The following is a 57671-nucleotide window of genomic DNA, read 5'->3' as shown; positions in this document are numbered from 1 at the left end:
CCTCGGCAGCGTCAAGGCCGGTGAACCGCTGGAGGTCAAGGCGGTGAACAACGACGCCGGTTTCACCCAGGTGGTGGACGGCCGTGGTCGTGAAGGCTGGATCAAGAACAGCGAACTGCAGGCGGAGATCAGCTTGCGCGAGCGTCTGCCCCAGGTTCAGAAAGAGCTGGATGAGGCCAAGGCCCGCCTGCTGAACCTCAATGGCGACAACGAGCGACGCTTCGCCGAGAAGGATGGCCAGATCACCGAGCAGAGCAAGGAGATCGCCAGCCTGAAGGCCCAGCTCGCCAGCCAGAGCACAGAGATGAGCAGCCTCAAGGAACAGAACGACGCCCTGACCCAGAGTTATGACAACCAGGAGCACGACATGCAGATGGACTGGTTCATCCGCGGTGGTGCCATGGTGCTGGGGGGCATACTGCTCGGCATTCTGCTCCCCATGCTCCCCCGTCGTCGCAAGAGCAGCGAGCGCTGGATGAATTGATCGAAGGATCGATTGAACGAGAGAGGGGTCGCCAAGGCGGCCCCTCTGCTTTTGGGCGGCAAGAGAGTCTATGGGACCATCTTGGGGTCGCCTCCGGGCCAGCCCGATCGTAAGATGAACCCCATTTGTCCGTGCCTCGCACACCCTTCTCAACAAGAGCCTTCACATATGTCATCAACCGAACAGGCCCGCTGGTTCGTGCTGGGGGGCGATCACCTCGTCCTGCTGGATGAACGGGGGCAGATCCCCCAAGGCCCCAAGTCCTGCCTGCCCGCCCATCTGCACTCCGCCCATTTCGAGCCTTTCGACGAGTGGGACGGACTGCCCTGCCAACTGCTGGATCTGGGACCGGATGCCGGGAGCTGCCCCCTGGTGGGGCTGCGCCAGCTGATGGTGGCGGGGGACGAAGAGGGTTTTCGCCTCGCCGGACGCGCCTGGCAGCTGGCCACCTTCCGCCGCAGCCATCGCTTCTGCGGCGAGTGTGGCACCCCCATGGCCCCCAAGAGCGGGGAGTGGGCACAGGTGTGTCGGCATGGTCATGTCGTCTATCCGCGCATCTCCCCCTGCATCATAGTGGCGGTGCGCAAGGGCCCGGCTATCCTGCTGGCGGCCCATCGCCGTCACTATCAGGCCGACGATCCCATGTATACGGTGCTGGCGGGCTTCGTTGAGGCGGGGGAGAATCTGGAGCAGTGCGTGGCGCGGGAGGTGTTCGAGGAGAGCGGCATCCGGGTATGCAACGTGCGCTACGTGGCGAGCCAGCCCTGGCCCTTCCCCCACAGCCTGATGATGGGCTTCACCGCCGACTACCAGAGCGGCGAGATCAAGGTGCAGGACGACGAGCTGGTGGCCGCCGACTTCTTCGAGGCGGACCAACTGCCACGGCTGCCCCCGCACGGCACCATAGCGCGGCGGCTGATCGAGCAGAGCCTCGCAGAGAAGCGGTGAGGGCGAGGCCCTGAAAAGCGGGGCCCTGGTTTGCGCCCCCTCACATCTTTGCACTCCGGCGGCCCTGCGGCGCGTTTGTGCCGCCCTCAGCCTCGCACAAAGTGGTATCATATCCGCCATTTTATGCTGGATATGAACTCAGGAACTGGGATGAAAGAGCTGAAGAACGATCGATACCTGCGTGCCCTGCTGCGCCAGGATGTGGACATGACCCCGGTGTGGATGATGCGTCAGGCTGGCCGCTACCTGCCGGAATACAAGGCGACCCGCGCCGTCGCGGGGGACTTCATGTCCCTGTGCCGCAACGCCGAGCTGGCCTGTGAAGTCACCCTGCAGCCCCTGCGCCGCTATCCCCTCGATGCTGCCATCCTCTTCTCCGACATCCTGACCGTACCCGACGCCATGGGGCTGGGCCTCTACTTTGAACACGGGGAAGGCCCGCGCTTCGAGCGCCCCATCAAGTCCATGGCCGACGTGCAGGCGTTGCCCATCCCGGATCCGGAAGACGAGCTGGGTTACGTGATGAACGCGGTGCGCACCATTCGCCGCGAGCTCAAGGGCGAGGTGCCGCTGATCGGCTTCTCCGGCAGCCCCTGGACCCTGGCCACCTACATGGTGGAGGGGGGCAGCTCCAAGGCGTTCACCAAGATCAAGCAGATGATGTACGCAGAGCCGCAGACCCTGCACCTGCTGCTGGACAAGCTGGCGGACAGCGTGATTGCCTATCTCAACGCCCAGATCAAGGCCGGTGCCCAGTCCGTCATGGTGTTCGACACCTGGGGCGGCGTGCTGACCCCGCGGGATTACCGCGACTTCTCCCTGCAGTACATGCACAAGATCGTCGATGGCCTGATCCGTGAGAATGAGGGGCGCCGCGTGCCGGTGACTCTGTTCACCAAGAACGGCGGCCAGTGGCTGGAGCAGATCGCCGCCACCGGCTGCGACGCCCTGGGGCTGGACTGGACCATAGACATAGCGGATGCCAAGCGCCGGGTCGGCGACAAGGTGGCGCTGCAGGGCAACATGGATCCTTCCATGCTCTACGCCGCGCCAGCGCGCATTCGCGAAGAGGTCGCCACCATTTTGGCGGGCTTTGGCAGCGGCAACGGCCACGTCTTCAACCTGGGTCACGGCATCCATCAGGATGTGGATCCGGAGCACGCCGGGGTGTTTGTGAACGCGGTGCACGAGCTGTCGGCTCAGTACCACGGTCGCTGAGCGCGGCAGACAACACAATGAGAACGGGGCCTTCGGGCCCCGTTTTGCTGCCCGGCCTCGCGGGGGCTGCATCCTGGTCACCGCTCGGGTTACACTGCACCACCACTGAACACAGTCGCGGACAGGATGGGCGAGTACGCCTCCTGACGACTGGGTGAGGGCGTCGTTGAACATGGCAGGAGGCAGGATGGGCAAGAGTGCATGGGACTGGGGTATCGATCTTGGCGGAACCAAGTGCGAGTGCGTGGTGCTCGAGGGTGACGAGGTGCTGCTGCGCCATCGCATCCCCACCGAGCGCCGTGGCGGTTACGAGCACATGATAGGCCAGATCGCCAAGCTGGTGGACGAGTGCGCCGAGCGGCTCGGCCAGCGTCCCGCCATCCTCGGCATGGGCACGCCCGGGGCGCGGGATCCCCAGACCGGGCTGATGAAGAACTGCAACACCACAGAGCTCAACGGCAAGCCGTTCAAGGAAGATCTGGAGCGCAAGCTGGGTGTGCCTGTGCTGATTGCCAACGACGCCAACTGCTTCGCCTTGGCGGAAACCCATCTGGGGGCGGTGCGCCAGCAGCATCCCGAAGCGAAAGTGGTGTTCGGCATCATCATGGGCACAGGGGTTGGGTCCGGCATCGTCATCAATGGCCAGATCCTCAACGGCCATCACGGCATCGCCGGGGAGTGGGGCCACAACGTGCTCTCCCCCGACGGTCCCGAGTGCTACTGCGGCAAACGCGGCTGTGTCGAGACCTTCATCAGTGGCCCGGCGCTGGAGGCCTGGTATGAAGCCAAGGCCAGGCGCCATCTGTCCCTGGCCCAGATAGTGGCGGCCAGCGCCCACGATCATGTGGCCAAACTCACCATCGACCGGCTGCACCTGCTGTTCGGCCAGGCCCTGGCCAACGTGGTCAACATCCTGGATCCGGACGTCATCGTCATCGGCGGTGGTGTGGGCAACGTGCAGAGTCTCTACAGCGTCGGTCGGCAGACCGTGTTGCCATTTCTGTTCAATCCCCGCTTCGCCACTCCCATCATTGCCCCGGCCCTGGGCGACAGCGCCGGTGTGTTCGGGGCCGCGCTGCTGGCCAGGGGCGTCTTCCGGGAGGCCCTGCTGTCTTGAAGCAGTCAGGGGCCCGTCACTTTGTCGCAGGTAAGGACACAGATTTTTCATGATCAAGATTGCCATCAACGGATACGGGCGCATCGGTCGCAACGTGTTGCGGGCCCTCTACGAGAGCGGCCGCGATAACCAGCTTAAGATAGTCGCCATCAACGAGCTGGCGGCCCCCGAAGCCATGGTGCACCTCACCCGCTTCGACACCAGCCACGGCCGCTTCGGCTATCCGGTGCAGCTCGCGGGCAACAGCATGCTGGTGGGGGAGGATCTCATCTCCCTGTTTGCCGAGCGGGATCCGTCGCGCTTGCCCTGGCGGGCGCTGGGGGTGGATGTGGTGCTGGACTGCACCGGGGTATTCGGCTCCCGGGCCGATGCCGAATTGCACCTGGGGGCGGGGGCGGGCAAGGTGCTCTTCTCCCATCCGGCGGATGCGGATGTGGATGCCACCATAGTCTACGGGGTGAACCATCAGGTGCTGACGGGGCGGGAGCGGATCGTCTCCAACGCCTCCTGTACCACCAACTGCGTGGTGCCCGTCATCGAAACATTGCATCGAGAATTCGAGATAAATTGTGGTACTATTACGACAATTCATTCGGCCATGCACGATCAGCAAGTCATCGATGCCTATCACAGCGACTTGCGTCGAACCCGGGCCGCCAGCCAGTCCATCATCCCGGTGGATACCAAGCTGGCAAAGGGGTTGGAGCGAATCCTCCCCCACTTCGCCGGCAAGTTCGAGGCGATCGCGGTGCGGGTGCCGACCATCAACGTCACCGCCATGGATCTGAGCATTACTGTTCGTAAAAAAGTGACAGTTAGTGACGTAAATCAAGCCCTGCAACGGGCATCCAGAGGTACATTACAGGGTATCCTGGACTACACGGAAGAGCCGCTGGTCTCCGTAGACTTTAATCATGATGCACACTCCTGCATCATTGATGGTACCCAGACCCGGGTGAGCGATGCCAACCTCGTCAAGATGTTGATGTGGTGTGATAACGAATGGGGCTTCGCCAACCGCATGCTGGATACCACCCGGGCCATGATGGCCGCAGGCTGAGAGCCTGCACCGGGCGCAAGGTTACTGTTTTTTTAACATTACCTGAAAATATATAGAGGACTGAATATGTCTGTTATCAAGATGACCGACCTGGATCTGGCGGGTAAACGCGTTCTGATCCGTGCTGACCTGAACGTGCCGGTAAAAGACGGCAAGGTCACCTCCGACGCACGTATCGTGGCTACCCTGCCGACCATCAAGCTGGCTCTGGAAAAGGGCGCGAAGCTGATGATCACTTCCCACCTGGGTCGTCCGACCGAGGGTGAATACAACGAAGAATTCTCCCTGGCCCCGGTAGTCAACTATCTGAAAGACGCTCTGTCCTGCCCGGTGCGCCTGGCCAAGGATTACCTGGATGGCGTAGATGTCGCCGCCGGTGAGCTGGTTGTGCTGGAAAACTGCCGTTTCAACAAAGGCGAGAAGAAAAACACCGAAGAGCTGGCCAAAAAATACGCCGCCCTGTGTGACGTCTTTGTAATGGATGCATTCGGTACTGCTCACCGCGCCGAAGGTTCCACCTACGGTGTGGCCCAGTTCGCCCCGGTTGCCTGTGCAGGCCCCCTGCTGGCCGGTGAACTGGATGCCCTGGGCAAGGCCATGCTGAAGCCCGAGCGCCCCATGGTTGCCATCGTTGGCGGCTCCAAGGTCTCCACCAAGCTGACCGTGCTGGAATCTCTCTCCAAGATCGCTGACCAGCTGGTGGTCGGTGGTGGCATCGCCAACACCTTCATCGCCGCTGCCGGTCACAACGTTGGCAAGTCCCTGTGCGAGCACGACCTGATCGACACCGCCAAGAAGCTGGCTGCCGAGACCAACATTCCGGTGACCACAGACGTGGTTGTAGGTACCGAGTTCTCCGAGTCCACTCCGGCCACCATCAAGTCCGTCGCTGACGTGACCGACGGTGACATGATCTTCGACATCGGCCCTGACTCTGCCAAGGCCCTGGCCGACATCATCATGAACGCCAAGACCATACTGTGGAACGGCCCGGTCGGTGTGTTCGAGTTCGACCAGTTCGCCGAAGGCACCAAGGTGATCGCCGAAGCCATCGCCGCTTCCCCGGCCTTCTCCATCGCTGGCGGTGGTGACACTCTGGCTGCCATCGACAAGTTCGGCATCGCCGACAAGGTCTCCTACATCTCCACCGGCGGCGGCGCCTTCCTGGAGTTCGTAGAAGGCAAGGTACTGCCGGCTGTCGCGATTCTTGAAGAACGCGCCAAAGCCTAATTGACCCGGGACGGGGGGCAAAAGCCTCCCGTTTCGTTTATCATGTGGCCGCTGTGCCGGTTCATGATGAACCCCCCATTTTTTATTAACGGCATACGAGAACAGGACGATTAAACATGTCTAAGAAAATTTTCGACTTCGTAAAACCCGGCGTGATCACTGGTGATGACGTTCAGAAAGTGTTCGCCATCGCTAAAGAGAACGGCTTCGCTCTGCCTGCCGTGAACTGCGTGGGTACCGACTCCGTCAACGCCGTGCTGGAAGCTGCCGCCAAGGTCAAAGCCCCGGTCATCGTTCAGTTCTCCAACGGTGGTGCCGTGTTCACCGCCGGCAAGGGTCTGAAGCTGGAAGGCCAGCAGGCTGCCATCATCGGTGCCATCTCCGGTGCCAAGCACGTGCACGCCGTTGCCGAAGCTTACGGTGTACCTGTCATCCTGCACACCGACCACGCCGCCAAGAAGCTGCTGCCGTGGATCGACGGTCTGCTGGAAGCGGGCGAGAAGCACTTCGCCGAAACCGGCAAGCCGCTGTTCTCCTCCCACATGCTGGATCTGTCCGAAGAGTCTCTGGAAGAGAACATCGACATCTGCTGCGAGTATCTGACCCGCATGGCCAAGATGAACATGACTCTGGAGCTGGAACTGGGTTGCACCGGTGGCGAAGAAGACGGTGTGGACAACAGCCACATGGATCAATCCGCCCTGTACACCCAGCCGGAAGACGTGGCTTACGCCTACGAGCGTCTGTCCAAGATCAGCCCGCGTTTCACCATCGCTGCCTCCTTCGGCAACGTACACGGTGTATACAAGCCGGGTAACGTCAAGCTGACCCCGTCCATCCTGGACGCTTCCCAGAAGTTCGTTTCCGAGAAGTTTGGTCTGCCTGCCAAGTCCCTGGACTTCGTGTTCCACGGTGGCTCAGGCTCCACCCTGGAAGAGATCCGCGAATCCATCTCCTACGGCGTGGTGAAGATGAACATCGACACCGACACCCAGTGGGCTACCTGGGAAGGTCTGTTGAACTTCTACAAGACCAACGAAGCCTACCTGCAAGGCCAGCTGGGCAACCCGGAAGGCGCTGACAAGCCGAACAAGAAGTTCTACGATCCGCGCGTATGGCTGCGTGCCGGTCAGACTTCCATGATCGCCCGTCTGGAGAAAGCCTTCTCCGACCTGAACGCCATCAACGTACTGTAATTCGTTACCGTATCTTGATTGCTGAAGAGGCGCCCTGCGGGGCGCCTCTTTCATTGCGGCCAGCCTCGGCTGGCCTCTAAAAAGGTGTCCTTCGGGACACCTTTTGCATTTCTGTGATCCTGACAGGCTGGATTGGTGACCCTGGGCTGGGTATTATCGATGACACTCCGTTTAATTTAGTAAACAAGTGCAACCAAGGCAGGATGCTGAGCATGCAGACAGGAAGACACAACGGACACCAGGAGCACGTGGCCTCCTATTACGCGGCCACCCGCAACGACCATCAGCAGTGGCCCGAGCTCAGCGGTGAGCTGGATGCCGACGTCTGCATCATAGGCGGCGGCTTCACCGGCCTCAACACTGCCATCAATCTGGCCGAGGCGGGTTACAAGGTGGTCTTGCTTGAGGCCAACCGCATCGGCTGGGGGGCCTCGGGACGCAACGGCGGCCAGCTCATTCGCGGCATAGGTCACGACACCAGCCAGTTTGCCCGCTGGATAGGCGAGCAAGGGGTACGTGAGCTGGACCTGATGGGGCTGGAGGCGGTGCAGCTGGTGCGTGAGCGGGTCGCGCGGTTCAACATCGACTGCGACCTGACCTGGGGCTACTGCGATCTCGCCACCAAGCCGCGCCACCTCAAGGGATTTGAGGAGGATGCCGAGCACTTGGCCAGCCTGGGTTACCGGCACGAACTCAAGCTGGTCCCCAAGGGGGAGATAAGGTCAGTGGTGGGGTCGGATCGCTATATCGGCGGCATGATCGACATGGGCTCAGGCCACCTGCATCCCCTCAACCTGGCCCTGGGTGAGGCACGCGCGGCGGCCAGTCTGGGCGTCGCCCTGTTCGAGCAGTCCAGGGTGACTCACATCGAGTATGGCGATCGGGTCGAAGTGACCACGGCCCACGGCCGTTGCCGCGCCAGCTACCTGGTGATCGGCTGCAACGCCTACCTCAATGAGCTCAATCCCGAACTCGGGGGCAAGGTGCTGCCGGCGGGCTCCTATATACTCGCCACCCAGGTGCTGGAGAAACGGCTGCGCCAGCGGCTGCTGCCGCAAAACATGGCGGTGTGCGATCAGAACGTGGCGCTCGACTACTACCGGCTATCGGCCGATGGTCGCCTGCTGTTTGGCGGGGCCTGCAACTACTCGGGGCGCGATCCCAAGGACATCAAGGCGTTTATGCTGCCCAAGCTGCTGCGGGTCTTCCCTGAGCTGGCGGGTACTGCCATCGAGTTTCAGTGGGGGGGCATGATAGGCATAGGCGCCAACCGGCTGCCGCAGATAGGGCGCCTCAAAGAGTACCCCAACGTGTTCTATGCCCAGGCTTACTCGGGACACGGCCTCAACGCCACTCACATGGCGGGCAAGCTGGTGGCCGAGGCGATCAGGGGGGAGAGCCGGGGCTTCGATCTCTTCAGCCGCGTGCCCCACATGACCTTCCCAGGCGGGCCTGCCCTGCGCTCCCCCTTGCTGGCGCTCGGGATGCTGTGGCACAGAATGAAGGATCTGCTCTAGGGGAGGGCTGGCGGCAGGGAGGAGGGCGCCTCTCCCTGCTGCGCCGGTTCTGCCAGTTGCCAGCCCTGTTCTGTCTTCATCATCCAGACCTGGCTCTCCTGCGCCAGTGCCTGGCCTGCTTCGAATTCGCCGTATTTGCGCTCCAGCTCCATCAGGGCCATCTCCTGTTGGAAGGGGCCGACCCTGTCATAGACCAGATCCTCATCGTGCAGCACCTGCAGTTGATCCAGCCCCTGCTTGAAGTGGAGCCGGTAGCTCACCTTGACCAGATAGACCCCCTCCATCCGCTCCTCCTTGCCGAGAATGGCGAAGTCGCTGATCTCGAACAGGGCGGGATCCGTGTCGGCCTGCAGCCTGGCGGTGACCTGGCTCTGGATCGCCTCTTCACCTGGACCTGAGTTGCAGCCATAGAGCCAGCAGGCCAGCAGGGGGATGAACCACTTTTTCATCAAAACTCCGGACGATGCGAGACGGGAAAGGGCAAATTCTGCCATGGCGCCTGTCATATACAAGGGATCGCCAGAAAAATCAGCGCGCAGAGGAGAGGGCGGCCCGCGCGGCAAGGCGGGCCGCCATGGTTCAGCGCAGCTTGTCCAGCTGGCCGAGGAACTCGGCGGGCCCCATGAAGCCGGTCACCCGCTGCCCGCTCACCTCGTTGCCATCGCGATCGAAGAAGATCAGGGTCGGCAACCCCAGCACGTTCAGGCCGTTGAGCAGATCCACGTCGGCATCGTCGTTGGCGGTGACATCCGCCTGCAACAGCACCATGTCATTGAAGCGTGCCCGTACCTCGGGATCGCTGAAGGTCTTGTGTTCGAACTCCTTGCAGGCCACGCACCAGTCGGCGTAGAGGTCCAGCAGCACCGGCTTGCCGCGAGCGGCCTCGAGCCGGGTCTTGAGGTCATCCAGGGTCTTGATGCGGATAAACTGGGGGGCCTCGGCCTCGGCCCCGGTGCTGGCCTTGACGCCAGGCTCGGGCAGCAGCAGGTCCTTGCCCACTACTACTAGGCTCATCATCGCCAGCAGCAGCACGAAGCCGCCGAGGCTCTTGCCCACCGAGTGGGGGCGATGCTGGTTGTGATGATAGAGATAGCCGCACAGCCCCAACCCCCAGCCGAGCCAGAGCAGGGTGGCGACCTGGTCGCTCAAGAGCCGTGACAGCAGCAGGATCGGCACCGCCAGCAGCGCAAAGCCAAAGAGTTGCTTGATCACATCCATCCAGGCGCCCGCCTTGGGCAGCAGCTTGCCCCCCGAGGTGCCGAGCAGCAGCAGCGGCAGCCCCATGCCCAGCGACAGGGCATAGAGGGCCGCCCCGCCGAGCCAGAGATCGCCGCTCTGGGCCACGTAGATGAGCGCCCCGGAGAGCGGGGCCGTGGTGCAGGGTGAGCAGACCAGGCCGGAGATCATCCCCATGATGGTGACCCCAACCACGGAGCCGCCCTGCTGGCGGTTGGAGAGGCCGGACAGCCGGGTTTGCAGGCTGCTCGGCAGTTGCAGGCTGTAGAGCCCGAACATGGAGAGGGCCAGCAGCACGAACATCACCGAGAGGCCGATCAGCACATAGGGGTGCTGCAGCGCCGTCTGGAACTTCAAGCCCGCCGAGGCGACCACCAGCCCGAGCAGGGTATAGGTGACCGCCATCCCCTGCACATAGACGAAGGAGAGCAGGAAGGCGCGGCGGGTGGAGAGATGCTGGCCGGCACCGGCGATGATGCCGGTCAAAATGGGGTACATGGGGAAGACGCAGGGGGTGAAGGCGAGCCCCAGCCCCAGCGCAAAGAAGGCGGCGATGCTGAGCCAGAAGCCCTGGCTGCCGAGGGCGGCCGCCAGTCTGTCCTGCTGACTGCCGGTCGGCGCCTCTGTGGCATCAGCGGGGTCTGCCTGTCCGGCGTCGCCAGTGGCCGCGAGGGGCTGCACCGGGATCCGCTTGTTGGTGGGGGGATAGCAGAGGCCGTCGGTGCACCCCTGATAGCTTATTGTGAGGCTGGCGGAGTCACCCACCTGGGTCAAGGTGACGGGGATCTGCAGCTCCTGATAGAAGACCCGGGTCTTGCCGAAGAAGTCATCCTCATGCTCGGTGCCCGCAGGCAGCGCGAGGGGCTCGAAGGCGAGGTTGTCCCCCTTGACGCTGATGCTGTGGCGATAGAGGTAGTAACCGTCGGCGAGGCGCAGGGTCAGCAGCAGCTTGTTTCCCTGCTGCTCGCTCTCGAGGACGAAGGCCTCGTCCACTTTCAGAAACTTGGGCTGGGCACTGGCCTCGATGCCGAGGCTGCTTAGCAGATCCTGGCTGCTGGCCTGGGCGGGGGCCGCGAGCAGGCTCAGCAGGAGTAACAGGGGGGAAAGCAGGGATCGCAGAGTCATGAGGTCTCCTGTGTCAACCAGTCGAGGTAGGCTTGATGACCCTGGCTGGCGGGGATCGCCAGGATCTCCGGCACCTGGTAGGGGTGGTGAGCCAGGATGCACCGCTCTAGCTCGGCAAAGAGCGGCTGGCGGGATTTGATGATGAGCTGGATCTCCCGTGCCCGCTCTATCTTCCCCTGCCAGCGATAGACGGAGGTGAGCCTTGGCAACTGATTGATGCAGGCGGCGAGGCGCTGGTTGAGCAGTTGCTCGCAGAGGTGGTCGGCACTGACTTCATCAGGGCAGGTGCAGAGCACCAGAATGGCGTCGGTCATGGGGTTGGCAGTCTCGTCAGCGGGGGCGCAAGGGCCCTCTGGAACAGCGGTTACTATACCGGGCAAAGGGGCAAATAGCACCCGGCCCGCGCCCGGTTGGCGGGACGCTCAATTAGTGATGCGCCCGAGATAGACGCTGTGAAAAGGACAGGGCAGAATGAGTGGGCTTGTTCCCACTCTACGTAAGGAAATGTATGACCCAACAGAATGAGCAGCAGAGAAACCGCATGTTGAGCCTGTTGCGTGAAGGCGAGCGCCGCATGTTGGTGCAACTGGCCGGTCTGCTGCGTACCAGTGTCGATGAAATCAATGCGGAGCTGGAAAAAGAAGAGTTGCTGTCTGCCCTGGAGCAACCCATCACGGTGGAGTACCTCAACGGCGTGGTGCAACACCATCTGTTCGAGCGTCTGCACAAGGGAGACATGGTCGCGGCCCAGCGCATGCTGAACCAGTATCAGAGCGACCTCGAGGCCATGCTGAACCAGGAAGTGGCCCAGACCGAGGCCCCTGCCGACGAGGTGAAGGCGCAAGCCTGAATACCTGCCCCTCGAGGATCCAGATCAGCACCATCATGCCAGTCGCATGATGGTGCCTCGTTTTATCCCTTCTCTTGTCACCCCGTGACCCGCTGCGCCCCCTGGCCCGGGATGGGGAACACCTTGTCATAGCTCCAGTTGTAGACGAAGGCATAGACCAGGTAGAACAGCACGAAGCCCAGATCCAGCACCAGCGCCTCCAGCAGGCCGATGTCGAGCCACCAGGACATCACCGGCAGGGCGACGATCAGCAAGCCCCCCTCGAAACCGAAAGTATGCAGCACCCGTTGCCACAGGGTCTTGTGGGTGTGGCCCTGCAGGCGCAGCAGCAGCCTGTCCACCCCTATGTTGTAGACATAGTTCCAGACGGTGGCGACCACCGAGAAGAACAGGGCCAAGGGGCCCATGTGGTTGAGACCGACGCCGGTGACCCAGCTTGCCAGGGGGGCGGCGATCAGCAGGCCAATCAATTCGAAGCCGATGGCGTGGCGCAGGCGATCACGGGTATTACGCATGGTCTGTCTCTCTATTTCTCTTTTCGGGTGTGTATGGCGGCCAATTTATCGCTATTTTTGGATAGGTTCACGTTGGTATCTATCGCTAAAATAGATGGTTCTGGGTGCAATAACAGGGCAGGAGCAGGCGGATGACCCCTTCACTGGAACAATTCAAGGCGTTGCTGGCGGCGGCCGAGACGGGATCTTTCTCGGCGGCGGCGCGCCGCCTGGGCAAGGCGCAGTCGGTGGTGAGCACCGCCATCGCCAACCTGGAGATAGATCTCGGCCTCGAGCTGTTTGATCGCAGCGGCCGCTACCCGGTGCTGACCGAGGCGGGGGCCCGCATCAGCCAGGAGGCGGGGGTGCTGCTGGCCCAGAGCGAGCGACTGCAGGCCATCGCCGGGGAGCTGGCCAGCGGCATAGAGTCGCGCCTCACCCTGGCCATCGACGATGACTCCCATCTGCCCTGGCTCGGTGCCCTGCTGGAGGAGTTCGCCGGCCGCTATCCGACTGTGGAGCTGGAGCTGCTGTTCCCGCTGATGGAGGATGTGACCGAGCTGCTCAAGAGCGGGCGGGCCCAGCTCGGCATCAGCTACCAGAAGGCACACCCGGAGCGGGAGCTGGTCTCCCGCTCCCTGGGGAGCGTCGCCATGCCCCTGGTGGTCTCCCCGGAGCACCCCCTGGCCCACAAGACGCCGCTGCACGAGAGCGACCTGCAAGGGGCCCGCCAGCTGATGGTGACGGGACGGCGGGAGGGCACGGAGCGCCATCGCTTCCGCCTCTCGTCCCAGGTGTGGTGGGTCGAGGGGGATCTCGGGATCCTGGAGCTGGTCAAGCTGGGGCTGGGGTGGTCTGCGGTGCCCGAGTTTCTGCTGCACCGGCCGCTGGCGCGGGGGGAGCTGGTGGTGCTCAAGCCGGATTTCATTCCCCAGGCCGAGCTGGAGCTGGAGTTGCAGTGGTATCGCGCCCGCCCGCTCGGGCAGGCGGGGCGCTGGCTGAAGGAGGCCCTGCTGGCGCGGGTGCCTCGTTAGCCGACCTTACTCGGTCAGGGAGTAGGGCAGGGGCTGCAGGGCGAGGCGGGAGCCTTCCTCCTGCTTGAGGCGGAAGCTGGCGTCGGCCTCGGTGTCTTTTGGCAGTACGGCGGTGAGCCACAGCTGGCCATCCTGCTGCCAGGCGTTCAGCACCATGCCGCTGCGCCGCCAGTTGTCACCGAGCTGGATCTCCAGGGTATCGCCGCTGGCAACGGGGCCACTGGCCTGCCCTGCCAGCACGAAGAGGGCGCGGTTGTTGGCGCCGCGGTACTTGGCGCGGGCTACTATCTCCTGCCCCATGTAGCAGCCCTTGGTGAAGCTGATGCCATCCAGGGCCTGCAGGTTCAGCATCTGGGGAATGTACTCACCCTGGTGGACCGCCTCCAGGTGCGGGATGCCCGCCTTGATGTCCAGACCCCACCAGAGCGCTTCGTCGCCGACCGGCAGGCTCAGCGCCAGCGGCGATTCGCTTGCCAGCAGCCAGCGATCGGCTTCCACCCTGACCGCCATGCCGCCCTCGACAAGGCCGGTTTCCTGAAGGCCGTATTGCGCCGCGATCCAGGCATCCGTGCCCTGACCGGCCAGGCCGACCACCTGGCCCTGGAATTCGCCGATCTCCACCTTGGCAAACACCGCAAACTTCTTGAGTTCGGGCAACTGGCGCGCCAGCACCGACGGCTTGGTCAGCAGCAGCAGGCTCTCATCGAGGCAGAGCAGGCGAAAATCGCTCCACAGCTTGCCCTTGGGATCGCAATGGCCGCCGAGGGTGCTCTGACCAGGTTGCAGGGCGTTGACGTCGCAGGTGACCTGGCCTTGCAGATATTTCACGCGATCATTGCCAGTGAGTCGGGTGATGGCCAGATCGGTCAGGGGAAACAGGGTTGGCTCGGCAGGAAGAACAGGGGTCGGCAGGCTCACGATGGTATTCCAGAGACAGAAAGTATGTGACCTGCATGGTAAAGACGTAAGGAATGTTTGTCAGCCGGAAAATCCAGCTGCTACCATCCCCGGGTCTTTGTAAGGAGAGTTCCATGTTGAGCCCAATTGAAAAGTCCCGCCTGAAGTGGGCCTGCCGCCGCGGCATGCTCGAGCTGGATGTGATCTTTATGCCCTTTTTCGAGCACGAGTTCGACTCCCTGAGCGAGGCCGAGCAGCAGACCTTCATCCGTCTGCTGGCGTGCGAGGATCCCGAGCTGTTCCGCTGGAGCATGGGCCACGGTGTGCCGAGCGACCCCGATTTCGCCGCCATGATCCCCCTGATCCTGGAGCGCAATCAGGCCCGTCACGATCGCCTGAGCTGATCCCCGATGCGGGTCCTGATGCCCGTCATCCCCTCCCGGCGGCAGCGCATGCTGCTGCTTGCCCTGTTTCTGCTGTTGTTCTGGCCGGTTGCCGCTCTGATCCATGGCTGGCAATGGGGGCTGTTTCTCCCTTGCTGGTTGCTGGGGCTCTGGCTGGCCTGGCGCCCCGTCACCCAGGGGCGCCAGGCGCTGCTCTGGGACGGGGAGTGGCTGGAGTGGCAAGGGCGACGTCATCGACTGGATGACCGCAGCCGCATCCTGCCCGGGGTGCTCTGGCTGAGGCTGGTGACAGAAGAAGGCGCCGAGCGCCACCTCTGGCTCTTCTCCGACGCCCTGGCCCCCGAGCACTACCGCGCCCTGGCCCGCGCCATTCATCTGGCCCCGTCCAATCCCCCGGCTTCACCCCATAACAGATGACCCCGCCGGGGCGGGGTCATCTGAGGGACGGCGGTGGGCGTCGTTTACTCCCGATCCGGCGTCAGCACTGTCTGCCTGAGGTTCGGCTGCCTGTCCGGGTAGTCCGGGTGCAGGCAGTGCAGTCCGCAGCACGCCTCTGGCTTGTGCCGGATCACTCCCGATCCGGTGTCAGCACTGTCGGCTTGGGGTTCGGCTGCATGTCCGGGTAGTCGAGGTTATAGTGCAGTCCGCGGGACTCCTTGCGCTCCAGGGCACAGTTGACGATGAGCTCGGCCACCTGCAACAGGTTGCGCAGCTCCAGCAGGTTGTTGGAGACGCGGAAGTTCGCATAGTACTCCTGCACCTCCTGCTTGAGCAGGTCGATGCGGCGCTTGGCGCGGGCCAGGCGCTTGTTGGTGCGCACTATCCCCACGTAATCCCACATCATCAGCCGCAGCTCGTGCCAGTTGTGCTGGATCACCACCTGTTCGTCCGAGTCATCCACCTGGCTCTCGTCCCAGGCGGGCAGGCTCGGCGGCTCCACGCTCATGGGCAGCTTGGCCAGGATGTCGGCCCCCGCCTGATGGGCATAGACCACGCATTCGAGCAGGGAGTTGGACGCCATGCGGTTGGCGCCGTGCAGCCCGGTGTAGGTCACCTCGCCGATGGCGTAGAGACCCGGGATGTCGGTCTGGCCGTTGTTGTCTATCATCACGCCGCCACAGGTGTAGTGCGCCGCCGGGACGATGGGCATGGCCTCCTTGGTGATGTCGATGCCGACCGCGAGGCAGCGCTCAAAGATGGTCGGGAAGTGCTTGATGATGAAATCCGCCGGCTTGTGGCTGATGTCCAGATACATGCAGTCGGCGCCGAGGCGTTTCATCTCGTGGTCGATGGCGCGGGCGACTATGTCCCGCGGCGCCAGTTCGGCCCGCTCGTCGAAGTCCGGCATGAAGCGGCTGCCGTCGGGACGGCGCAGATAGGCCCCTTCCCCGCGCAGGGCTTCGGTCAGCAGGAAGTTGGGGTCATCGGGGTGGAACAGGCTGGTGGGGTGGAACTGGTTGAACTCCAGGTTCGCCACCCTGCAGCCGGCGCGCCACGCCATGGCGATGCCATCCCCCGAGCTCACGTCCGGGTTGGAGGTGTATTGATACACCTTGGAGGCGCCGCCGGTGGCCAGCGCCACGAAACGGGCGCGGATCACCTCGACCTGCTCGACGTTGCGGTTCCAGACGTAGGCGCCGAGCACCCTGTTGCCCGGCAGATCCAGCTTGCGGGTGGTGATGAGGTCGACCGCGTTGAAGCGCTCCATCAGCTGGATATTGGGGTGGGAGCGGACCTGATCGATCAGGGTGAGCTGCACCGCCTTGCCGGTGGCGTCCGCCGCGTGGAAGATGCGGCGATGGCTGTGACCCCCTTCCCGGGTCAGGTGATAGTGGGATTCCCCCTCGGCATCCTCTTCCTGATCGAAGGGAACGCCCTGCTGGATCAGCCACTGGATGGAGTCGCGGGCGTTGCGAGCGGTGAACTCCACCACCGCCGGGTCACACAACCCGGCGCCGGCGTTGAGCGTGTCGCTCACATGGGATTCGATGCTGTCGGTCTCGTCGAACACGGCAGCGATGCCTCCTTGCGCATAGAGAGTGGCCCCCTCACTGATGGGCCCCTTGCTCAGAACCAGGACTTTGGCCTGGTCTGCCAATCGCAACGCGAGGGACAGACCGGCGGCACCGCTGCCAATGATCAGTACGTCGCAAAGGTATTCAACACTTGCTTTCATAAGTATCATTGGCCTGGATTAAGAACTGGCCCCATGGTAGCCCAAGGGGGGTTGTGATGCAGCCCGCATCACATTTTTTTCAATGCAAGCGAACTTTCTCTGATTCTCCCTGTCTGAACTTGTGCGCTTAGAAGGGGCCGGAAAAGAAGAACGATAACCTGATGGGGGTTTTACGGCTCTGATGAGCGACCAGAATCTACTGGACGAACAGCTGGTTGAACGGGTCCAGCGTGGCGATAAAAATGCATTCAACCTGTTGGTAAAAAAATACCAGCATAAGGTGGTCAACCTGGTGGCCAGGTATGTCAACAATCCGGGCGATGTGCCGGATGTGGCGCAGGAGGCCTTTATCAAGGCTTACCGTGCGTTGCCGACATTCCGTGGCGAGAGCGCGTTTTACACCTGGTTGTATCGGATCGCCGTGAACACGGCCAAAAATTACCTGACCTCACAGGGGCGCAGACCGCCCAGCAGTGATGTCGAAGCGGACGAGGCTGAATATTATGGTGGTGGTGAAGCCCTGCAAGAAGTGGCCACCCCCGAAAACCTGGCGCTGACCGACGAGATCAAGCGCACAGTGTTTGCCGCCATAGAAGCCTTGCCAGAAGACTTGAGAACAGCGATCACCCTTCGTGAAATGGAAGGGCTGAGCTACGAAGAGATTGCGGAGATCATGGATTGCCCTGTGGGTACGGTGAGATCCCGTATCTTTCGGGCGAGGGAAGCAATCGACAAAAAGCTGCAACCTCTGATCGAGAATTAAACTGGGGAAAGACAGGCAAACTTATGGCAAATAAAGAGCAACTTTCAGCCCTGATGGATGGTGACCTCAGCGACATGGAGGTTCTGAACGAGCTGGGAACGGATCCCGCTCTGCAAGATACCTGGGCTCGTTACCATCTGATCGGTGATGCCATGCGGGGAGACCTGCCGGTCAATCTGCAACTGGATCTCAGTGACAGCATCATGCTGGCACTGGAAGACGAACCCGTCATACTGGCGCCCAAGCCGGTGCAACCTGTTGCACCTCAGGTGAAGCCAGCTGGCAAGGTGGTGCCTTTGATCCGTCGCTTTGGCCAGCAAATGGGTCAGTATGCCATTGCCGCCTCCGTGGCTGCCGCCGTCATCTTCGGGGTGCAACAGTACCAGGGCAACGACGGCATGCCGGCCAACCCTGTGCTCAACACCATACCGGTCGGTGGCAGTGCGACGCCAGTGAGCGTGCACTATCCCCAGGAGGGCAACCGTGCCACTCCTCGCCAGCAAGGCTTGAACGAGCAACAGATGCAGGAGCAGCGCGAGCGTATCAACGCCTTCCTGCGAGACCATCAATTGCAACAGCGTCTGCTGCAAGACAAGCAGATTCAGGAATAACGCATCTTTAGGGATCAGACCGTGCGCCAGTCCAGCCTCATTCTGCTGGCCTCTCTCCTGCTGATTTGTGCCAAGGCCTCGGCCGACGATCTGTCGGCCGAGGCCTTGTTGCAGCAGATGCAGAGTGCCGTTTCGCAACAAAATTTTGAGTTGTCCATGGTCAAGGCCCGTCAGGGACGCCTCGAGCCCATTCGCTTCAGCCACGGGGTGATCGATGGCAAAGAGGTCGCTCATCTGAGTTATCTCGACGGCAAGGCGGTGGAGTACCTGCAACGCCAGAACGAATACACCTTCTTTGAAAACACCCACGAACCTTACACCCTCAAGGGGGCGCGTTTCCCGGGCGTCTGGTCGAGCCTGGTGAAGATGCCGCTGCCCCGGGTGCTGGAGAGCTATGATCCCGTGCTGGCCGGTCGCAGCCGGGTGGCCGGCCTGGTGGCTCAGGTCGTGAGACTGGTGCCCAAGGAGGCGGACAAGTATGGCTTTGTGCTCTGGGTCGACGAGCAGAGTCATCTGCTGCTGCGGGTGGACATGGTGGACAAGGAGGGTAACCTGGTCGAACAGGTGCTGGGTGTGGATCTGGACAGGCAGCCGGCGCCGGCGCCCTGGCTTGTCACCCTGGCCCGCAGCAAGCTGCCCGATGCGCTGGCATTGGAAGACGCCTATCCCGCACCCCAGCAGACCCTGAGCTGGCACCTGACCTGGCTGCCGGGTGGATTCAAGGTACTCTCTCAGGACAGGCACCAGCTGGTCAGCACCAGCCTGCCGGTGGACTACATGATGCTGTCTGACGGTGTGGTGGATCTCTCCGTCTATGTCTCCCGGGTCGATCCCAAGCAGGCGGTGCGCCAGCAGTTGATCCGCCAGGGAGCCACCTCGCTGGTGAGTTTCGTCAACGAGGTCGGGGTGGAGATCACCGTGGTCGGGGAAGTTCCCACCGAGACGGCCAAGCGCATCGCCGAGTCGGTGCAGCCGCTGGCCCGCAACGAGGCGGTACAGTGAGGTGGCATGCTGCCACTTGCCGAACCGGGACGACCGTGCTGAGATCGGGTAAATCCATAGCCGTTCGTCTGGAGTCATCCTGTGAGTAACATGAGCGAAGAGCTGGCAATCGTGGTGGCCGTCGAGGGGGCCTATGCCTGGGTGGAGTGCGAACGGCGCTCCGCCTGCAGCGGCTGCCATCAGCAGTCCAACTGCGGTACCGGCACAGTCGCCAAGGCCTTTTCCCTGAAGTCGCAGCGACTGCGGGTGGCGCTGACCGCCGAGGTCCTGGTTGGTCAGCAAATCAGGCTCGGCATTCCCCAGGCGAGCATACTGCGGGGTGCTGCCCTGGTCTATGTGCTGCCGTTGTTCTGCCTGCTGCTCGGTGCCCTGCTCGGTCAGCTCTGGCTGGCGCCGCTGCTATCGGCGGGGGAGGGCGTCACCATCCTCAGCTGCCTGCTGGGAGGCACAGTCGGATTTTTACTGGTTCGTTACTTTTCTGCCCGGCTCGAGCAAGGGGAATATGGTCCCCGCATGCTCGGTGTGGTACTCAATACCCGCCACCTCTCCTGAGCGGCGCTCCCCTTTTCTGGCCCCGTCGCCGCCGTTTTGGTGCCGAGGGCCCGCCAGACAAGGCGCTATTTCTGGTGCCCGCCGACTAAAGATTGGCCGTCGACCTGGTTATCCAGTAAAATCCTGCCCTCATATCCGACCCTAACTTAATTTTGAGTGATTCTTGCTCGATGAAACACATTCGTAACTTTTCGATTATTGCGCACATCGACCACGGTAAATCGACCCTGTCGGACCGTCTGATCCAGACTTGTGGCGGCCTGTCCGACCGCGAGATGCAGGCTCAGGTGCTTGACTCCATGGATCTGGAGCGCGAGCGCGGCATTACCATCAAAGCACAGAGTGTGACCCTGAACTACCAGGCACAAGACGGTAACACCTATCAGCTGAACTTTATCGACACCCCGGGCCACGTGGATTTCTCCTACGAGGTTTCTCGCTCCCTGGCGGCCTGTGAAGGGGCTCTGCTGGTGGTGGATGCCGGTCAGGGGGTTGAGGCACAGACTCTGGCCAACTGCTACACCGCCATGGAGATGGAGCTGGAAGTGGTGCCCATCCTGAACAAGATCGATCTGCCTGCCGCAGAACCCGAGCGGGTTGCGGAAGAGATCGAGGACATAGTCGGCATAGACGCCATCGATGCGGTGCGTTGCTCCGCCAAGACCGGCCTGGGTGTCGATCTGGTGCTGGAAGAGATAGTGGCCCGTATCCCGTCACCGGAAGGTGATCCGGATGCCCCGCTGCAGGCGCTGATCATCGACTCCTGGTTCGACTCCTACCTGGGCGTCGTCTCCCTGGTGCGTATCAAGAACGGTTCGCTCAAGAAGAACGACAAGATCAAGGTGATGAGCACCGGTCAGGTGTGGGGCGTGGATCGCATCGGTATCTTCACCCCCAAGCAGGTGGATACTCAGGGCCTGGGTTGTGGCGAGGTAGGTTGGGTCGTCTGCGGCATCAAGGACATCCACGGCGCCCCTGTGGGCGATACCCTGACGCAAGCCAAGAACGGTGCCGACAAGGCGCTGGCCGGCTTCAAGAAGGTGAAGCCGCAGGTCTATGCGGGTCTGTTCCCCATCTCCAGCGATGACTACGAGTCGTTCCGCGATGCGCTGGACAAGCTCTCCCTGAACGATGCCTCCCTGTTCTTCGAGCCGGAAAGCTCCACCGCACTGGGCTTCGGCTTCCGTTGTGGCTTCCTCGGCATGCTGCACATGGAGATCATCCAGGAGCGTCTGGAGCGGGAATACGATCTGGATCTCATCACCACGGCACCGACCGTAGTGTATGAAATCGAGCTGAACAACGGCGAGACCATCCACATCGACAGCCCGGCGGCTATGCCTCCGGTCAACAATATCAAAGAGATGCGCGAGCCCATCGCCGAGTGCAACATCTTGTTGCCGCAGGAGTACATGGGCAATGTGATCACCCTCTGTATCGAAAAGCGTGGCGTGCAGACCAACATGGTCTATCACGGCAAGCAGGTGGCGCTGACCTACGAGATCCCGATGGCGGAAGTGGTGCTCGACTTCTTCGACCGCCTCAAATCCACCAGTCGCGGCTATGCCTCCCTGGATTACGGCTTCAAGCGCTTCGAAACCTCCGAGATGGTCCGCCTCGACATCATGATCAACGGTGAGCGCGTCGATGCCCTGGCCATCATCACCCACAAGGAGAACGCCCAGTATCGCGGTCGCCAGGTGGTTGAAAAGATGCGTGAGCTGATCCCGCGCCAGATGTTCGACATCGCCATTCAGGCGTCCATCGGCAACCAGATCATCGCCCGCAGCACGGTCAAGGCCCTGCGCAAGGACGTGACCGCCAAGTGCTACGGCGGTGACGTGAGCCGTAAGAAAAAGCTGCTGAACAAGCAGAAAGAAGGCAAGAAGCGGATGAAGTCCCTGGGCCGTGTCGACGTGCCGCAAGAGGCCTTCCTCGCCATTCTCCACGTCGGAAAGGATTAATCGATGGCAAGCACCTTTTCCCTGATCCTGGCCATAGTCACTCTGCTGACCGGCATCATCTGGACAGTCGACAAGCTGGTCTGGTCCAAGCAACGGGCGGCCAAGATTGCGGCTGCCCGTGCCAACGCCGGCTCGAATATCGATGAGAAGACGCTGGCCAAGGTGGCTCCCATGCCGGTCTGGATCGAGCAGACCGGTGGTGTCTTCCCGGTCATAGCGCTGGTGCTGATCCTGCGTTCCTTCATCTTCGAGCCGTTCCAGATCCCGTCTGGTTCCATGATGCCCACCCTGCTGGTGGGCGACTTCATCCTGGTGGAGAAGTTCGCCTACGGCCTGCGTGATCCCGTGACCAACACCAAGTTCCTCGAGACGGGTTCTCCCGAGCGTGGCGATGTGGTGGTGTTCAAGTATCCGCTGGATACCCGGGTGGACTACATCAAGCGGGTGGTCGGCATGCCCGGCGATCGGGTGATCTATCGCAACAAGGAGCTGATGATCCGGCCCAAGTGCGAGGAGCAGGAAGGGAAAACGTGCCCGGGCTTCAAGAAGCTCGACGTCAAGTTCGAGCAACGGGGGGAGTTCAGCCAGATGGGGATCCCGCTGGATCGCTACACCGAGCAGCTGGGCACAGTTTCTCACGAGACCCTGCGTAACCCCCTGATGCCGGACCTGGTCGACCGTTATTACCGCCAGCCGGGGACCTACCCGGATGAGTGGGTGGTGCCGGAAGGCCACTATTTCGTGATGGGTGACAACCGCGACAACAGTACCGACAGTCGTTTCTGGGGCTTCGTGCCCGAGCAGAACCTGGTGGGCAAGGCGGTTGCCATCTGGATCAGTTTCGAATTTGAGCGCGAGGAAGGATCCAGCTTGCCAAGCTGGGTGCCGACCGGTGTGCGCTTCAACCGCATTGGCGGAATCAAGTAAATGAATATCAAGATGAACAGACTGCAGTCCCGTCTCGGGCATGTCTTTCAGGATCAAGAGCTGCTGACCCGGGCGCTGACCCACCGCAGCGCCGGTTCCCGTCACAACGAGCGACTGGAATTTCTGGGGGACTCCATCCTGAGTCTGGTGATTGCCGATGACCTCTTCCACCGCTTCCCGCAAGCGGCGGAAGGGGATCTCAGCCGGATGCGCGCCACCCTGGTGCGGGAGAAGACCCTGGCCGAACTCGGCCGGGAGTTCGACCTCGGGGATCACCTGATCCTGGGGCCCGGCGAGCTGAAAAGCGGCGGGTTTCGTCGCGAGTCTATCCTGGCCGACACTGTCGAGGCGGTGATCGGCGCCGTCTATCTGGATACCGATCTGGAGCGGGTGCGGACTCTGTTGCTCGGCTGGTACGCCAGCCGCCTGGACGAGATAAAACCAGGCATAGAGCAGAAGGATCCCAAGACCCGGCTGCAGGAAATTTTGCAGGGAAGCCGCAAATCCCTGCCGACCTACACAGTGACCAACGTCAAGGGCGAAGCCCACAACCAGGAGTTCACCGTCCAGTGTGACGTGGATGGCCTGGATGGTCCGCTGGTCGGGGTCGGCACCAGCCGCCGCAAGGCCGAACAGGCCGCAGCGCAGCAAGCACTGGAAAAACTGTCATGACAGATACGACTTACTGCGGCTTTGTCGCCATAGTGGGCCGCCCCAATGTGGGCAAGTCCACCCTGCTCAACAAGCTGCTTGGCCAGAAGGTCAGCATCACCTCGAAGAAACCCCAGACCACCCGTCACCGGATTTTGGGGATAGACACCGAGGATAACCATCAGACCATCTATGTGGATACCCCGGGTCTGCACATCGAAGAGAAGCGGGCCATCAACCGCCTGATGAACCGCGCCGCCACCAGTTCCCTGGGTGATGTGGCCATGGTGGTCTTCATGGTCGACGGTACCCACTGGACCAAGGACGACGAGATGGTGCTCGGCAAGTTGCGCCATCTGCCTTGCCCCGTGGTGCTGGCGGTCAACAAGGTAGACAACGTCAAAGAGAAAGAAGATCTGTTGCCCCACCTGGAGTGGCTGGCTCAGCAGATGAACTTTGCCCACATACTGCCCATCAGTGCCGAGAAGGGCACCAACGTGGAGAAGATCCGCGAGTGGGCCAAGGATCTGCTGCCGGAGAACAACTTCTTCTTCCCGGAAGATTACGTGACCGACCGCTCGTCCCGCTTCATGGCCTCAGAGATCATCCGAGAGAAGCTGATGCGTTTCACCGGCGAGGAGCTGCCCTACTCGGTGACGGTGGAGATCGAGCGCTTCAAGGTGGAAGAGAACGGCCTCTACCACATCCACGGCCTCATCCTGGTGGAGCGCGATGGCCAGAAGAAGATGGTCATCGGCAACAAGGGCGAAAAGATCAAGACCATAGGTACCGAAGCTCGCCTCGACATGGAGCGGCTGTTCCAGAACAAGGTACACCTGGAGCTCTGGGTCAAGGTCAAGTCCGGCTGGGCCGATGACGAGCGCGCCCTGCGCAGTCTTGGCTACGGTGACGATTAAGTGGCGCTGACTGATTGCTGAACCCGGCTTTCGTCATCCACAGTCGGCCCTATCGGGAGACCAGTCAGCTGGTCGAGGTCTTCACCCAGGATAGCGGCCGATTTACCCTGGTGGCTCGCGGTTCTCGCGGGCCACGCTCCCCTCTGAAGGGGCTGCTGCAACCCTTCACCCTGCTCACCATGAGCTGGCGTGGCAAGGGGGATCTCAAGAACCTCGCCCAGGTCGAATGCCCGGATCACTCCCTGCGACTCGGTGGCGATCGCCTCTTCTACGGTCTCTATCTCAACGAGCTGGTCTACTACCTGCTCGAAGCCCATACCCCCTTTCCCGAGGTGTTCGATGCCTATGCCCGTGCCCTGATGGCGCTGGCGGACGGCGAGACGCCAGAGCTGCCCCTGCGCCGCTTCGAGTTTCTGCTGTTGCAGGCGCTTGGCTATGCGGTGGACTTCGAATATGCCGCCGACGACGACTCCCCGATCCAGCCCGAGCTGCTCTACGGCTTCGAGCGGGAGCTCGGCTTTGTCGCTTGCGAGCGGGCGCCGGATCCCCGTACCCTGTTCCTCGGCGCCCACCTGCTGGCCTTCGCCGAGGGGCGCTTCGACAGTCCCCCCTTGCTGCAGGCGGCCAAGCGTTTCAGCAGGCTGGCGCTGCAACCCTATCTGGGTAAACGTCAGTTAAAGAGCCGGGAGTTGTTTTTGAAGCGACGAAGCAGTCTGGGCTAACCCTTTTGCGGCGTGATCCAATGGGTAACTATGTTACCGACGTCCGATTACGCTGCGCTAATCGAACCTACGAACGGATATCGGCGCGGGCGTGATTTTGCTGACCGCGCAGTCAACAGATGAAGAGTTTCAAGGAGTCCTCAATGAGTGAAATCTATCTGGGTGTGAACATCGACCATATCGCCACTCTGCGTAACGCCCGCGGCACCCAGTATCCCGATCCTGTCCAGGCCGCCTTCGTGGCCGAGCAGGCCGGTGCCGATGGCATTACAGTGCACCTGCGCGAAGATCGCCGCCACATCACCGACCGCGACGTGGAGATACTGCGCCAGACCATCCAGACTAGGATGAACCTGGAGATGGCGGTGACCGAGGAGATGATCGGTATTGCCTGCCGCATCCAGCCCCAGTTCGTCTGCCTGGTACCGGAGAAGCGCACCGAGGTGACCACCGAGGGCGGCCTGGACGTGGCAGGTCAGCTCGACAAGATCACCGATGCGGTGACCCGCCTCGCCGCCGTCGGTGCCCAGGTGTCGCTCTTCATCGACGCCGACCCCATTCAGATAGATGCGGCTGCCGAGAGTGGTGCCCCCTTCATCGAGATCCACACCGGTCGCTATGCCGATGCCACCACGGATGCGGAGCGCAATGCCGAGTTCAAGCGCATCGCCGCCGGCGCCTCCTATGCCGCTGGCAAGGGACTCAAGGTCAATGCCGGCCACGGCCTGCACTACCACAACGTCAAGGCCATCGCCGCCATTCCCGAGCTCTATGAGCTCAATATCGGCCACGCCATCATAGGCCGTGCCGCCTTCGACGGTCTGGCCAAGGCGGTCAGTGACATGCGCCTGCTGATGCAGGAAGCCCGTCAGGGGATCTGATGCCGGTCTGCCTGCATCGCACAAACAAGGGACGCCTCGGCGTCCCTTGTTGTTTTCGGGGGGGCTCAGCCCGGCTCGGGGAAATAGCGCTCCAGCAGGGCCATAAGAATGGCCTGGCTCTCGGCATCCGGCTCACCGGTGATCAGCGCAGGGCGGAAATGGAGCTGGAATGCGCGTATGGCGGCGCGGCTCTGCTCATCCCAGGCGCCGCTTGGCGCTACCCCATAGCCGTAGCGGGCGAGCTGTTGCTGCCATTGTTGCGCATCCCAGACGGGGAGTGGCGCTTGGCGCAGTTCGGCCACTCTGGCCTCGTCTGGCCAGGCGCCGACGCCATGGTGAAGGGCCAGCTCGCGCCAGGGGAAGTGGGGGCCGGGATCCTGCTTGCGTTCGGGGGCTATGTCGCTGTGGGCCAGCACCTGGGTGGGGGGGATCTGGTAGCGATCGACCAGCTCCCGGGCCAGAGCGCCAAGAGCGGCGATCTGGGCCCGGGTATAGGGTTGCCAGCGCCTCAGGTGGGCAGGCAGGGATTCGTCTTCCGTGGGATAACCCAGATTGACTATCTCAATGCCCAGCGAGCTGGCGTTGAGCCCGGCATACTGATGCCAGCGGCTGCGACCGGCGTGCCAGGCGCGTTGGCTGTCGGGCACCAGCTGGTAAACGGGGAGCGGGCGTTGCTCGGTGTCGCGGGGGATCAGGTAGTGGGCACTCACCTTGTGTTCGGGTTTGGTCAGCAGGCGCAGGGAGCGGGCGTCGTCCTCGTCGGTGTAGTGGAGGATCAGAAAAGCGATGCGCTCATTCTGGTTGGCACTGACATGACGGGTGGAGAGCTGATAAGGCGCCGGTTGGCAGGCGCCGAGCCCCAGCAGCAGGCAGAGTGACAGCAGTATGGTGCGGCATCTCTCTGGCAAGGGGGAAACAAGGGATGGCCAGCGCGGCCTGCCGCCCAGGCGGAATGACGGGGGGCAGGTGCGCTGGCCCATGGCTCAGGCGCGCTGTCTGAGGGTGACGTGCGCGCGCGGGCTCATGGCTCTGACCTGTACTTGGCGGTGAGGCCGATGAGGAAGTTGCGCAGGATCTGATCCCCGCAATCCTGGTAGTGCTTGTGATCCTTGGCGCGGAACAGGGCGCTCAGCTCGGACTTGGAGAGGTTGAAGTTGGCGAGCTTGAGGGTGCCCAGCATGTCTTCTTCCTTGTAGTCGAGGCCGATGCGCAGCTTGCGCAGGATCAGGTTGTTGTTGATCCGGTTCGGGATCACCTGGGGCGGGGCATTTTCCCGCACACCGCGACGCACGGCGATGAAGCCGTCGAGGAACTGGCTCAGGGCCGAGTCCGGGCAGGCGGCATAGCCTGCTTCCTGCTCTTCCCCTTCCGCGGCCTCTTTCAGCAACCAGCTGTGGAGCTGGGCGTGATCGACGGTCAGGTTGCCCTTGGCAAACATCTCGACCATCTGATCGTTGCTGATGGTGAGGGCGTAGCGCAGGCGGCGCAGAATATCGTTGTTGGTCATGTTGACTCCTGTGGAAACGGCGCGATTTTACCATCTGCGGGCCCCGCAGTCAGAAAAAGCGCCTCACTCGGCCAGGGAGAGGTAGCGAGGGGCCTCCCGCCGCACCTGCTCCAGGGCATCTTGCAGCTCCAGCAGCTCGGGTTCGAGCTCGCTGACGGGTACGCCGTCGCGCAACTGCTGCTCGAGCTGGGAGAGCAGGCGTTGCAGGCCGGGCACCCCCGAGTAGGCGCAGCCGCCGCTGAGGCGATGGAGCTGGGCCAGCACCTCGGCATCCTCCACCCCGCCCGCCAGCGCCTCGTCCAGCATGGGTTCCACCTCGTCGAAGCTGGCCAGCAACATGGTCAGCATCTCCCTGGCGAGTTCCGGCTTGCCCGCCGCCTGGCGCACCGCCAGGGTCCAGTCTATCTGCTGATCCCCCTGGTTCTGGTGGCGCCTGTGGGCGAAGTCGGTGATGAGCTGCGCCAGCATCCCCTCGTCGATGGGCTTGGCCAGGTAGTCGTCCATGCCCTGGCGGATCAGCCGCTCCCGCTCGCCTGGTATGGCATGGGCGGTGACCGCGACTATGGGAGTCTCGGTGTTGAGGGAGTGATGGCGGATCGCCTGGGTGGCGCTGATGCCATCCATGACGGGCATCTGTATATCCATGAAGATGATGTCGAACGGCTGACTCTGGGCCAGGTTGACCGCCTCCTTGCCGTTCTTGCACACCACCACCTCGGTCACCATCTCCTTGAGCATGGCAGCGATGAGCTTGAGGTTGGCGGCGTTGTCATCCACCGCCAGCACCTTGACGGCCTGTACCCGGTGGGGTATCGGCGCGGGCAGCGGCGTACGCCTGGCCGCTTCGGGAGAGAGCAGGGCGTGCAGCAGCTTGCGGTGGTTGATGGGCTTGGAGAGGCAATGGGCGGCGCCATGGGCCAGCATGGCGTCATAGAGCGCCGGCTCGTGGCTGCTGAGCAGCACTATGGTGTTCTGTTGCCCGCTGAGGCCATCGAGGCGGGTGATCACCTGCTGCGGGGTGTGCAGTGTGCTGCTGCCGATGATCACCATGTCCTGGCTGCCCATCTCAGGCCAGTCGTCGGTCATGGTCAGGGACTGCACGTCCAGCTGCCATTCGGCCAGCAGGGCGAGCAGGGAGGCGTGAGTGAAGGGATCCGGCTCCAGCAGCCAGACCCGCTTGCCCAGGATGCGGTCCAGCGGCAGCCGCTCGGTCTGGGGCAGGGGGGAGACATCCAGCTCCAGGTTGAAGGAGAAGACGGAGCCCTTGCCAAGTTCGGATTCGAAGCGGATCTGGCCTCCCATCTGCTGCACCAGTTTCTGGGTGATGACGAGGCCAAGCCCGGTGCCGCCATAACGGCGGGAGATCGACGAGTCGGCCTGATTGAAGGCCTGGAACAGCTGGCGCTGCTGCTCCTCCGAGATGCCGATGCCGGTATCCCGGATGAGGACCCGCAGGCGTACCTTGCTGCCGTTGGGGGCACCGGTCTGCTCGACGCGCACATCGACGTTGCCGCGCTCGGTGAACTTGATGGCGTTGCCGGCGAGGTTGGTCAGCACCTGTTGCAGGCGCATGGGGTCGCCGGTGAGGTAGTCCGGCACGGCGGCGTCCACCTGCAAGGAGAGCTCGATCTGCTTGTCGTGGGCACTCGGCCCCAGCAGGTGCATGGTCTCGTTGAGGGTGTCCCGCAGGCTGAACGGTATATGCTCGAGCTGCAGCTTGCCCGCCTCCAGTTTGGAGAAGTCGAGGATGTCGTTGATGATGCCAAGCAGGTTGCGCGCCGACTTCTCTATGGTCTGCATGTAGTCGGTCTGGCTCGGGGTCAGGCTGGTCTTGAGCAGCTGGCGGGTGAAGCCGATGACGCCGTTGAGCGGGGTGCGCAGCTCGTGGGACATGTTGGCCAGAAACTCGGATTTGACCCGTGCCGCCTCTTGCGCCCGTTTCTTCGCCATGTCGAGCTCGACGTTCTGGATCTCTATTTGTTCAAGCGTCTCTCGCAGATCCGAGGTCGCCTGATCGATGTTCTGCTGCATCTCCTCATGGTATTCGGAGAGCGCCTTGGCCATGGCGTTGATGCCGTTTTTCAGCATGTCCAGCTCGCCGGTGAGCTGGCCGCTGACCCGGGTATCGAGGCGCCCCTCCCGGATTCGGTGCACCGCCTGCACCATATCGGTGATGGGCTGGGTCACGCTCTTGACCAGACGGAAGCCGAACAGGGTACTGATGGCGAGGCCGATGAGCACTATGATGACCGCGAAGAAGGCGTCGCGATACTGCAGGACTATGGCCCTGTCGGTAGCGAGCTGCATGGAGATGTAGCCGATGACCGGCGGCTCCAGATCGCTCGGCAGGGGGAAGCCGTCCAGGCTGGTCTCGGCCTGAATGGGGGTGCGCAATATGATGTCATCGCCGTTGAAGGTGACGCTGGTCAGCGCCGGGATGGCGCTGCCGTCCGGCAGGCGAAGCTGGCTGAAGTCCCTGTGGTAGTTGGAGGTGACGAACAGCTGGTTGTCCTGGGTGAAGACGGCGATGGACTTGATGAAGGGGGAGTTCTTGCGATGGGTCAGCCCTATCAGCCGCTTGAGGGATTCGCGACTGTGCTGGGTCATGCCGTATTCACTGGCGATGGCCAGGGGCTCTATGATGTTGATGCCCTGATCGATCAGGTTGTTTTCCAGCTGATGGTAGCGGTGGAAGGTAAAGTAACCGGCGATCAGGCCGCCGATGATCAGGGTTGGCAATATGGTAAATGCCAGTACACGGGCTCTGAGGCCGTACTTGGTCATGCTGATAAACCGCCGGCAAACATGATGAAGACCATAGCCCCGGGGGCCTGTGGGCGCAGGGGGAGGGCTGGCAATACAGTCGATGTCACCGTAAGGGCGCTCAGGCCGTATCCTGTCATATCAATGGGCCACTTATGGTCAGATTGGGCAATGGGGCAGAGGCCGCAGCTCGGGCCCTCAGGCCGCATTTGGTCATACTATTATTCTTGTGGGACAATGGCCTGCTGCAGATTCCACAATCATGACATAGCCACCTATAGGCACCAAGTTTTATGGCCCAGTTTTTCAAGCCCCAAAAGAAATCCACCCAGCCCCAACGTATTGAATTTACGATAGACAGTCTGGACCACCACTGTGTCGGTGTCGGCCGTCATCAGGGCAAGGCCATCTTCGTCGAAGGGGCACTCCCCGGTGAGCTGATCAAGGCTCGCATCCTTGATGACAAGAAGCACTACGCCCACGCCGCCTTGCAACAGATAGTGACCCCGGCGGCCAATCGCATCGATCCCTTCTGCCCCCATTATCGCGAGTGCGGCGGTTGCAGTGCCCAGCACCTCGGCGAAGCGGATCAGCAGGCGGTCAAGGAGGCCGGGCTGGTCAGCCTGTTCGAGCGCCTTGGCAACATCAAGGCGCCGGCGCTCGAGCCCGTGCTCAAGGGGGAGTCCCGCAGCTATCGCCGGGTCTGCCGTCTCGCCATCAAGTTTGACAAGAACGGTCGCTGCACCCGGGTGGGCTTCCGTCGCCGTCAATCCAATGACCTGGTGGAGGTGGCGGGCTGCCCCGTGTTGTCTGATCCCCTCTCTGCCCTCATCACCCCCCTGCGCGAGTGCCTCAATCGCTTGAAGAGCCAGCGCGAGCTGGGGCATGCGGAGCTCATCCAGGCAGAACAGGGCATCATGATGCTGCTGCGCCACACTGGTCGCCCCAACGAGGCGGATCGCGCCCTGCTGGTGGCGTTTGCCGAAGCCCAGGGAATAGACCTCTACCTTCAGGCGGCGGATGAGCGCATCGAACCCCTGCGCCAACAATTTCAGCCGAGCTACACCCTCGATGGCCTGTCTCTTGCATTCGCCCCTGGCGACTTCATTCAGGTCAACGGCCCCATCAACCAGAGCATGGTGACCCAGGCGCTGGCGTGGCTGGGAGCGACCAAGGATGACAAGGTGCTGGATCTGTTCTGCGGCATCGGCAACTTCACCCTGCCGCTGGCCCGTCAGGCCCGTGAAGTGGTGGGGGTCGAGGGGGAGCTCGCCATGGTGGCCCGTGCCGAGGAGAATGCCCGGCGCAACGGCATCGACAACGCCCGTTTCTACAAGGCGGATTTGAGCGGCGACATAGTCGGCATGTCCTGGGCGCGGGAAGGCTTCGATCTGGTGTTGCTGGATCCGGCCCGGCCCGGGGCGCTGGAAGTCATGAGCCACGTGGTGGCACTTTCGCCCAAGCGGGTGGTCTATGTTTCCTGTAACCCTGTCACCCTGGCCCGGGACAGCCAGGTGCTGGTGAAGGGGGGTTATCGACTGGCCCGTCTGGGGATGCTGGACATGTTCCCCCACACCGGCCACCTGGAGTCCATGGCGCTGTTTGAACGGGATTGAGCAGGCTGTTTTCAGATTGCCGGGGCTGCGTTTTGTCGGCCTTCCGATGCCGGTAGCGCTGTTTGAGCAGGGGTGATTAGGGTAATCTAGATCTGCAAAAATGGACCTGATGTGCGAGAGAAACCTGTTGCCGGGATCGGCAACATGCCTTGAAAACTCTTTCGTGCATCCCCATTTGAGGCAGTCATCAGCTGATGAGGGGATGGCAGAAAGCATCGGCTTTCCGGCCCCACAATTTTAAGGATTGATACCATGGTTGCGGTGCGCGAAATTCATTTGAAAGACAATTTCACCCTGGATGAGTGGGTCAGCTCCCTCTCCTTAAGTGAAAGTGACAAGAATCAACTGCGAACCGTCTACCAGTATTGTCTGACGCTTGGCGACGAGGCGCTCACCAGCCGCTTGCTGGTGCGTGGGGTCGAGATGGTGGGCATACTGCTGATGCTCAGCATGGATCTCGCCACCCTCAAGTCGGCCATCCTCTATCCCTTCGTCGAAGCCGGTCTCATCAAGCAGGAGAAGGTGAACGAGGATTTCGGCCCCAAGATCGCCAAGCTGGTGGAAGGGGTGCTGGAGATGGAGGCCATCCGCTCCCTGCAGACCCTGCACCGCAGCGAGACCTCGCCGGAGCAGGTGGACAACGTGCGCCGCATGTTGCTCGCCATGGTGGAGGATGTGCGCGCCGTCGTCATCAAGCTGGCGGAGCGGATCGCCTGCCTGCGGGAGGCCAAGCTGGCGGATGAGGAGACCCGGGTGCTGATGGCCCAGGAGATCACCAACATCTATGCGCCCCTTGCCAACCGCCTCGGCATAGGTCAGCTCAAGTGGGAGCTCGAAGATCTCGCCTTCCGTTACCTGCACCCGGACACCTACAAGCAGATCGCCAAGCAGCTCGACGAGAAACGACTCGATCGGGAGCGCTACATCCGCGAGTTCGTGCAGTCCCTGCGCGATGCGCTGGCGGAGGCCGGGGTCGAGGCCGAAGTCTACGGCCGTCCGAAACACATCTACAGCATCTGGCGCAAGATGCAGAAGAAGCACCTCGAATTCAACGAGTTGTTCGACGTGCGTGCGGTGCGGGTGATCACCAAGCGGCTGCAGGATTGCTATGCGGCGCTTGGCATAGTTCACACCCATTTCCACCATATTCCCCGCGAGTTTGACGACTATGTCGCCAACCCCAAGCCCAATGGCTACCAGTCCATCCACACTGTGGTGGTGGGGGAGGAGGGGAAGACGGTGGAGATCCAGATCCGCACCGAGCAGATGCATCAGGATGCCGAACTCGGCGTCGCGGCTCACTGGCGCTACAAGGAAGGGGCTCAGGCCGCCGCCAAGACCAGTACCTTCGAAGACAAGATCGAGTGGCTGCGCAAGCTCCTCGCCTGGCAGGAGGACCTCTCCGAGAGCGGTTCCCTGCTGGACGATCTGCGCAGTCAGGTGTTCGAGGACAGAGTCTATGTGTTCACCCCCAAGGGGGACGTCATCGACCTGCCGGCGGGGGCTACCCCGCTCGATTTCGCCTATCACGTCCACAGCATGATCGGCCACCGCTGCATCGGGACCAAGGTGGATGGCCGCATAGTGCCCTTCACCTATACCCTGCAGACCGGCGATCAGGTGGAGGTGATCACCCAGAAGGAACCGAACCCGAGCCGCGACTGGATGAACCCCAATGCGGGCTTCCTGCGCTCCAGCCGGGCGCGGGCCAAGGTGGCGACCTGGTTCAGAAAGCTGGATCGGGACAAGAACATCGCCGCCGGCAAGGAGCTGCTGGAGAAGGAGCTGGACAGGCACAACCTGACGCTCTCCAAGGTGGACAAGGTGGTGTTGGAACGCTTCCATGCGGAGGAGCTGGAGGATCTGCTGGCCGGGATCGGCAGCGGCGACATCCGCATCAACCAGCTGCTCAACTACCTCGACACTCGTTACAACAAGCCGACGGCGGAGGAAGAAGACCGCCGCCTGCTGGAGAAGCTGGAGCAGAAGGCCAATGCGCCCTTCCGTCCCAAGGCCAAGGATCACATCGTCGTGGAAGGGGTCGGCAATCTGATGACCCACATTGCCCGCTGCTGTCAGCCCATCCCGGGGGACTCCATCCAGGGCTTCATCACCATGGGCCGCGGCGTCTCCATTCACCGGGAAGATTGCGAGCAGTTGAAAGAGCTGTCACGTCGCAACCCGGAGCGACTGATCGATGCGGTCTGGGGGGAGAACTACTCCGGCGGCTATGGTCTCACCATTCGCATCCTCTCCAACGACAGATCCGGCCTGCTGCGAGACATCACCACAGTGCTGGCCAACGAGAAGATCAACGTCATGGGGGTGCGCTCGCGCTCCAACGTGCGCGAGCAGACCGCCGAGATCGACATGGAGCTGGAGATCTACAACATCAACGCCTTCAACCGGGCCTTGGCCAAGCTCAGCCAGCTCAACGACGTGATCAGCGCCAAGCGCCTCTGATACCCCATAAAAAGTGACCGGCCCCCGTGGCCGGTCCTGTTTTAACCCTTTCAACGAAGTGAAGCGACCCTCTCATGTCCCAACGTTACGACCTCCCTCAATTGCTCGACATCATGGCTCAGCTGCGCTCCCCGGACGGGGGCTGCCCCTGGGATCTCAAGCAGAGCTTCCAGACCATAGTGCCCCACACCCTGGAGGAGGCCTACGAAGTGGCCGATGCCATCGAGACCCAGGATTGGGAAGGATTGAAGGGTGAACTGGGGGATCTGCTGTTCCAGGTGGTCTTCTACGCCCAGCTTGGCAAGGAGCAGGGACTGTTCGATTTTGCCGACATAGTCGATGCGGTGAGCGAGAAGCTCATTCGCCGCCATCCTCATGTGTTCTCCGATGCGGACCTCGGTGACGAGCAGGCGGTCAAGGTGAACTGGGAGGCGGAGAAGGCCAAGGAGCGGGCTGCGCTGGACAAGGAGAGCGTGCTGGACGACATCCCCCTCTCGCTGCCGGCCCTGACCCGGGCCGCCAAGATCCAGAAACGTTGCGCCACCGTCGGTTTCGACTGGAAGACGCTAGGCCCTGTGGTGGACAAGATCCACGAGGAGATCGAGGAGGTGATGGAAGAAGCGCTGATGGTCGACGTGGACGAGGCGCGGGTGAGCGACGAGCTCGGCGATCTGCTGTTTGCCACCGTCAACCTGGTGCGCCATCTGGGCAAGGATCCGGAGCAGGTGCTGCGGGGCGCCAACGCCAAGTTCGAACGCCGTTTTCGTCAGGTTGAGCAGTTTATTGCCGCGGAAGGGCTGAAAATGACCGATTGCACCCTGGAGAAGCTGGATGCAGCCTGGGGTCGGGCCAAGGAAACCGAGCAAAGTTGATTTGGCGCAAGACGAGGGGGCGGCGAGCCTGATAGATTTTTGTTCATTGTTTGGGAGAGGGGGTTTTGGTATACTGTTTCCCCGTCCTGCTTCATCCCCGAAGCACCCCTTAAAATTCCCTAAACTTCTTTCAGGTTCAGCATGACGACAAAATATATTTTTGTAACTGGTGGCGTTGTTTCATCCCTCGGCAAAGGCATTGCCGCAGCTTCTCTGGCAGCCATTCTGGAAGCCCGTGGTCTGGATGTGACCATCATGAAACTGGACCCCTATATCAACGTGGATCCGGGCACCATGAGCCCGACCCAGCACGGTGAAGTGTTCGTAACCGAGGACGGGGCCGAGACCGATCTGGATCTGGGCCATTACGAGCGTTTCATCCGCACCAAGATGACCCGTCGCAACAACTTCACCACCGGCCGCATCTATGCCGACGTGCTGCGCAAAGAGCGTCGTGGTGACTATCTGGGTGCCACCATCCAGGTCATCCCGCACATCACCAACGCCATCAAGGAGCGGGTGATTGCCGGCGCCGAAGGCCACCAGGTGGCCATAGTCGAAGTGGGCGGTACCGTGGGAGACATCGAGTCCCTGCCGTTCCTCGAAGCCATTCGTCAGCTGGCTGCCGAAGTGAGCCGCGACAATGCCATGTTCATGCACCTGACCCTGGTTCCTTACTTGGCCGCTGCCGGTGAAGTGAAGACCAAGCCGACCCAGCACTCCGTCAAAGAGCTGCTCTCCATCGGGATCCAGCCGGACGTGCTGATCTGCCGCTCCGATCGCGCCATTCCGGCCAACGAGCGTGCCAAGATCGCCCTGTTCTGCAACGTGCCAGAGCGCGCAGTCATCTCCATGAAGGACGTCGACTCCATCTACAAGATCCCGGCGCTGCTGAAGTCCCAGAATCTGGATGACTACTTCATCGCCCGTTTCGGCCTGGAGTGCAAAGAAGCTGACTTGTCCGAGTGGGAACAGGTGGTCTATGAAGAGGCCAACCCGACCGCAGAAGTGACCATCGGCATGGTCGGCAAGTATGTTTCCCTGCCGGATGCCTACAAGTCCGTCAACGAGGCGCTCAAGCACGGCGGCCTGAAGACGCGCCTCTCCGTCAACATCAAGTTCATCGACTCCCAGGACATCGAGACCCGTGGCTCCGAGCTGCTGGAAGGTCTGGACGCCATCCTAGTCCCGGGTGGCTTCGGTGAGCGTGGCGTGGAAGGCAAGATCCTGGCCGCCCAGTATGCCCGTGAGAACAAGATCCCTTACCTGGGTATCTGTCTGGGGATGCAGGTTGCCATGATCGAGTTCGCTCGCAACGTGGCTGGCATGACAGGGGCTCACTCCTCCGAATTCAAGAAAGATTGCGCCTACCCGGTTGTCGGCCTCATCACCGAATGGGTGGATGAAGAAGGCAACGTCGAGACCCGCACCGAGAAATCCGATCTGGGCGGCACCATGCGTCTGGGTTCCCAGCTCTGCCACCTGGTAGAAGGCTCCAAGGTGCGTCAGATGTACGGCACCCCGACCATTTACGAGCGTCACCGTCACCGTTATGAGGTGAACAACAAGCTGCTGCCGCAGATCGAAGCGGCCGGCTTGAAGGTGACCGGTCTCTCCGCCGACAAGAAGCTGGTGGAAATTATCGAGATTCCGGATCACCCTTGGTTCGTGGCGGCGCAGTTCCACCCGGAGTTCACCTCGACTCCCCGTGATGGCCACGCCCTGTTCGCCGGTTTTGTGAAGGCGGCAGGCGAGTATCAGAAGCGTAATTTGAAGTAATTGAAAATAAATGCGGTTGGGGCCCTGTGCCGCAGCCGCTTTTTTTGGCATATTTTTGTTGTTTTTTTACGAAACCTGAGGAAATACACATGTCCAAGATCGTTAAAGTGATCGGTCGTGAAATCATCGACTCCCGTGGTAACCCGACCGTTGAGGCCGAAGTTCACCTGGAAGGTGGTTTTGTTGGTATGGCAGCCGCTCCGTCTGGCGCGTCCACCGGTTCCCGCGAAGCGCTGGAACTGCGTGACGGCGACAAGAGCCGTTTCCTGGGTAAAGGCGTGCTGAAAGCCATCGAAGCCGTTAACGGCCCGATCGCTCAGGCTCTGCTGGGTAAAGATGCCAAGGACCAGGCCGCTATTGACCAGATCATGATCGACCTCGACGGTACCGAGAACAAATCCAAGTTCGGCGCCAACGCCATCCTGGCCGTTTCCCTGGCTAACGCCAAAGCCGCTGCTGCTGCCAAGGGCCTGCCGCTGTACGCCCACATCGCCGAGCTGAACGGCACCCCGGGTGTCTACTCCATGCCGCTGCCGATGATGAACATCATCAACGGTGGTGAGCACGCCGACAACAACGTCGACATCCAGGAGTTCATGATCCAGCCGGTTGGCGCCAAGACCCTGAAAGAAGCCATCCGCATGGGTGCCGAGGTCTTCCACAACCTGGCCAAGGTACTGAAGTCCAAGGGCTACGCCACTGCAGTGGGCGACGAAGGCGGTTTCGCACCTAACCTGAAGTCCAACGCCGAAGCGCTGGAAGTGATCGCCGAAGCCGTTGCCGCTGCCGGTTACAAGCTGGGCACTGACATCACCCTGGCCATGGACTGCGCTGCTTCCGAGTTCTACGACGCAGAGAAGAAAGAGTACAACCTGAAGGGCGAAGGTCGTATCTTCACCTCCAACGAGTTCTCCGACTACCTGGCCGACCTGACCACCAAGTTCCCGATCGTCTCCATCGAAGATGGCCTGGACGAATCTGACTGGGAAGGCTTCGCCTACCAGACTGCTGAACTGGGCAAGAAAATCCAGATCGTGGGTGACGACCTGTTCGTAACCAACACCAAGATCCTGAAGCGCGGCATCGACAACGGCATCGCCAACTCCATCCTGATCAAGTTCAACCAGATCGGTTCCCTGACCGAAACTCTGGCTGCCATCAAGATGGCCAAGGACGCTGGCTACACCGCCGTCATCTCCCACCGCTCCGGTGAGACCGAAGACGCGACCATCGCCGACCTGGCCGTGGGTACCGCTGCTGGCCAGATCAAGACCGGTTCCATGAGCCGTTCTGACCGTGTTGCCAAGTACAACCAGCTGATCCGTATCGAAGAAGCCCTGGGTGCCAAGGCTCCGTTCCGCGGCCTGAAAGAAGTAAAAGGCCAGTAATTACTGCCTGCAATTCTTGAGCTGTTGAAAAGCCCCGCCACGCTGGCGGGGCTTTTTTATATCCGTCGCCCACCAATTGTCAGGCCAGCCCCTGATCGGCGGCGGTTTTCGTGTGGTTGCCGCCAACCTGGCGCCAAGGCCGTCCTTCCTGGGGATAGCGCGGGTTTTTGACTCTCGTCTGCGGGACCCCGCCATCTTTTTTATTGCCCCGGCCCGTCTGGCACACCGGCTTTCTTTTGTCTTGCCTGCGAATATGGGAAACTAGGCCGCTTGAAGGAGACTCAGTGCATGCGGCTACTCACTCTTATCCTGCTCCTCCTCTTGGGAGGGCTGCAATATGACTTCTGGCTGGGGAAAAACGGCCTATCCGATTATCGGGAGCTCTCCAATGCCATCGAGCGGCAACAGCAGGACAATCTGGTTCTCAAGGACCGCAACAACCTGATTTACCGGGAGATCGACGATCTGACCTCGGGCCTTGAGGCCATCGAGGAGCTGTCGCGCAACGATCTTGGCTACATCAAGCAGGGCGAGACCTTCTACCGGATCATTCCCAAAGACAAAGACCAAGTAACGGAGCCGGACGGCGTCCCCTACGATGACTGATTGCCACAGCGGGCTGACCGCCATAGTTCCGGCCGCCGGTATCGGCAGCCGCATGGGGGCCGACTGCCCCAAGCAGTACCTGACACTGGCAGGGAAGACCATCCTGGAGCATACGCTCGGCTGTTTGCTGTCCCATCCGGCCATAGCCCGGGTGATAGTGGCGCTGGCGCCGCACGATGGGTGGTTCGAACAACTGACCGTGGCGGCCGACCCGCGCATTCTGCGGGTCGAGGGAGGAATCGAGCGCGCCTATTCGGTGCTCAACGCCCTGCATGTGGCGGAAGGGAAGTGGGTGCTGGTGCACGATGCCGCTCGTCCCTGCCTCTGTCACGGCGATCTCGACAAGCTGATCGCGACAGCCATGGCGTGCGATGGAGCCATCCTCGGCAGCCGGGTGCGGGACACCATGAAACGCACCGACGGGGCAGGCAACATAGTGGCCACCGTCGAGCGCGAACAGCTCTGGCATGCCCTGACGCCGCAGATGTTCCCCACCGGCACCCTGAAACGGGCGCTGGAGGAGGGGCTGGCACTGGGGGCCCTCATCACAGACGAAGCCTCCGCCATGGAGCGCGCCGGTTTTACCGTGAAGATGGTGGAGGGGCGTGCCGACAACATCAAGGTGACCCGACCGGAAGATCTCTCCCTGGCCGAGCTCTTTTTACAACAACAAAGTGCGCGCCAGCAGGCGCGACCCGATTGACCCGCAGAGGGGCCCGCATGATCCGCATTGGACATGGTTTTGACGAGACAGATTTCTGTGTATTGAGGGGGGATCAGGCATGATGCGAATTGGACATGGTTTTGACGTGCACAAGTTTGGCGGGGTTGGCCCCTGCATGCTGGGTGGCGTCCCGGTACCCTATGAGCAGGGCCTGCTGGCCCATTCCGATGGTGACGTCGTGCTGCATGCGGTGAGCGATGCCCTGCTGGGGGCCATAGGCGCCGGCGACATAGGTCGCCACTTCCCCGATACCGCCGCCGAGTTCAAGGGGATCGACAGCCGCATCCTGCTGCGGGACGTCTTTGCCCGGGTACAGCAGGCGGGCTACGCCATCGGCAACCTGGATGTGACCATCATAGCCCAGGCCCCCAAGATGGCGCCCCATATCGCGGCCATGTGCGCCGTGCTGGCGGCCGATCTGCAATGTGATTTGAACCGGGTGAATGTCAAGGCGACCACCACAGAACAACTCGGGTTTACGGGGCGCAAGGAAGGGATCGCCACCGAAGCCGTCGTCTTACTGGTGAAACAATGATGCTGGAACAGCTGAGCTATCTGCACGGGGCGCCTGTCGCCCGCGGCATCCTCAAGGCCGAGGCCGCCGACTTCGTGGTGAATGAAGATCTCGGCTTCGAACCTTGCGGGGAAGGGGAGCACATCTTCGTGCGGGTGCGCAAAACCGGCGAGAACACCGCCTGGGTGGCTGGCCTGCTGGCCGATGCGGCCGGGGTCAATCGCAATGCGGTGACCTGGGCGGGCTTGAAGGATCGCCACGCGGTGACCGAGCAGTGGTTCGGCATTCATCTGCCGGGCAAGGGCGAACCGGATCTCTCTGTCATCCAGAGCGACAGCATCCAGATCCTGCAGGCCAAGCGCCACAACAAGAAGTTGCGGGTTGGCTACCTCAAGGGCAACCACTTCACCCTGCGCCTCACCGGTCTGGAACAGGCAGGCGATCTGGAAGCCCGGCTGCAGGCCATCGCCGCTCAGGGCGTGCCCAACTACTACGGCGAGCAGCGTTTCGGCCGGGATGGCAACAACCTGGACGCGGCCAAGGCCATGTTTGCCGGCAAGCGGATCAAGGATCGCAACAAGCGCTCCCTCTATCTCTCAGCCGCCCGCAGCATGCTGTTCAATGCCATCGTCAGCGCCCGCATCGAGCAGGGGCTGGCACACCAGCTGCTGGCCGGTGACTGCGTGATGCTGAGGGGCAGCCACTCCATCTTCAGTGAAGAGGTGCTGACCCCGGAGCTGGAGGCGCGCCTCGCCTCCGGCGATGTGCAGCTCACCGCCCCCCAGTGGGGCCGTGGCCGACTGGCGAGCCAGGGTGCCGCCGCCGAGTTTGAACTGGCGGTGCTGGCTCCTTACGCCGAATGGTGTGACGGACTGGAGAAGGCAGGGCTGGATCAGGACAGGCGTCCGCTGCTGCTCAAGCCGGAGCAGATGAGCTGGCAGCAGGATGGCGAGGTGCTGACCCTCTCCTTCTTCCTGCCGGCCGGTGCCTTTGCCACCAGCGTGGTGCGCGAGTTAATGCAGGCCGAAGAGGCCGATCACGGTTTCAGGAACCCAACCGATGCGAATTCTGGTCAGTAATGACGATGGAGTACATGCCGAGGGCATTCGTGCCCTCAGCGAGGCGCTGACTGCCTGCGGCGAAGTCATTGTGGTAGCGCCGGATCGCAACCGCAGCGGCGCGAGTCACTCCCTGACGCTGGAAGTGCCGCTGCGGGTTACGCGCCTTGGCGAAACCGGCTTTAATGGCAGCGAGAGCTATGCGGTGAAGGGCACCCCGACCGACTGCGTGCACCTGGCGGTCAACGAGCTGGTGCGCCCGGAGCCGGACATGGTGGTGGCCGGGATCAACCACGGCGCCAACCTGGGGGATGATGTCATCTACTCGGGCACGGTCGCTGCGGCCACCGAGGGGCGCCACCTCGGCTTCCCCTCCATCGCCATCTCCCTGGTAGGCAAGACCCACTTCGCCACGGCGGCCCACCATGCGGTCCTGCTGGTGAAGGGGCTGATGAAACATCCCCTCCCAGCCGATCAGATCCTCAACGTCAATGTGCCGGACCTCCCCCTCGAGCAGATCAAGGGGATCAGGGTGACCCGCCTTGGCAACCGCCATCCCGCCGAGTCGGTGATCCGCAGCGAGGATCCCCGTGGTCAACCCATCTACTGGATAGGCCCCCCCGGCAGCCAGCAGGATGCGGGAGACGGCACAGATTTCGCCGCCATCGAGCAGGGTTATGTCTCCATCACCCCGTTGACCATCGACATGACTGCCTATGACAGTCTGGCGAGTCTGGGTGCCTGGCTGGATCTGCAGGGATGACGTTGTGATAGTACAGCGCCTGTTGAATCAACTGATTGCCCAGGACATTCGTGATTTCCGCGTGCTCGCGGCGATTGCGAAAGTGCCGCGCCAGCTGTTTGTGGATGAAGCCATGGCCCACAAGGCCTGGGACAATACGGCCCTGCCCATCGGCCACGGTCAGACCATCTCCCAGCCCTATATAGTGGCGCGGATGACAGAGCTGCTGATCCAGAACGATCCGGCCCATGTGCTGGAGATCGGCACTGGATCCGGTTATCAGACCGCAGTGCTGGCCCATCTGGTGGAGCATGTCTACACGGTGGAGCGGATCAAGTCGCTGCAGTTCCAGGCCCGGCGCCGGCTGCGCCAGCTCGACTTGCACAATGTCTCGGCCAAGCACGGCAACGGCTGGCTGGGCTGGCCCAACAAGGGGCCGTTCGATGCCATTTTGGTGACGGCGGCGGCGAGCGAGGTACCCAAGGCCCTGACCGATCAGCTGGCCGAAGGCGGGCGTCTGGTGCTGCCGGTGGGGGATAGTCAGCAAACTTTGCAGCTGATCGAGCGATCCGGCTCCCAGCTGACCAGCCGGATCCTGGAGCCGGTGCGTTTTGTCCCCCTGATTGACGGAGATGTGGAGTGAAGCTGTTTTCCCGTTTGTATGTACTGGTGATGCAGTGGGCCCGCCACAAGCACGCCCCTTGGTATCTCTCCATCACCGCCTTTATCGAGTCGGTGTTCTGGCCGATCCCGGTGGACGTGATGCTGGCCCCCATGGCGCTCGCCAAGCCGCACAAGGCGTGGCACTACGCCGGGTTGGCAACCTTCTTCTCTGTGCTGGGGGCGCTGTTTGGTTATGCCTTGGGCTATGCCCTGTGGGAGCCCGTGGTCCAGCCGCTGGTGGTCTCTGTCGGCTATGAAGACAAGATTGCGCTGGCCGAGCAGTGGTTCACGCAGTGGGGGATCTGGGTGATTTTTATTGCCAGTTTCACGCCGATCCCCTACAAGGTGTTTACCGTCACGGCGGGCTTGCTTCATATGGCGCTACTGCCATTTATCGTGACCTCCCTCATCGGTCGTGGCATGCGCTTTTTCCTGGTCGCGGGCCTGATGCGGTGGGGGGGTGAGAAGATGGAGCGCAAGCTGATGCACTATGTGGATGTGCTCGGCTGGCTCTGTATTGGTTTGGCCATTGCGGCCTATTTCTGGTTTAGTCGTTAAGGATCCACTATGCGTTCGCGTGTTTGGCAAGGAAGCAGTGTCGTCGTGTTGTCATGGCTACTGCTTGCCTGCTCTTCCAGCAAGACTGCTGCCCCGGTACAGAGTCTGGGCAATGACCCCATTGCCTCGACCATCCCGACTCGTCAAAACATGGCCAATTCGGGCATGCAGGGTGGCAGTTACACAGTGGTGAAGGGGGATACCCTGTACTCCATCGCATTCCGTTCTGGCATGGATGTCGCATCCCTGGTCAGCCTCAACGGGATCAGCCCTCCCTACAACATCTATCCGGGCCAGCAGCTCAGGCTGGATGGCTCTTCCGGCGCCGTGGTCAGCACCGGCATGGCGATGAGCCGCCCTGTCACAAGCGGCAGCGGCACCTATGAGGTGCGTCGTGGGGATACCCTGAGCAGCATAGGTCGCCAGTTCAATGTCTCCAATCAGACTCTGGCACAGCGCAACAACCTGCAGGCACCCTATTCGCTCCATGTTGGCCAGGTGCTCAACGTGGGGGCGAGTGCGGCGGCAGGCGGCCAGATGGCGGCGGCGACCACTCCGTCGGTGACCAGCTCCGGACCCAAACCCATGGCGACGGCACCGGCAGGTACGACCACCCCGTTTATTGCTCAGAAAACGATTGCTCCTGCACCGTCAACAGCATACGCTCAGGCGAAAGAACAAAAAAACATCAGTTCCCAGTCAACTCTCTCCTGGCATTGGCCAGCTAAGGGACGGATAGTCGAAGGCTTCTCCGTTGCGGAACAGGGCAACAAGGGCATCGACATCTCCGGCCAGAAGGGCCAACCCGTTTACGCCGCCAGCGGCGGCAAAGTGGTCTACGCGGGCAGTGCACTCAGGGGTTACGGCAAGCTGATTATTCTCAAGCACAACGATGACTACCTCTCTGCTTACGCCCACAACGACGAGTTGAGGGTCAGGGAGGGAGACTCCGTCAAAGGCGGAGCCGTCATCGCCAACATGGGTAGCACGGATGCGCCGGATGTGCGCCTGCACTTTGAAATCCGGTACAAAGGCAAGTCAATCAACCCGATGGGCTATTTGCCAAAGCGTTAACCCAGAGAGCTAGGTCTTACTCTGGTTCAGGTCAGGGAGACATATCATGAGCCAAGAACAACTGGTAATGCAGGATGCAGAGTTAGAGTTCGACGAAGAGCTGGAGGCCCAGGAGGAAGAAGAGGTTCGGGAGGTTGCCGCCGAGGCTGAGGAGACTATCTCCGATGAGCTCATGGTGCCGGAACTGAACAAGGTGATGGACGCCACCCAGCTCTATCTGGGGGAGATCGGCTTCTCCCCCCTGCTCACGGCCGAAGAGGAAGTCTACTACGCCCGTCGTGCCCTGCGCGGTGACAAAGCCGCGCGCAAGCGCATGATCGAATCCAACCTGCGCCTGGTGGTCAAGATTGCCCGGCGCTACAACAACCGCGGCCTGGTGCTGCTGGATCTCATCGAAGAGGGGAACCTCGGTCTCATCCGGGCGGTCGAGAAGTTCGACCCCGAACGGGGTTTCCGTTTCTCTACCTATGCCACCTGGTGGATCCGTCAGACCATAGAGCGGGCCATCATGAACCAGACCCGCACCATCCGGCTGCCGATCCATGTGGTGAAGGAGCTGAACGTCTACCTGCGCACCGCGCGTGAACTCTCCCACCGCCTCGACCATGAACCCACCGCCGAAGACATCGCCTTCGCGCTGGATCGCTCGGTCGACGATGTGAACCGCATGCTCAAGCTCAACGAAAAGATCACCTCGGTGGATACTCCCATCGGCGGCGATCGCGACAAGGCGCTGCTCGACGTCCTGTCCGATGAGCGCGGCATGGGGCCAGAGCTGGAGTCTCAGGAAGATGACATGCGCAGCAGCATAGTTCACTGGCTGGAAGAGCTGAATCCCAAGCAGCGTGAAGTACTGGCTCGCCGCTTCGGCTTGCTCGGTTACGAGCCGGCCACCCTGGAAGATGTAGGGGCCGAGATTGGTCTGACCCGGGAGCGGGTGCGCCAGATCCAGGTCGAGGGGCTGCGCCGCCTGCGGGAGATACTGCTGGGGCAGGGGCTCTCCATTGAGGCCCTGTTTAGAACCAATTAATCGTTAACCAACGGACGGCTGTTATGCCGACGACAGACACAACAAAGGGGCCAGAGGCCCCTTTTTCATTGCGAGAGGATCCTTGGGATCACACGGGATCCAGGGTATCCAGCGGCCAGCGCGGCACCGCCTTGACGACCAGCGGCTCGAACACACCCGCTTTCAGGCGCTGCATGCCGGCATAGGCGATCATGGCGCCGTTGTCGGTGCAATACTCGGTGCGTGGATAGAACACCTCGCCCTTGAGGCTTTCCATCAGCTCAGCCAGCTGGGCACGCAGATGACGGTTGGCGCTGACGCCCCCAGCCACCACCAGACGCTTGAGGCCTGTCTCCTTCAAGGCGCGGCGGCACTTGATGGCCAGGGTATCGACCACAGCATCCTCAAACGCCCGGGCGATATCGGCACGAGTCTGCTCATCATCGCCGTTGGCGGCTATGGTGTTGGCGGCAAAGGTCTTGAGGCCGGAGAAGCTCATGTCGAGCCCGGGTCTGTCCGTCATGGGGCGGGGGAAGGTGAAGCGTCCCGTGGTGCCTTTCTCGGCCAGACGGGAGAGCAGGGGGCCGCCCGGGTAGTCCAGTCCCATCAGCTTGGCGGTCTTGTCGAAGGCCTCGCCGGCGGCATCGTCGATGGATTCCCCCAGCAGTTGATAGCTGCCGATGCCGTCGACCTGCACCAGCATGGAGTGACCGCCGGAGACCAGCAGCGCCACGAAGGGGAATTCGGGGGCCCGCTCCTCCAGCATGGGAGCCAGCAGGTGGCCCTCCATATGGTGTACCGCCACGGCGGGTTTACCCCAGGCCATGGCGAGGGAGCGGCCTATGGTCGCCCCCACCAGGATGGCACCAACCAGACCCGGTCCCGCAGTGTAGGCGATGCCGTCGATGTCATCTTTACCCAGTCCCGCCTCTTGCAATGCGGCCTGGATCAAGGGGATCGTCTTGCGGACGTGATCCCGGCTGGCGAGCTCGGGGACGACGCCACCGTAGTCCGCATGCAGCTTGACCTGGCTGTATAACTGATGGGAAAGGATCCCTTTTTGATCGTCGAAGATCGCGATCCCGGTTTCGTCACAGGATGTCTCTATGCCCAATACACGCATTGCTAAAAAATTTCACTGCTAAAATGAGACGGCTATGGTAACCTTCGCGGGTTTTTTAAACCAGAGCGATCTCTGCGGGTTTACTTTCATTCCCTGTCCAGAGTATAATTTCGCACCATTTTAAGACATGCTGATCGACTGATGGTCAGCTAACAATATATCACTGAGGTGAAAGGCACATGCCAGTAATCAAAGTCCGTGAAAATGAGCCGTTTGACGTTGCTCTGCGTCGCTTCAAGCGTTCTTGCGAAAAGGCCGGTATCCTGTCTGAAGTTCGTAGCCGTGAGTTCTACGAGAAGCCGACTACCATCCGTAAGCGCGCCAAAGCGTCTGCCGTTAAGCGTCACGCCAAGAAGCTGTCCCGCGAAAACGCACGTCGTATCCGCCTGTACTAATCGGGGGATAATGCCGTGTCTCTGAAGGATCAACTCAAGGATCAACAAAAACTCGCCATGCTTGCCAGAGATAAGGCTCGCTTGGGGGCGATCCGTTTGTTGATGGCAGAAATCAAGCAGCGTGAAGTTGATACCCGTATCGAGCTCAATGATGAGGATATCCTCGCTGTCGTGACCAAGATGGTCAAACAGCGCCGCGATTCCATCAGCCAATTTGAAGCTGCCGGTCGTCAGGATCTTGCCGACAAAGAGTCCGCAGAGATCTTGGTGCTGCAGGAATTCCTGCCGCAACAGCTGACCGCAGACGAAATTGCCGCACTGATCGAGCAAGCCATCACTGAAAGTGGTGCTGCCGTCATGGCTGATATGGGCAAGGTCATGGCTGTCTTGAAGCCGAAGATTCAGGGGCGTGCCGATGTCGGCGCCGTCAGTGCTCAGGTGAAAACCCGCTTGGCGTAACAGGCATTTCTCTTGTTAGTCGAAAGAAGCCGTGCTTCCCTGTGAATGCGCGGCTTTTTTATTTTTCCGAGTAATGAAACAGGACGGTTATGGCAGGCAGGATCCCACAATCCTTTATCGATGATCTGCTCGTACGCACCGATATCGTCGAGTTGATCGACTCGCGGGTGCGGCTGAAGAAGGCCGGCAAGAACTATCAGGCTTGCTGTCCTTTTCATAACGAAAAAAGCCCCTCTTTCACCGTCAGTCAAGAGAAGCAGTTCTACCACTGCTTCGGCTGTGGCGCCCACGGCAACGCCATCGGCTTTGTCATGGAGTACGACGGACTCGAATTCCCCGACGCCATCGAAGAGCTCGCCAGCATGCAAGGCATGCAGGTGCCTCGCGAGCAGAGCCTGGGGGGCTCGGCCAGTGCCCAACCCGCCGTCAGTAAGGATCTCTTTGAGCTGATGAACCAGATCGCCCGCTTCTACGAAAGCAACCTGAAGAGCGCCCCCCATGCGGTGGAGTACCTCAAAGGGCGCGGTCTGACCGGGGAAGTAGTCAAGCGCTTCAACATCGGCTATGCCCCGGGTGACTGGGATCAGGTGAGGCGCCGTTTCGGGACCAGCCGGGATCACGAACAGCTGCTCATCTCCGGCGGCATGTTGATCCCCCGCGACAGCGGCCCCGGCAGCTATGATCGCTTCCGTGATCGCATCATGTTCCCGATCCGTGACAAGCGGGGCCGGGTCATCGGCTTCGGTGGCAGGGTGTTGGGGGACGGCACTCCCAAGTACCTCAACTCCCCGGAAACCCCCATCTTCCACAAGGGGCGGGAACTGTTCGGCCTCTACGAGGTGAAGCAGGCACACAAGGATCCTCGCCGGATCCTGGTGGTAGAAGGCTATATGGACGTGGTAGCGCTCGGTCAGTACGACATCGACTATGCGGTGGCCGCGCTGGGGACGGCCACCACCAGTGACCATATCCACACCCTGTTTCGTACCACTGCGGAGGTGGTCTGCTGCTACGATGGCGACAACGCCGGCCGTGAAGCAGCATGGCGGGCGCTGGACAACGCCCTCTCCCATCTGCAGGATGGCCGCGAGCTGAAGTTCGTGTTCCTACCGGATGGCGAGGATCCCGACTCTCTGGTCCGTCAGATCGGCAAGGAGGGGTTTGAGGCCTTGCTGGACGAGGCTCAGCCCTTCGCCGATTTCATGTTCGAGCGTCTCGGGCGTGATGCCGCCCTCTCTGGCGAGGCGGGCAAGTTTGAAGTGGCCAACAAGGCCGCCGAACTGATCCGCCGCGTGCCGGAAGGCTTCACCCGCGAGGGGCTGATCACCCGGCTCTCCAGCATGATGCGTTGGGGGGAGAACAAGCAGCGGATCGCCGAGCTGTTTGCCCGCAATAGCCAGCCCAAGGGTGAAGTCAGCAAGCCCAAGGCCGCCAAACTGACCCCCATTCGCCGGGCACTGGCTTTGATGGTGCAATATCCGGCGGTGACGGCCGAGCTGCCGGCCATGCCGGAACTGGCTGGGCTGCGGGTGCAGGGCATCAAATTCCTGTTGCAGCTGCATCAGCAGATCCTGACTCAGCCAGGGATCACCACCGGCATCTTGCTGGAGCACTGGCGCGGCACCAAGGAGGGGGAGATCCTGGCTCAGCTGGCCATGCACGACCTGTTTGAAGAGATCAAACTCGACCAGGAGCCGGATATTCTGGGAGAATTGCAGGATACCTTCGTCGGTTTCATCAACCAGTTTCTGAAGCAACGAATCGAAGAATTGCAGGCCAAGGTGGCCCAGGAAGGGCTAAGCTCTGAGGAAACACAGGAGCTGATGATGCTGATCAGAGAGGTACAGATTGAGAAAAGAAATGAGAGCGGGGCTTGATATTTGAGTGATTAGTCCCAATATGAATACCGTTGCCCGAATCGACGGGATTAAAAGCAAACATTTTATAACCGCCTGGCCCCGACAATACTGCGGGCAGGGGTTTCTCATGACCGACGCCGCAACCAGACATAGCATGTCTGGCGGTTTTCTATTAGAATTGGCTATTTGCGCAGCAGCGCACTGTACGCGCAACCTAGCAACACCAACCGGATGAGTTCTATGGAGCAAACCCCGCAGTCTCAGCTTAAACTCCTCGTTGCCAAAGGTAAAGAACAGGGCTACCTGACCTATGCCGAGGTGAACGATCACCTCCCGCAAGACATTGTCGACTCTGACCAGATCGAAGACATCATCCAGATGATCAACGATATGGGTATCCAGGTAGTGGAAAACGCCCCGGACGCCGATGATCTGATCATGGCCGAAGGTGGTACTGCCGATGAGGACGCTGCCGAAGCAGCGGCCCAGGCTCTGGCATCTGTTGAATCTGAGATTGGTCGCACGACCGATCCCGTCCGCATGTACATGCGGGAAATGGGTACCGTCGAACTGCTGACCCGTGAAGGCGAAATCGACATCGCCAAACGGATCGAGGACGGTATCAACCAGGTACAAAGCTCCGTTGCCGAGTACCCTGAAGCCATCACTTACCTGCTCGAACAGTACGACAAGTACGAAGCCGAGCAACTTCGTCTGTCCGACATCATCTCCGGCTTTATCGATCCGAACGAAGCGGACGACGTGGCGCCGACCGCCACCCACATCGGCTCCGAACTCAGTGAAGACGATCTCGCTGACGAAGACGAAGATGAAGACGAGGATGAAGACGAAGACGGCGACAGCTCCGACGACGATGGGGACGGTGGTCCGGATCCGGAAGTCGCCCGCGAGAAGTTCGGTGAACTGCGTGCCCAGTACGAAGTCACCCGTCTCTCCATCCAGAAGAATGGTCGCGCCCACGACGACACCCAGGCTGCCATCGCCCAGCTGGCCGATGTGTTCCGTCAATTCCGCCTGATGCCCAAGCAGTTCGATCGCCTGGTCAACAACATGCGGGAGATGATGGAGCGGGTTCGCGTGCAGGAACGCATCATCATGAAGCTCTGCGTTGAGCAGGCCAAGATGCCGAAGAAGACCTTCGTCGCTGCCTTCACCAACAACGAGTGCGAGACTGCCTGGTTTGAATACCAGAAGCAGGCTGGCAAGGCCTGGTCTCCCCGTCTGCTCGAGATGGACGAAGAAGTGCTGCGTTCCATCGGCAAGCTGCAGCAGATCGAAGAAGAGACCGGTCTGTCCATCGCCCAGATCAAGGACATCAACCGTCGCATGAGCATTGGTGAGGCCAAGGCTCGCCGTGCGAAGAAAGAGATGGTTGAGGCCAACTTGCGTCTGGTTATCTCCATCGCCAAGAAGTACACCAACCGTGGTCTGCAGTTCCTGGATCTGATCCAGGAGGGCAACATAGGTCTGATGAAGGCGGTGGACAAGTTTGAATACCGTCGTGGCTACAAGTTCTCGACCTATGCCACCTGGTGGATCCGTCAGGCCATCACCCGCTCCATCGCGGATCAGGCCCGTACCATCCGTATCCCGGTGCACATGATCGAGACCATCAACAAGCTCAACCGTATCTCCCGTCAGATGCTGCAGGAGATGGGTCGTGAACCGAACCCGGAAGAGCTGGCCATGCGCATGGGCATGCCGGAAGACAAGATCCGCAAGGTACTGAAAATCGCCAAGGAGCCCATCTCCATGGAGACGCCCATCGGTGATGATGAAGATTCCCACTTGGGCGACTTCATCGAAGATACCACCCTGGCCCTGCCGGCGGATGCGGCGACCAGCGAGAGCCTGCGCAACGCCACCCGCGAAGTGCTGGCCGGTCTGACTGCCCGCGAAGCCAAGGTGCTGCGGATGCGTTTCGGGATCGACATGAACACTGACCACACCCTCGAGGAAGTGGGCAAGCAGTTCGACGTCACCCGTGAGCGTATTCGTCAGATCGAAGCCAAGGCACTGCGCAAACTGCGCCACCCGAGCCGCTCGGAAGTGCTGCGCAGCTTCCTGGACGAATAGTCCTGAGGCACTGCCTGAGCCCTGTCTCAAAAGCCCCGCCATGCGGGGCTTTGTTTTATCCGGAAGCCTGGGTGCAAAAGATTAGCGGAATAGTGGACAAAAACTCGCCAAGTGGTTGATCTGCCTATGGACGGCTTATCTCACATCCCCTATAATCCACGCCGCAAAACCAAGATTCTGGCCCCTTAGCTCAGTTGGTTAGAGCAGTCGACTCATAATCGATTGGTCGCCCGTTCAAGTCGGGCAGGGGCCACCACATTCAGACAAAGCCGCTCATTATGAGCGGCTTTGTCGTTTCTGGCGTTCACCAGTGCCTGTCCAGATCGGCGGCGTAGAGTGCCATGGCGCGCCTGTAGGGGACGAGGGCAGGGTCTGTGGTCGTCTCGGCCAGCACCGCCAGCAGCGTCTCCATCCCCTCCTTGTGGTGCCCCAGGTTGTAGCAGGCCATGGCACGGAACACCCTGAACTCGGTGGCGTCCGGAAAGCGAGCCAGCCCCTGGTCGAAGGCGGCAAGGGCCTCGGCATATTGCCCGGTGCTACGAAAAGAGCTGCCAAGGCCGAGCCAGGCGCCGCGCAAGGAGGTCTCACTTAGACCCAGCGTGATGGCCTTCTGGTAGAGGGGGATGGCCTGGGCCTCGCGCCCGAGCGTGTCGTGCAGGCTGGCTACTTCATAATGCAGTTCGGCGTGTTGCGGGTGCTCGATGAGTTGCAGCAGGCCGTGCTGGCGGGCTTCTTCGATCCGTCCCTCGGCCTTGAGGGTTTCCAATAGTTTCATATGCGCTCCTGCATGGGGATGTGGAGGCAGTATGCCTGCCCGTCGGCGAACAGGGAACGGGGGGGCTGGCAGAGGGGAAGCGTGATGGCGCCATCGGGCCCATGAAAAGGCCTCCTGCCCTGTGGGAAGGAGGCCATGGGAATGCCCGACGATCAGAGGGGCGTTACGCCCCTGGGGCTTACTGGGCGCTCAGGCTGTAGGTCAGGGTCTGGTCGTTGAAGCGCACCACATAGGCACCGACCACTGCGGTGGTGATGTCGGCTCCGGCCAGCTCGGCCACGCCGTCCTTGTTGGTGTCGCCGTAGTTCTGGGTCCAGTCACCCTTGACGTCGAACTTGAAGCGCTGGCCGCCGCTGCCATCACCGGCCCCCGTGAAGGTGACGCCGGCCTGCCACTGGTGATCCCCCACCAGCGTCATGGGAGTGGTGCCCCAGCCATTGGTGGTGCCACGGATGTTCAGGCTGGCGAGGTGCTTGGCATAGCCGACGCTGACCGGGGTCAGGCTGTATTGCAGGGTCTGGTCGTTGAAGCGTACCCGGTACTGGCCGCTGACCGGGGTCAGTATGTCGGCACCCCCCTGTTCGGCCACGCCATCCTTGTTGGTGTCGCCATAGTTCTGGGTCCAGTCTCCCTTGACGTCGAACTTGAAGCGCTGGTTGGCCTGGCCGTTGAAGGTGGCCAAGGCCTCCCATTGGTTGTCGGCAACCAGTGTCATGGCGAGCGAGCCCCAGGCATTGGGGGTGCCACGCAGGTGCAGGGTCGGCAGCACGCTGTTGTAGGCGCCGTTGCTGTCGGTGACAGTCACAGTTGCGCTGGCACTGGCGGTCAGCCCCTCGGCATCGGTGACTGTCAGGATGACAATATGGGTGCCCGGGGTATCGAACTGGACTGTCTCAGTGGGGGCGCAGCCGCCGGTAGACCAGCTGTAGCTCGCCACCCCTTCATCGTCGGTGGAGGCGGAGCCATCGAACACCACGCTCTCCCCCGTCTTGACGCTGAGGACCTTGGGCGAGAGGGCGGCGACCGGTGCCTGGTTGCTGGTGAGAGGGGTGATCGTATAGCGCAGATCGCCTTCGCTCAGGGTGATGCGGTAGCTGCCCGCCCCGCTGACCAGGATATCCTTGCTGCTGCCCTTGTCGGCGATGCCGTCCCCTTCGTTGTCGCCGTAGTTCTCGGTCCAGTTGCCGAAGACGTCGAACTTGAAGCGCTGGGCGCCGGTGGCGTCACCGCTGCCGGTCAGGGTCAGGGTGGCGGACCAGACGCGGTTGGTATCGACTGTCATGGGGGTGTTGCCCCAGGCGTTGTGGGTGCCGCGCAGGTTCATGCTGCTGAACTTGTTGCCCGGCAGGGCGGTGCCGCCGCAGGGGGTGGCCTTGGTGCAGCCGGCGATGATGGCGGCGGCCTTCATGGCCGGCACGTTCAGGCTGGCCTTGCCGCTGCCGTCGACGGTGACATAACCCCCGCTGCAGTAGTCATTGCCACCCAGGAGGTTGCAGTACTCGCCCGCCGGCAGGCCGGTCTGCACCGAGGCCACCAGGCTGCCGCTCTCGTTGTTGATGGCGACGAAGCCCTTGTCTCCCCGACCGAAGGCTATCTGGTTGTTGCCGTTATCCCACCAGTGACTGACAGCCTGCCCCTCGGTTCTGTTGTGGAACAGGGCCATGTTCATGATGGTCGGGCGACGCTGCTCGCAGTTCCACTGGCCATCGGTGCAGGGCGTGCTGCCCGGCGCCCCCTTGTCGGTTTCATAGGTGCCCATGTTCTCGAAGCGGTAGCCCGACATCACCTGCTTCCAGCCATAGGGCCAGGCCATCATGAAGGTGTTGGCCAGCTCATAGCGGGCACCGCTCATGAAGGTGAGCATGCCGCCGCCACCGTGGCCGCGCTCGCGGTCGTGGTTGACCACGAAGACGAAGGCCTTGCTGGAAGGGAGCAGGCCCCAGCTCTCGCCGAGGGTCTTGAGGTTCTTGATCTGGCCGTTGAAGTTGGCGGCGAGATCCGTGCCGTATTTGAAGTCGGTGACTGTGTCTATGTAGGTGTAGCGACCCGGCTGGATGTCCGCCGATTCTCCCCCGGCACCTATCACCTCCAGGTAGGCTTTGGGGCTGCCCGCCTTGTCGAGTATGGCCTTCACCTCGCCAGGGGCTATGTGCTTGGCCGCATCGATACGAAAGCCTGCCACGCCCCAACCCAGCAGGGTCTTCATGTAGTTGGCTATCTGATCCTGCACGTAGGGAGAGCCGGTATTGAGATCCGGCATGCCGTAGAGGGCGCCGTTCCAGACGTTGTTGCTGTCGCCGTAGTTGGTGATGTCACCGCTGTGGTGGAAGTCGTTGTAGCCGAACTGGGGATACTGATATTGCCCCGAGTTGTAGCTGCCGCCGCCGGTGGCTGTCCCGGTGCCCGAGGCCAGCTGGTTGAAGACGGCGTCCGCATAGACCTTGACCCCGGCCGCATTGCAGCGGGTGATCATGCTCCTGAGTTCCGCCTCGCTGCCGCCGAAGCTGTTGAAGTTCTTGAAGCTGACGGGCTGGTAGACGGTCCACCAGACCTGGCTCCCCTGCTTGTGCTCGGCGGGCGGAGTGATCTGGACGCCCCCGAACCCCTTGGGACCGAGCACTGTCTCGCACTCGTTGGCGATGTCGTTGAACTTCCATTGGAACAGATGGACCATGACCCCTTCGGCGGCGGCTGTGTGGCTGAATGAGCCCAGCACCGCGGCGAGCATGGCGGTTCGAAACACTGTGTTGTGCATGACGATTTTCCCTTCGATCTTGTTATTGACGTGTCACTGTCATCATGTCGAACGGACCACAGACAACCTCGTTCGGCTCTGTAGCATTCATGAAATCGAGGAGATTGAAAATCGTACAGCCGGGATTAGTTAAGAAGTGTGAATGAAAATGCTTTCATGGCGGCCGGGCAAAAGAGGGGGGGGCGTCGCGCCGTTGAGGGGGTAAAGCCGGTGCGGCCGCCTGGAAGAGGTGGCCTTGCGGTTGGACAAGCGGGGAAAGGAAGACGGGCACCCTGGTGCCCGTCTGCTTCAGGAGTGGGGTTCCTGCTGGCGCTCTGGTACCCGGCGCCGGCGGCGGGGCAGCATCCGGGTCACCAGGTTGCTGCGCTGACGCCAGGAGGTGTAGACGATGGCGCACAGGTGCAGAGCTATCATGGCCTGCAGTGCCCAGGTACACCAGAGATGCCAGTCGTCGGCCCCCAGCTCGAAGCCGGTCTCGGTGTTCTGGAACCAGCCGCTGCCGGCGGTCGCCAGCACCAGCAGCCAGAGTGCCCAGACCGCCAGCTTGCCGCTGCCGTGATGGCCGGGCGCCGCGGGTGCGCGCTCGCGCAGCGCCACCGCCTGCTGGCGGAAATCGTCCCGGCTCGGGATGAGGGCCCCAAGGCGGGCATGGCCCCGTGCCAGGGTGAGCCCCCACAGCAGGCGCAACCCGATCAGGGCCATGGCGCCATAGCCCAGCCATTCATGCCACTCTTCGCCCGCCTCGTTGAGCCAGAGGTTGCCGATGCAGACCGCTGCCACACCCCAGTGGGTGAGGCGGACCAGGCCATCCCAGTGGAAGGGATCAGCCTTTCTGCTTGGCATATTGGTGGTACTCCTTCTTCAGGTCGTTGACCTTGGCCAGATGGGCCTGGGCCTTCTCCTGATCACCGGCCTGCAGGGCCGCCAGGCTGGCATCCAGCTCGCTCTGTACCTTGTTCATGCCCTCGAGGAACTTCTCTTTCTTGGCAGTCGGCATGTTTCTCTCCTTGGCCACATCGAGCTGGGCCTTCATCTCCTTGATGTGTTTCTCCATGGTGGCCGCATCATCTGCCTTGACGGCCTGCTTGTAGTTGAAGCCGATCTTCTTCATCGGCTGCTCCAGATCGCCGGCCATGGCGGGCAGGGTCATCAGGCCAAACATCAGGGGCAGCAGCAGGGGACGCACAGTTTTCAACATGGGATTTCCTTATGAGACGACGATATTGCAGGTTCTTATGGAACTCATTTGAGTGCGGTATCATACAGCATGATGCCATGAAAGCGGGGCAATTGTATGGGGAAAGTGCGACCAATTGTGACGAAATGTGTGCATTGTGCTGTACATATGTAGTCAGAAGGGGGTGAGCCGGGGGCGGAAAAAGGGCGGCAACCCGGGGTCATGCGCCCGAGGCGGAGAGAGGTGCCAAGGGGATGAATGCCTCCTTGCCACCACCATGTCGGGCTTAGGGGGAAGTCTGGGGTTGGCTGGGCGGATATCCGTGGCCCAGGTGGCCCTGGCAGCAAAAAGGGCCCGCAGGCCCTTTTGTTCGATGGGGGGAGACGGCCTTTACTTGGCCTGCTCGCGCTCGATGGCGCGCCAGCCGATGTCCTTGCGATAGAAGACACCGTCCCACTGGATCCGAGCCGCCAGCTGGTAGGCGCGTTGCTGCGCCTCGGCGACGGTGTGGCCCAGCGCGGTGGCGCAGAGCACGCGGCCACCGGCGGTGACTATGGTGTCTCCCGCCAGCTGGGAGCCGGCATGGAACACCTTCTCGCCGCTCGCCTCTTCCACCGGCAGGCCGCTGATGGGCTTGCCCTGCTGGTAGTCACCGGGGTAACCGCCCGCCGCCAGCACCACGCCGATGGCGACGCGGGGATCATAGATGGCTTCGACTTGATCCAGCTTGCCGGCACAGGCGGCCAGACAGAGCTCCACCAGATCGGAGCGCATCCGCAGCATGATGGGCTGGGTCTCGGGGTCGCCGAAGCGGCAGTTGAACTCGATCACCTTGGGGTTGCCCTGGGGGTCTATCATCAGGCCGGCGTAGAGGAAGCCGGTGTAGACGTTGCCCTCGGCCGCCATGCCGCGCACCGTCGGCATGATCACCTGCTCCATCACGCGTTGATGCACCGCATCTGTCACCACTGGCGCCGGGGAGTAGGCCCCCATGCCGCCGGTGTTGAGGCCGGTGTCGCCGTCGCCGACCCGCTTGTGATCCTGGCTGGTGGCCATGGGCAGCACGTGCTCGCCGTCCACCATGACGATGAAGCTCGCCTCTTCCCCGTCTAGGAACTCTTCGATCACCACACGGGCGCCGGCGTCGCCGAAGGCATTGCCGGAGAGCATGTCACGCACCGCCGCTTCCGCCTCTTCGAGGGTCATGGCGACGATGACACCTTTGCCGGCGGCCAGACCGTCAGCCTTGATGACGATGGGGGCACCCTTCTCGCGCAGGTAGGCCAGTGCCGGCTCCACCTCGGTGAAGTTCTGGTAGTCGGCAGTGGGGATAGCGTGGCGCGCCAGGAAGTCCTTGGCGAAGGCCTTGGAGCCCTCCAGCTGGGCGGCGGCGGCGGTCGGGCCGAAGATGGCGAGCCCTTCGGCACGGAAGGCATCCACTACCCCTTTCACCAGGGGCGCTTCCGGCCCGACTATGGTGAGACCTATCTGCTGGGCCTTGGCGAAGGCCAGCAGAGCCTGGATGTCGGTCGCCTCTATGGCGACGTTCTCTATGCTGCCCTCGTGGGCGGTGCCAGCATTGCCGGGGGCGACGAACACCCGGGTCACCATGGGGGATTGCTTGGCCTTCCAGGCCAGGGCGTGCTCACGGCCGCCGTTGCCAATGATCAGTACTTTCATCGTATCGCTCGCTTCTATTTGTGATAACCGCCTGGGGCA

55 protein-coding genes and 1 tRNA gene (1 of these 56 only partly in view) are annotated in these 57671 nt (G+C 61.6%); 41 read left to right on the top strand and 15 right to left on the bottom strand.

The window, feature by feature from the left end; all coding sequences use genetic code 11:
• The 8 genes from OC537_RS13145 to OC537_RS13110 all read left to right on the top strand — a co-directional run.
• On the top strand, positions 1–484 hold the 3' portion of the coding sequence (locus tag OC537_RS13145; RefSeq protein WP_025328281.1) for a TIGR04211 family SH3 domain-containing protein. 122 nt of this gene lie to the left of the window's left edge; the window shows 484 of its 606 coding nt (coding positions 123–606); its start codon lies off the left edge, out of view; its stop codon occupies positions 482–484.
• Between the two features lie 168 nt (positions 485–652).
• Positions 653–1432: an NAD(+) diphosphatase gene (gene nudC, locus OC537_RS13140; protein WP_262111849.1), complete on the top strand. Its 780-nt coding sequence runs from the start codon at positions 653–655 to the stop codon at positions 1430–1432.
• Between the two features lie 150 nt (positions 1433–1582).
• Positions 1583–2650, top strand: coding sequence for a uroporphyrinogen decarboxylase (gene hemE, locus OC537_RS13135; protein WP_106885807.1), 1068 nt, complete (start codon positions 1583–1585; stop codon positions 2648–2650).
• Between the two features lie 187 nt (positions 2651–2837).
• On the top strand, positions 2838–3767 hold the full coding sequence (locus tag OC537_RS13130; RefSeq protein WP_262111845.1) for an ROK family protein: 930 nt from the start codon (positions 2838–2840) through the stop codon (positions 3765–3767).
• Positions 3768–3816: 49 nt separating this feature from the next.
• Positions 3817–4827 carry an erythrose-4-phosphate dehydrogenase gene (epd, locus tag OC537_RS13125; protein WP_111910490.1) on the top strand — a complete coding sequence of 337 codons (1011 nt, stop codon included), beginning with the start codon at positions 3817–3819 and terminating at the stop codon, positions 4825–4827.
• Between the two features lie 66 nt (positions 4828–4893).
• Positions 4894–6057 carry a phosphoglycerate kinase gene (locus tag OC537_RS13120; protein WP_106885810.1) on the top strand — a complete coding sequence of 388 codons (1164 nt, stop codon included), beginning with the start codon at positions 4894–4896 and terminating at the stop codon, positions 6055–6057.
• A gap of 116 nt (positions 6058–6173) precedes the next feature.
• Positions 6174–7253 carry a class II fructose-bisphosphate aldolase gene (gene fbaA / locus OC537_RS13115; RefSeq protein ID WP_025328275.1) on the top strand — a complete coding sequence of 360 codons (1080 nt, stop codon included), beginning with the start codon at positions 6174–6176 and terminating at the stop codon, positions 7251–7253.
• 212 nt (positions 7254–7465) lie between these two features.
• Entirely contained in the window at positions 7466–8770 is a 1305-nt protein-coding gene (locus OC537_RS13110) for an NAD(P)/FAD-dependent oxidoreductase (protein ID WP_262111840.1), read from the top strand.
• Here OC537_RS13110 and OC537_RS13105 read toward each other — a convergent pair.
• The 3 genes from OC537_RS13105 to cutA form a co-directional block, all read right to left on the bottom strand.
• Entirely contained in the window at positions 8767–9219 is a 453-nt protein-coding gene (locus OC537_RS13105; RefSeq protein WP_262111838.1) for a hypothetical protein, read from the bottom strand. The two genes, OC537_RS13110 and OC537_RS13105, sit on opposite strands and share 4 nt — an antisense overlap.
• A gap of 130 nt (positions 9220–9349) precedes the next feature.
• On the bottom strand, positions 9350–11131 hold the full coding sequence (locus OC537_RS13100) for a protein-disulfide reductase DsbD (protein ID WP_262111836.1): 1782 nt from the start codon (positions 11129–11131) through the stop codon (positions 9350–9352).
• Complete coding sequence (gene cutA / locus OC537_RS13095) at positions 11128–11445, bottom strand: divalent-cation tolerance protein CutA (protein ID WP_262111834.1); 318 nt, start codon at positions 11443–11445, stop codon at positions 11128–11130. The genes OC537_RS13100 and cutA overlap by 4 nt, the downstream gene beginning before the upstream one ends.
• Positions 11446–11639: 194 nt before the next feature.
• Here cutA and OC537_RS13090 point away from each other — a divergent pair, with 194 nt between their 5' ends.
• Positions 11640–11981, top strand: a complete 342-nt coding sequence (locus tag OC537_RS13090) for a hypothetical protein (protein ID WP_262111831.1) — start codon at positions 11640–11642, stop codon at positions 11979–11981.
• Positions 11982–12058: 77 nt separating this feature from the next.
• Here OC537_RS13090 and OC537_RS13085 read toward each other — a convergent pair whose 3' ends face one another.
• Positions 12059–12496: a PACE efflux transporter gene (locus OC537_RS13085; RefSeq protein WP_106885816.1), complete on the bottom strand. Its 438-nt coding sequence runs from the start codon at positions 12494–12496 to the stop codon at positions 12059–12061.
• 131 nt (positions 12497–12627) lie between these two features.
• On the opposite strand from OC537_RS13085, the gene OC537_RS13080 reads away from it, so the two are divergent.
• Positions 12628–13509, top strand: coding sequence for a LysR family transcriptional regulator (locus OC537_RS13080; RefSeq protein ID WP_262111828.1), 882 nt, complete (start codon positions 12628–12630; stop codon positions 13507–13509).
• 6 nt (positions 13510–13515) lie between these two features.
• Here the strand turns inward: OC537_RS13080 and ygfZ are convergent, their stop codons facing one another.
• Positions 13516–14421, bottom strand: coding sequence for a tRNA-modifying protein YgfZ (gene ygfZ, locus OC537_RS13075; protein WP_410050479.1), 906 nt, complete (start codon positions 14419–14421; stop codon positions 13516–13518).
• Between the two features lie 119 nt (positions 14422–14540).
• Between ygfZ and OC537_RS13070 the strand changes: the two genes are divergently transcribed.
• Entirely contained in the window at positions 14541–14810 is a 270-nt protein-coding gene (locus OC537_RS13070; RefSeq protein ID WP_106885818.1) for a succinate dehydrogenase assembly factor 2, read from the top strand.
• 18 nt (positions 14811–14828) lie between these two features.
• Positions 14829–15227 (top strand): protein YgfX, encoded by a 399-nt coding sequence (locus OC537_RS13065; RefSeq protein WP_262112229.1) that lies wholly within the window; start codon positions 14829–14831, stop codon positions 15225–15227.
• Positions 15228–15378: 151 nt separating this feature from the next.
• Here OC537_RS13065 and nadB read toward each other — a convergent pair whose 3' ends face one another.
• On the bottom strand, positions 15379–16986 hold the full coding sequence (nadB, locus tag OC537_RS13060; protein ID WP_106885819.1) for an L-aspartate oxidase: 1608 nt from the start codon (positions 16984–16986) through the stop codon (positions 15379–15381).
• A 181-nt stretch (positions 16987–17167) separates the two neighbouring features.
• On the opposite strand from nadB, the gene rpoE reads away from it, so the two are divergent.
• The 10 genes from rpoE (at position 17168) to pdxJ (ending at position 25976) form a co-directional block, all read left to right on the top strand.
• Positions 17168–17749, top strand: coding sequence for an RNA polymerase sigma factor RpoE (rpoE, locus tag OC537_RS13055; protein ID WP_106885820.1), 582 nt, complete (start codon positions 17168–17170; stop codon positions 17747–17749).
• A gap of 23 nt (positions 17750–17772) precedes the next feature.
• Positions 17773–18360: a sigma-E factor negative regulatory protein gene (locus OC537_RS13050; protein ID WP_106885821.1), complete on the top strand. Its 588-nt coding sequence runs from the start codon at positions 17773–17775 to the stop codon at positions 18358–18360.
• Positions 18361–18381: 21 nt separating this feature from the next.
• Positions 18382–19362 (top strand): MucB/RseB C-terminal domain-containing protein, encoded by a 981-nt coding sequence (locus tag OC537_RS13045; protein ID WP_106885822.1) that lies wholly within the window; start codon positions 18382–18384, stop codon positions 19360–19362.
• A 90-nt stretch (positions 19363–19452) separates the two neighbouring features.
• Positions 19453–19914, top strand: coding sequence for a SoxR reducing system RseC family protein (locus OC537_RS13040; protein ID WP_262112227.1), 462 nt, complete (start codon positions 19453–19455; stop codon positions 19912–19914).
• 170 nt (positions 19915–20084) lie between these two features.
• Complete coding sequence (gene lepA, locus OC537_RS13035; RefSeq protein ID WP_262111822.1) at positions 20085–21878, top strand: translation elongation factor 4; 1794 nt, start codon at positions 20085–20087, stop codon at positions 21876–21878.
• 3 nt (positions 21879–21881) lie between these two features.
• A complete protein-coding gene (gene lepB / locus OC537_RS13030; protein ID WP_042648729.1) occupies positions 21882–22805 on the top strand; it encodes a signal peptidase I in 924 nt (307 codons plus the stop codon).
• Positions 22806–23477: a ribonuclease III gene (gene rnc, locus OC537_RS13025; RefSeq protein WP_111910479.1), complete on the top strand. Its 672-nt coding sequence runs from the start codon at positions 22806–22808 to the stop codon at positions 23475–23477. It abuts the gene before it with no gap.
• Entirely contained in the window at positions 23474–24373 is a 900-nt protein-coding gene (gene era, locus OC537_RS13020; protein ID WP_262111818.1) for a GTPase Era, read from the top strand. Before rnc ends, era begins: the two co-directional genes overlap by 4 nt.
• A gap of 14 nt (positions 24374–24387) precedes the next feature.
• Positions 24388–25095, top strand: a complete 708-nt coding sequence (gene recO, locus OC537_RS13015; RefSeq protein ID WP_262111815.1) for a DNA repair protein RecO — start codon at positions 24388–24390, stop codon at positions 25093–25095.
• A gap of 143 nt (positions 25096–25238) precedes the next feature.
• On the top strand, positions 25239–25976 hold the full coding sequence (gene pdxJ, locus OC537_RS13010; RefSeq protein ID WP_111910478.1) for a pyridoxine 5'-phosphate synthase: 738 nt from the start codon (positions 25239–25241) through the stop codon (positions 25974–25976).
• 65 nt (positions 25977–26041) lie between these two features.
• Here pdxJ and OC537_RS13005 read toward each other — a convergent pair whose 3' ends face one another.
• The 3 genes from OC537_RS13005 to barA form a co-directional block, all read right to left on the bottom strand.
• Positions 26042–26956, bottom strand: a complete 915-nt coding sequence (locus tag OC537_RS13005) for an N-acetylmuramoyl-L-alanine amidase (RefSeq protein WP_262111813.1) — start codon at positions 26954–26956, stop codon at positions 26042–26044.
• A 41-nt stretch (positions 26957–26997) separates the two neighbouring features.
• A complete protein-coding gene (locus tag OC537_RS13000; RefSeq protein ID WP_025328253.1) occupies positions 26998–27483 on the bottom strand; it encodes a DUF1456 family protein in 486 nt (161 codons plus the stop codon).
• A gap of 63 nt (positions 27484–27546) precedes the next feature.
• Positions 27547–30267: a two-component sensor histidine kinase BarA gene (gene barA, locus OC537_RS12995; RefSeq protein ID WP_262111810.1), complete on the bottom strand. Its 2721-nt coding sequence runs from the start codon at positions 30265–30267 to the stop codon at positions 27547–27549.
• A 272-nt stretch (positions 30268–30539) separates the two neighbouring features.
• Here barA and rlmD point away from each other — a divergent pair, with 272 nt between their 5' ends.
• The 14 genes from rlmD (at position 30540) to rpoS (ending at position 45333) form a co-directional block, all read left to right on the top strand.
• Complete coding sequence (gene rlmD, locus OC537_RS12990; RefSeq protein WP_262111808.1) at positions 30540–31862, top strand: 23S rRNA (uracil(1939)-C(5))-methyltransferase RlmD; 1323 nt, start codon at positions 30540–30542, stop codon at positions 31860–31862.
• 252 nt (positions 31863–32114) lie between these two features.
• On the top strand, positions 32115–34325 hold the full coding sequence (gene relA, locus OC537_RS12985; RefSeq protein WP_163155815.1) for a GTP diphosphokinase: 2211 nt from the start codon (positions 32115–32117) through the stop codon (positions 34323–34325).
• 74 nt (positions 34326–34399) lie between these two features.
• The gene (gene mazG, locus OC537_RS12980) at positions 34400–35197 is read left to right on the top strand and encodes a nucleoside triphosphate pyrophosphohydrolase (RefSeq protein WP_234677517.1); all 798 of its coding nucleotides are present in this window, start codon (positions 34400–34402) and stop codon (positions 35195–35197) included.
• Between the two features lie 141 nt (positions 35198–35338).
• A complete protein-coding gene (gene pyrG / locus OC537_RS12975) occupies positions 35339–36976 on the top strand; it encodes a glutamine hydrolyzing CTP synthase (RefSeq protein ID WP_106885832.1) in 1638 nt (545 codons plus the stop codon).
• Positions 36977–37065: 89 nt separating this feature from the next.
• Entirely contained in the window at positions 37066–38364 is a 1299-nt protein-coding gene (gene eno, locus OC537_RS12970) for a phosphopyruvate hydratase (RefSeq protein WP_025328247.1), read from the top strand.
• 288 nt (positions 38365–38652) lie between these two features.
• The gene (ftsB, locus tag OC537_RS12965) at positions 38653–38970 is read left to right on the top strand and encodes a cell division protein FtsB (protein ID WP_106885834.1); all 318 of its coding nucleotides are present in this window, start codon (positions 38653–38655) and stop codon (positions 38968–38970) included.
• The gene (ispD, locus tag OC537_RS12960) at positions 38963–39673 is read left to right on the top strand and encodes a 2-C-methyl-D-erythritol 4-phosphate cytidylyltransferase (protein WP_163147189.1); all 711 of its coding nucleotides are present in this window, start codon (positions 38963–38965) and stop codon (positions 39671–39673) included. Before ftsB ends, ispD begins: the two co-directional genes overlap by 8 nt.
• A gap of 79 nt (positions 39674–39752) precedes the next feature.
• The gene (ispF, locus tag OC537_RS12955; RefSeq protein WP_043132002.1) at positions 39753–40229 is read left to right on the top strand and encodes a 2-C-methyl-D-erythritol 2,4-cyclodiphosphate synthase; all 477 of its coding nucleotides are present in this window, start codon (positions 39753–39755) and stop codon (positions 40227–40229) included.
• Positions 40229–41287, top strand: a complete 1059-nt coding sequence (gene truD / locus OC537_RS12950; protein WP_106887858.1) for a tRNA pseudouridine(13) synthase TruD — start codon at positions 40229–40231, stop codon at positions 41285–41287. The genes ispF and truD overlap by 1 nt, the downstream gene beginning before the upstream one ends.
• Complete coding sequence (surE, locus tag OC537_RS12945; RefSeq protein WP_139745771.1) at positions 41268–42029, top strand: 5'/3'-nucleotidase SurE; 762 nt, start codon at positions 41268–41270, stop codon at positions 42027–42029. Before truD ends, surE begins: the two co-directional genes overlap by 20 nt.
• Before the next feature lie 4 nt (positions 42030–42033).
• On the top strand, positions 42034–42651 hold the full coding sequence (locus OC537_RS12940; protein WP_005332743.1) for a protein-L-isoaspartate(D-aspartate) O-methyltransferase: 618 nt from the start codon (positions 42034–42036) through the stop codon (positions 42649–42651).
• Positions 42648–43229: a YqaA family protein gene (locus tag OC537_RS12935; RefSeq protein ID WP_025328241.1), complete on the top strand. Its 582-nt coding sequence runs from the start codon at positions 42648–42650 to the stop codon at positions 43227–43229. Before OC537_RS12940 ends, OC537_RS12935 begins: the two co-directional genes overlap by 4 nt.
• A 9-nt stretch (positions 43230–43238) precedes the next feature.
• Positions 43239–44303, top strand: coding sequence for a LysM peptidoglycan-binding domain-containing protein (locus OC537_RS12930; protein WP_262111795.1), 1065 nt, complete (start codon positions 43239–43241; stop codon positions 44301–44303).
• 46 nt (positions 44304–44349) lie between these two features.
• Positions 44350–45333 (top strand): RNA polymerase sigma factor RpoS, encoded by a 984-nt coding sequence (gene rpoS, locus OC537_RS12925; RefSeq protein ID WP_262111794.1) that lies wholly within the window; start codon positions 44350–44352, stop codon positions 45331–45333.
• A gap of 88 nt (positions 45334–45421) precedes the next feature.
• On the opposite strand, the gene tsaD is transcribed toward rpoS, so the two are convergent.
• Entirely contained in the window at positions 45422–46435 is a 1014-nt protein-coding gene (gene tsaD, locus OC537_RS12920) for a tRNA (adenosine(37)-N6)-threonylcarbamoyltransferase complex transferase subunit TsaD (RefSeq protein ID WP_262111791.1), read from the bottom strand.
• Positions 46436–46614: 179 nt separating this feature from the next.
• On the opposite strand from tsaD, the gene rpsU reads away from it, so the two are divergent.
• The 5 genes from rpsU to OC537_RS12895 all read left to right on the top strand — a co-directional run bounded on the left by rpsU (position 46615) and on the right by OC537_RS12895 (position 51501).
• A complete protein-coding gene (gene rpsU, locus OC537_RS12915; protein WP_005309452.1) occupies positions 46615–46830 on the top strand; it encodes a 30S ribosomal protein S21 in 216 nt (71 codons plus the stop codon).
• Between the two features lie 15 nt (positions 46831–46845).
• The gene (locus OC537_RS12910; protein WP_106885839.1) at positions 46846–47289 is read left to right on the top strand and encodes a GatB/YqeY domain-containing protein; all 444 of its coding nucleotides are present in this window, start codon (positions 46846–46848) and stop codon (positions 47287–47289) included.
• Positions 47290–47378: 89 nt separating this feature from the next.
• Positions 47379–49166 (top strand): DNA primase, encoded by a 1788-nt coding sequence (gene dnaG, locus OC537_RS12905; RefSeq protein WP_234677514.1) that lies wholly within the window; start codon positions 47379–47381, stop codon positions 49164–49166.
• 183 nt (positions 49167–49349) lie between these two features.
• Positions 49350–51245 (top strand): RNA polymerase sigma factor RpoD, encoded by a 1896-nt coding sequence (gene rpoD / locus OC537_RS12900; protein WP_289976629.1) that lies wholly within the window; start codon positions 49350–49352, stop codon positions 51243–51245.
• A 179-nt stretch (positions 51246–51424) separates the two neighbouring features.
• Positions 51425–51501, top strand: a tRNA-Ile gene (locus OC537_RS12895).
• Between the two features lie 48 nt (positions 51502–51549).
• On the opposite strand, the gene OC537_RS12890 is transcribed toward OC537_RS12895, so the two are convergent.
• The 5 genes from OC537_RS12890 to purD all read right to left on the bottom strand — a co-directional run bounded on the left by OC537_RS12890 (position 51550) and on the right by purD (position 57632).
• Positions 51550–52020, bottom strand: coding sequence for a tetratricopeptide repeat protein (locus tag OC537_RS12890; RefSeq protein ID WP_262111786.1), 471 nt, complete (start codon positions 52018–52020; stop codon positions 51550–51552).
• Between the two features lie 178 nt (positions 52021–52198).
• Entirely contained in the window at positions 52199–54775 is a 2577-nt protein-coding gene (locus tag OC537_RS12885) for an alpha amylase C-terminal domain-containing protein (RefSeq protein ID WP_262111784.1), read from the bottom strand.
• A gap of 288 nt (positions 54776–55063) precedes the next feature.
• Complete coding sequence (locus OC537_RS12880) at positions 55064–55618, bottom strand: cytochrome b/b6 domain-containing protein (protein WP_106885844.1); 555 nt, start codon at positions 55616–55618, stop codon at positions 55064–55066.
• On the bottom strand, positions 55599–55973 hold the full coding sequence (locus OC537_RS12875) for a cytochrome b562 (RefSeq protein WP_041205049.1): 375 nt from the start codon (positions 55971–55973) through the stop codon (positions 55599–55601). Before OC537_RS12875 ends, OC537_RS12880 begins: the two co-directional genes overlap by 20 nt.
• Before the next feature lie 369 nt (positions 55974–56342).
• Entirely contained in the window at positions 56343–57632 is a 1290-nt protein-coding gene (gene purD, locus OC537_RS12870; RefSeq protein ID WP_163147195.1) for a phosphoribosylamine--glycine ligase, read from the bottom strand.
• Positions 57633–57671 lie beyond the last annotated feature (39 nt).

This window comes from Aeromonas sp. Marseille-Q5825, assembly GCF_946892685.1.
Taxonomy (GTDB): Bacteria; Pseudomonadota; Gammaproteobacteria; order Enterobacterales; family Aeromonadaceae; genus Aeromonas; species Aeromonas rivipollensis.
This window is presented reverse-complemented; position numbering and strand designations above follow the sequence as displayed.

Coding starts and splice junctions, on each gene's coding strand:
- nudC (WP_262111849.1), top strand. CDS start 653: ATGTCATCAACCGAACAGGCCCGCTGGTTCGTGCTGGGGGGCGATCAC.
- hemE (WP_106885807.1), top strand. CDS start 1,583: ATGAAAGAGCTGAAGAACGATCGATACCTGCGTGCCCTGCTGCGCCAG.
- OC537_RS13130 (WP_262111845.1), top strand. CDS start 2,838: ATGGGCAAGAGTGCATGGGACTGGGGTATCGATCTTGGCGGAACCAAG.
- epd (WP_111910490.1), top strand. CDS start 3,817: ATGATCAAGATTGCCATCAACGGATACGGGCGCATCGGTCGCAACGTG.
- OC537_RS13120 (WP_106885810.1), top strand. CDS start 4,894: ATGTCTGTTATCAAGATGACCGACCTGGATCTGGCGGGTAAACGCGTT.
- fbaA (WP_025328275.1), top strand. CDS start 6,174: ATGTCTAAGAAAATTTTCGACTTCGTAAAACCCGGCGTGATCACTGGT.
- OC537_RS13110 (WP_262111840.1), top strand. CDS start 7,466: ATGCAGACAGGAAGACACAACGGACACCAGGAGCACGTGGCCTCCTAT.
- OC537_RS13105 (WP_262111838.1), bottom strand. CDS start 9,219: ATGAAAAAGTGGTTCATCCCCCTGCTGGCCTGCTGGCTCTATGGCTGC.
- OC537_RS13100 (WP_262111836.1), bottom strand. CDS start 11,131: ATGACTCTGCGATCCCTGCTTTCCCCCCTGTTACTCCTGCTGAGCCTG.
- cutA (WP_262111834.1), bottom strand. CDS start 11,445: ATGACCGACGCCATTCTGGTGCTCTGCACCTGCCCTGATGAAGTCAGT.
- OC537_RS13090 (WP_262111831.1), top strand. CDS start 11,640: ATGACCCAACAGAATGAGCAGCAGAGAAACCGCATGTTGAGCCTGTTG.
- OC537_RS13085 (WP_106885816.1), bottom strand. CDS start 12,496: ATGCGTAATACCCGTGATCGCCTGCGCCACGCCATCGGCTTCGAATTG.
- OC537_RS13080 (WP_262111828.1), top strand. CDS start 12,628: ATGACCCCTTCACTGGAACAATTCAAGGCGTTGCTGGCGGCGGCCGAG.
- OC537_RS13070 (WP_106885818.1), top strand. CDS start 14,541: ATGTTGAGCCCAATTGAAAAGTCCCGCCTGAAGTGGGCCTGCCGCCGC.
- OC537_RS13065 (WP_262112229.1), top strand. CDS start 14,829: ATGCCCGTCATCCCCTCCCGGCGGCAGCGCATGCTGCTGCTTGCCCTG.
- nadB (WP_106885819.1), bottom strand. CDS start 16,986: ATGAAAGCAAGTGTTGAATACCTTTGCGACGTACTGATCATTGGCAGC.
- rpoE (WP_106885820.1), top strand. CDS start 17,168: ATGAGCGACCAGAATCTACTGGACGAACAGCTGGTTGAACGGGTCCAG.
- OC537_RS13050 (WP_106885821.1), top strand. CDS start 17,773: ATGGCAAATAAAGAGCAACTTTCAGCCCTGATGGATGGTGACCTCAGC.
- OC537_RS13040 (WP_262112227.1), top strand. CDS start 19,453: ATGAGCGAAGAGCTGGCAATCGTGGTGGCCGTCGAGGGGGCCTATGCC.
- lepA (WP_262111822.1), top strand. CDS start 20,085: ATGAAACACATTCGTAACTTTTCGATTATTGCGCACATCGACCACGGT.
- lepB (WP_042648729.1), top strand. CDS start 21,882: ATGGCAAGCACCTTTTCCCTGATCCTGGCCATAGTCACTCTGCTGACC.
- rnc (WP_111910479.1), top strand. CDS start 22,806: ATGAATATCAAGATGAACAGACTGCAGTCCCGTCTCGGGCATGTCTTT.
- era (WP_262111818.1), top strand. CDS start 23,474: ATGACAGATACGACTTACTGCGGCTTTGTCGCCATAGTGGGCCGCCCC.
- pdxJ (WP_111910478.1), top strand. CDS start 25,239: ATGAGTGAAATCTATCTGGGTGTGAACATCGACCATATCGCCACTCTG.
- OC537_RS13005 (WP_262111813.1), bottom strand. CDS start 26,956: ATGGGCCAGCGCACCTGCCCCCCGTCATTCCGCCTGGGCGGCAGGCCG.
- OC537_RS13000 (WP_025328253.1), bottom strand. CDS start 27,483: ATGACCAACAACGATATTCTGCGCCGCCTGCGCTACGCCCTCACCATC.
- barA (WP_262111810.1), bottom strand. CDS start 30,267: ATGACCAAGTACGGCCTCAGAGCCCGTGTACTGGCATTTACCATATTG.
- rlmD (WP_262111808.1), top strand. CDS start 30,540: ATGGCCCAGTTTTTCAAGCCCCAAAAGAAATCCACCCAGCCCCAACGT.
- relA (WP_163155815.1), top strand. CDS start 32,115: ATGGTTGCGGTGCGCGAAATTCATTTGAAAGACAATTTCACCCTGGAT.
- mazG (WP_234677517.1), top strand. CDS start 34,400: ATGTCCCAACGTTACGACCTCCCTCAATTGCTCGACATCATGGCTCAG.
- pyrG (WP_106885832.1), top strand. CDS start 35,339: ATGACGACAAAATATATTTTTGTAACTGGTGGCGTTGTTTCATCCCTC.
- eno (WP_025328247.1), top strand. CDS start 37,066: ATGTCCAAGATCGTTAAAGTGATCGGTCGTGAAATCATCGACTCCCGT.
- ftsB (WP_106885834.1), top strand. CDS start 38,653: ATGCGGCTACTCACTCTTATCCTGCTCCTCCTCTTGGGAGGGCTGCAA.
- ispD (WP_163147189.1), top strand. CDS start 38,963: ATGACTGATTGCCACAGCGGGCTGACCGCCATAGTTCCGGCCGCCGGT.
- ispF (WP_043132002.1), top strand. CDS start 39,753: ATGATGCGAATTGGACATGGTTTTGACGTGCACAAGTTTGGCGGGGTT.
- truD (WP_106887858.1), top strand. CDS start 40,229: ATGCTGGAACAGCTGAGCTATCTGCACGGGGCGCCTGTCGCCCGCGGC.
- surE (WP_139745771.1), top strand. CDS start 41,268: ATGCGAATTCTGGTCAGTAATGACGATGGAGTACATGCCGAGGGCATT.
- OC537_RS12930 (WP_262111795.1), top strand. CDS start 43,239: ATGCGTTCGCGTGTTTGGCAAGGAAGCAGTGTCGTCGTGTTGTCATGG.
- rpoS (WP_262111794.1), top strand. CDS start 44,350: ATGAGCCAAGAACAACTGGTAATGCAGGATGCAGAGTTAGAGTTCGAC.
- tsaD (WP_262111791.1), bottom strand. CDS start 46,435: ATGCGTGTATTGGGCATAGAGACATCCTGTGACGAAACCGGGATCGCG.
- rpsU (WP_005309452.1), top strand. CDS start 46,615: ATGCCAGTAATCAAAGTCCGTGAAAATGAGCCGTTTGACGTTGCTCTG.
- dnaG (WP_234677514.1), top strand. CDS start 47,379: ATGGCAGGCAGGATCCCACAATCCTTTATCGATGATCTGCTCGTACGC.
- OC537_RS12890 (WP_262111786.1), bottom strand. CDS start 52,020: ATGAAACTATTGGAAACCCTCAAGGCCGAGGGACGGATCGAAGAAGCC.
- OC537_RS12885 (WP_262111784.1), bottom strand. CDS start 54,775: ATGCACAACACAGTGTTTCGAACCGCCATGCTCGCCGCGGTGCTGGGC.
- OC537_RS12880 (WP_106885844.1), bottom strand. CDS start 55,618: ATGCCAAGCAGAAAGGCTGATCCCTTCCACTGGGATGGCCTGGTCCGC.
- OC537_RS12875 (WP_041205049.1), bottom strand. CDS start 55,973: ATGTTGAAAACTGTGCGTCCCCTGCTGCTGCCCCTGATGTTTGGCCTG.
- purD (WP_163147195.1), bottom strand. CDS start 57,632: ATGAAAGTACTGATCATTGGCAACGGCGGCCGTGAGCACGCCCTGGCC.